A 56667-nucleotide genomic window follows, 5' to 3' on the forward strand; every position below is an offset into this window, starting at 1 on the left:
GTGCCGGCGAGCAGCGTGTACACATCGTCGATACGGGCCGCGCGCTGTGCCAGGGTCGCGAGATGAGGGCCTGCCCAGTCCGGTTGAACTGCTGATACGAAAGCGTTCCACTGCTTGTCGTTGTACACCATCGCCGAGATGTAACCGTCTCGGGTGCGATAGGGCCTTCGGTGTCGAGTGACCGCGCGCGGATAAGCTGCCGGCCCCAAGTCGGATTCGAACATGGCCCCGTTCGCATGTTCGACAAGCATGAAGGCTGCCATTGTCTCGAACATCGGGACCTCGATTTCCTGCCCGTCCCCTGACCGCTCCCGGTGGAAGAGTGCCATGACCGTCGCGTATACGGCCGTCATGCCTGCCACTTTGTCGGCAAGAATGGTTCCCACGTAGCCAGTGGCGCCGGTCAATTGGCGTTGTGCGTCCGCCATCCCGCATTCGGCCTGAATGGTGTCGTCGTATGCAGTGCGGTCTCGGTGCGGTCCTCGGCGCCCATATCCGTAGCAGTTCGTATAGATGATCGATGAATTTCGCTGGCGAACAGCGTCATAGCTGAAGCCGAGTCGGTCGATCGCACTGGCCCGCATCGAATGGATGAACACGTCCGCGTCGGCGATCAACCGATTCAGGTCACTGACTCCCTCTGGCGTTCGCAGATCGAGAACGACGCTTCTCTTTCCGCGGTTGACATTCGCGAACACTCCGGACATGCCGGGTTCCGGTCCGACCGAGATCCGTCGCGTGTCGTCTCCGCCGGGCGGCTCCACCTTCACCACGTCTGCGCCCATGTCTGCCAGGATCTGCGTGCAGTACGGACCCATCACCATCGCCGTCAGGTCGATGACTCGTACTCCAGATAGTGGACCGTTGTGTTTCATCACCCATCCTGATTAGTGGTTCTCGGACAGTGCGACCGTATCTGATGAAACCTTGTAAGGATAGTGGTATCAAGGAGATGTGCATCCAACAACGATTGCCCGAGTACTCGAATCGACACTCAGGACCAATCCGGAAGCTCCAGCAGTAGAGGCGAAGTCCGGCGTGTGGTCTTATCGTGAGCTGGATCGTGAAGCGACGCGTGCGGCCGGGGCGCTGTGGTCGATGGGAGTGCGGCCCGGCGACCGCGTCGCTGCCTGCTTGCCCAACGACCTCGATATCGTGGCGGCCTTCCACGGCGCCCAGCGCGTGGGTGCTATCTGGGCGGGGATAGGTGAGGCGCTGTCCGCGGAGGAACAGGGTGGTCTCCACGAACTGTGTTCCCCAACCGTCTTGATCGCAGGTTCTCACTGCGGCATCGACGCACCCTCGCGCGTTGATGTCGAGCAATGGACGACGTTGCTGAAAGAGGCCGACGCGCCGCCCCAGATCGAGATCGACCCCGATGCCCCCGCCGGGATAGCCTTCACTTCGGGTACGTCAGGACTCCCCAAGGCGGTCGTGCACAGTCAGCGAAACCTACTGTTGCCCGGCGCCGCGTTGGTGGCTGACAGGCGGTGGGGGACGGCGTTGCGCAAGGGCGACAGCTTTCCGATGACCATTCTGAACCTGATGGTCCTGTCCACCCTGTTGTGTGCCCAAGCGGGCGGTTGCGCGGTGGTCATGGATCGCCGCGATGTCGATGGAGTGGTCGACTGGATCGGGGCCGGCCGCGTGAATGTGTGGAACGGCGCTCCAGCGCAACTGTATGACCTTGCACGACGATCGAGTGCGGACCTCGGCTCGTTGACCGAGGTGTGGAGTGGTGGAGGGGACACGTCCGACTCGTTGCGCCGCGACTTCGCGAGAGCGCACGGGATCGTTCCGCGCGCGACCTACGGACTCACCGAGGCCCCGACCGTGGTGGCCATCGACCCACCAGGCGGGGAGTGGCGTCCAGGGGCAAGCGGTCGGGTCATGCCGCAATACGATGTCGCTGCGTATGACGATGAAGGCCGGCGTCTTGCTCCAGGGGAAACGGGAGAACTGAGGTTGTCCGGTGCCGCATCAGGGTCGTGGGCTGGACAGTGGACGCCACTTCTGGGCTACTGGCGTGACGGCACAGTGCACGATGACTCACGAGGTGGCACTGTTTCGACCGGAGACATCGGGCAGGTCGACGAGAACGGCTGGCTATCCGTGCTCGACCGGAAGAAGCTGGTGATCATTCGCGGCGGCGCCAACGTCTATCCGATGGAAGTCGAACGAGTGATCGCATCTCATCCGATGGTAGAGCGAGTGGCTGTGTGTTCGATCGCCGACGACAGGTTGGGCCAGCGTGTCGCAGCCGTTGTCCAGACGTCGATTGAGGACATAGATTTTGATGCGATCGCGGCGGCCTGCGGCCGGTCCCTGGCCTCCTACAAGGTGCCCGAGGTGTGGAAAAGGGTAGACCAGCTGCCGGTGAATGCCATGGGCAAGGTCGAACGTACAAGGCTCGCTACGATACTCGGTACTACTGAGCATCGCCCATCGGGAGCGCGGTGAGCGATGCCGTCACTCGCCGATCCGCTGAAGTCGTTCGATCTGACCGGCCGCGTCGCGATGGTCACGGGTGCATCGTCGGGGCTGGGCGCGGAGGTCTCCCGGGCCTTCGCGTCATTGGGTGCCGAAGTTGTTGTCGTGGCACGGCGTCGCGAGAGACTCGACGAACTCGCGGCGGAGATCGGCGGGTACGCTGCGTCTGCCGATCTCACAGAACCGCATGAGCTCGACGGACTTGTTCCGGAAATCGCCTGTACAGTTGGGGCGCCGGACATTTTGGTCAATGCAGCGGGCAATCGATTCGGTACCGGGCCGGCCGAATCAGAATCCCTCGACGAGATCAGGCGCACAATAGATCTGAACCTTGTGGCGCCGATCCGGCTGGCGCAGGCGGTGTTTCCACACATGCAGGCCAGCGGCGGCGGTTCGATCATCAACGTCTCGTCGATCAGCGGAAGCGTCGGCATTCCCGGCATTCCGCAGGCGTCCTACGCCGCGAGCAAGGCCGGGTTGTCTGGTCTCACGGCCGAACTCTCGGTGCAATGGGCTCGGCATTCGATTCGAGTGAACACTGTGGCGCCGGGGTTCTTTCGGAGCGAGATCACCGACAGCCTGTACGAAGACGAGCGTGGACGGGCCTTTCTGCGACGAAACACACCGCTGCCGATCGACGCGAGCGCATCGGATCTGGTGGGCGCGATCATCTGGCTCGCTGGGGAAGCAGGCCGCTTCGTCACCGGTCAGACGATCGTCGTGGACGGTGGTTGGACCGCGAGATGACGTAAGGGCTCGAGAGGCAATTCGTACGTTCAGTGATCAATCGGGGAATGCAGGTCGACATGCACGAAACAACTGGAAACAATGAACTCCACGGTCCAGCAGCGGATGAGCAGGCAGACGGCGACGAGTTCGCCGTACTCTGCCCGCCATGTCGCCGATCGGGACGATGCCGAATGGGCATGCGGCGCGAGACCGCCGGCGATGACGGTCAATCAATCGACTACGAACTGATATGTGGTCCCGAGAACGAGGGCGGACCCGGTGTGGCACACGGTGGTTGGATTTCCGGTGTTTTTGTGGAGATCGTGGGTCACCTTCCGCTACACATGGATCAGTTGGTCGTCACGGGTGCACTGAGTGTTACCTACCTGAAGCCGGTCCCGATCGGCCGACCACTGACCGCGCGAGCGTGGCTCGCCGAGCGTGCTGATGGCAAGTGGACGGTGCGAGCGACCATACGTCTCGCGCTGACAGGAACCGAATTGGCGAATGCCACCGCGACTCTCGTCGAGCGCGAGATGAGTCATTACGAACGTACCCAGCGTTGGCTGACCAGCGAAGAGGAGAAGTCCCATGGCGTTGCGTGATGTTGCTGTTGTCGGGGTGTATGCCACCGAGCAAGCCCGGCGACTTCCGCACAGAACAGGTCTCGATCTGGCGCAAGAGGCAGTCCTCGGTGCGATCGCAGACGCGGGTCTCCGGCCAGACGAGGTGGACGGAGTGGCCGCTGACTGGCCCGGGCCGGGCGGGACGGTAGATGAGAGTGCCTCGTGGGCCAGAGTTCTGGGGAGAACGCTTAGTTGGGTGGGTGACGGGATGCTGGACACCGCGGGTGCGCGCGGGGTGCTGAAGGCGGCGGCCGCCATCTCTTCGGGACTCTGCGACATCGCGGTGGTCGGCGGTGGTATGGCGGGCAAGTTCGGTGGAGGTCGCGGACCGGTCGGTGCCGCCGTCGACCCAGTCGAGTTCGTCGACGTCTGGGGCGCCTACTCGGTTCCGCTGTTCGCCCTGGTCGCACAGGGTCACATGCGGAGGTTCGGTACCACCGCAGAACAACTCGCGACCGCGGCAGCAACGATCCGGAGCAACGGGTCCAAGAACCCTGAGGCGATGATGTTCGGAAAAGGGCCCTATACGCCCGAGGACGTTCTCGCCTCGCCGATGGTCGCGACGCCCTTTCACCTTCTTGATGTGTGCCTGACCGGTGAGGGCGGTGCCGCTGTGGTCCTCACCTCGAGCGAACGTGCACGCGACCTGCCCCATACCCCTGTCAGAGTCCTTGGAGCCGGCATGGAGTTCGCGGGCAATCACGGGATGCCACCAGTTGACTATGAGTCTGTCGGTCGCCTCGGTGTCCAGGCGGCCGAACGGGCGTGTGGACTGGCCGGTATCGCGGCGGCCGAGGCCGATGTATTCGAACTCTACGACCCCAATTCCTTCGAGCTGATTCGCCAACTCGAGGTGATCGGCTTGTGCGAGGAAGGCGAGGGTGGCGCATTCGTCGAGGCCGGTTCGATCGCGCTCGACGGCCCGTATCCGACGAATCCCGAAGGCGGATGTCTTTCGCACTCGTGGAACGGGACTCAACACATGACGCTCAAAGTTGCGGAGGCGACCAGACAACTTCGCGGCACGGCCGTCAATCAGCTTCCCGCGCCCGAGTTGGCTGTCGTCGCGAACGCCGGCTCCGGAACCAGGCACTTCGAGACGCTCGTACTCGGAAAGGACTGACATGTCGATCTCAGTTCCGGCATCGACCGAACTGTCGGCCGAGTATTGGTCGGCGGCCGCGGATCACCGACTCGTGGTCCCCAACTGCGAACAGTGCGGATCGAGATTCTTCCCGCCGGAACGGTTGTGCCCGGCGTGCCGATCGGCGCGGTGGACCTATACGGAGAGCTCCGGCATCGCAGTAATCCGCAGCCACACCGTTGTGTTTCGGGCACCCACGGCAGATTTCGTGACCCCATACATCGTCGCAGTTGTCGAGGTCGACAACGAGTGGACGATGTTGACCAACATCATCGGCAGTCCGCCCGACGCCGTTGTCGATGGCATGTCCGTGGTGGTGACCTTCGTCGATTGCGATGGTGGGGCGTTGCCGTGCTTCGCGCCGGCAGCGATGGATCGCGAGGTCGCGCGGTGATGGCTCACGGTTATGACGTGCCCACTGACCTGCCTCTCACCGGGCTCTTTGTCCTCGATCTGACTAGAGGGCGTGCGGGTCTGTCGGCTCGGCTCTTCGCGGATCTGGGGGCTGATGTGCTGCGAGTGATGGAACCCGATTCCACGAGGTTCGGCGACGCGCACACGGAGATCGTCGAGCAGGTGTACAACGTCAACAAGCGTTCCAGGCCGATAGATTTTGATAGCGCCGACGACATCGCTGCACTCGACGGCATGCTCCGGACGTGCGATGTGGCTTTCAATGAGGGCGAGACATCACTTCCTGCGGTGTTGGGCCTGACCGAGGACGAGTTCCGCTCACGCTTCCCGCGGCTTGTGACGGTGACGACCTCACAATTCGGTAGCACGGGGCCCTATAGTCGCTGGACGGGAACGGACGCGGTGCACAGCGCTCTGAGCGGGTATCTTTCCCGTTCGGGACTGCCCGGGCATCCACCGAAGATACCTCCGGCGGCGTTGCCGACGCAGACAGCGGCCATCGTCGCGGCGTGGGCGGGTCTCTTGGCTTATCACAATCGCCTTGTCACCGGGAGCGGAGATGACGTAGAGGTGTCGGTGCTCGAATCCGCGGTACAGGTGCTGGACCCCGCGTACGGAATGGCTGGCTCGGCGACCAGCGGCGTGCCGACCGTCGACGGTCCACGCGGAAGACCGGCGGCCGGCCACCTGTACCCGATCTTCCCGTGCGTGGACGGCCACGTCAGGCTGTGCATTCTCAAGCCGCGGCAATGGCAGGTGCTCTTCACATGGATGGGCAGTCCTGATGAGTTCGCCGATCCGGGGCTCTCGGACATGGCTGCTCGATTCGCGATTGCCGACAGTCTCTACCCGGCGATCGGTCGTCGGCTCGCTGGCCGCCGGCGTCAAGAGGTGGTCGAGGAGCTCCAAAGACTCGGTGTTCCAGCGGCGCCCGTGCTCGACCTCGCCGAAGTGCTGGGTGCAGAGCATTTTGCCGAGCGTCGAGTCTTCACGAGCGTCTCGTCGTGTCTCGGGGACATGTCGGTGCCGGATTCCTTCCTACGAATCGACGGGCAGCGCGTAGGGATTCGTCCAGCGACAGATGGGTTCGATACGTCCGTCCTCGGTGATCGTCCCAATGGAGATCGTCGCGAGTTCTCGGCCTCCGAACCGACAGCACCGCAACGCCGTCCCCTCGAAGGGGTTCGCGTGCTCGACCTCGGGGTGATCGTGGTGGGTGGAGAGACCGGTCGTCTGCTTGCCGACATGGGTGCCGAGGTGATCCGAGTGGAGAGCGCGGCGTTTCCTGATGGATCGCGGCAGTCATTGACCACGGAGCGGATAAGCCCGGTCTTCGCTTGGGGTAACCGAAACAAGGTCAGCCTGGGTCTGGACCTTCGAGCCGAACGCGGCAGAGAGTTGTTCCTGGAATTGGCTAGGACTGCCGACGTCGTCTTGTCGAACTTCAAGCCGGGCACCATGAACAAGCTGGGCATCGGCACCGACGAACTCCTGCGTGTGAATCCACGACTGGTCATCGCCGACTCGAGCGCATTCGGATGCGACGGCCCGTGGGGACAGCACCTGGGTTACGGCCCATTGGTCCGGGCGGCAACCGGCTTCAGCTGGCTATGGCGCTACAACTCAAGCGATCCCGACGGTTCGAACGTCGGCGGCTACTGCGACGCATCGACAATCTATCCAGATCACGTGGCCGCGCGAGTCGCCGCCTTCGGGATCGTCGCGTTGCTGGTGCGTCGTCATCGCACACGCAGCGGCGGAACAGTGAGCGTGTCACAAGCAGAAGTCATCCTCGCGCAGAACGCCGATTTGTACGCGGCCGCGTCAGTAGGGTTGGCCGCCAACCCACCTTCGACCATCCGGGACGTCTTTCCGTGCCGAGGTGACGATGAGTGGGTTGTCATCGACATTCGTACATCCGGCGAACTGGCCGCACTCAGGACAGTACTTGCTGACGCGAAGGTCACCGTGGACAGTGCTGTGTCCACCGACGGCGATGTCGAGTCGCACGCTCGTCGAATCGAGGCCGACCTCGCCGCCTGGACACTGACTCGAACACCTCGTGAGGCCGCGGAGGCTCTGCAGAGCGCGGGCGTTCCCGCCGCACAGATGAACCGGCTCACGGAACTACTCGACGACGAGCATCTGCGTGCCCGCAAAGCGTTCAGGATGGCGCACCACCCGCACATTCGGCGCCCCATGCCCAGCGAGAACACGCCAGCGCACTTCCGGCGGATCCCCGATGTCCGGCTCGAACCCGCGCCGCTGTCCGGCGAGCACACAAGAACAATCGTTCATGACCTGCTGGGGCTCGACGATCAGGAGGTGGACTCGTTGATCGACGCGGGTGTATTGCACGAGACCATCGTGTCCAGGCCTCACGATCCGTCGCAACGATGAGTGCGGACTGCTCACACCCCGTACGCTTCGGCAACTCGTCTTCGATGCGCCGACAGCGAACCGAACAGGCTCCGATTGAGGATCGCCCGCTTCAGATACCGGTGAAGACCGCTCTCCCAGCTGTACCCGTATGCTCCGTGCAATTGCACCGCTTTACCAGCTACCTGGACACCCGTGACCGACGCGGACACCTTGGCCATGGAGACAGCTCGGCTCGCCCCAGGCAATCGATCGGAGACAAGCTCGGTGGCCTCGTCGACAAGACCCCGCGCCAGCGATATCTGAACGAACATGTCTGCGCAAGCGTGCTTAACTGCCTGAAACGATGCGATCGGACGGCCGAACTGCTCGCGCGCCGCGCAGTATGCGACGGTCGCCTCCAACATCGCCTCGCTCAGACCGAGGCTGTCCCACGCAAGGGCGAGCGTTGCTCGATCCGCGATGTGGGACAGAGGGTTCGAATCCTCTGAGAGCATTGGTATCACCGCGTCCGGCACAGCACCGGCCGCGTCAACCCGCCCCATCGTTCGAGTCTCATCCACCAGCGGCTGTTCGGTTATCGAGATACCCGAACTGTCTGCGTCGATGACGGCGATCGCCGGCCTACCGTCTGGATATCGGGCAGGCAGCAGAAGTCGATCTGCGGACATGGCGTCGAGGACCGAGGACTCGGTGCCATGTACCGACCACCTGCCGTTGCTGTGCACGAGATCGAAGGCGGTGTGCGGCTCCAAACTGTCGGCGGCGACGGCGGTGACATGCACCGACTCGGCGGCCTCGATCGCACCCGTCAGACGGTCTCGCTCATCACCGGGAACGCCCAGCTGCGCGAAAGCCACCGAGATCGATGCCACGGCGAGGAAGGGTGAACCGGCGCAGGCCCGCCCCACTTCGAAGAGTAAGACGGCCACCTCGCGGAAAGTTGCGCACTCACCGGCGTCACCCGGCAGTTCGAGGCCCGTCCAGCCGGCCTGCCTGACCGTGGACCACGGCAACCGCGTGATGTCCTCTGCACTACCGAGACCGGCGAGGATACCTCGCGCCACCGAGCGGAGTTCGTCGTGGATCTCGTACAGGTCTACGGTCATCGTGCGCCCCTCGGCTCACGAGGCAAACCCAGGCCGCGTTCGGCGATGATCGACCGCTGGATCTCACTAGTCCCGCCCGGAATCGTCCACTCCCACGATCCGATGAAGTCCAACACCCAGGCCCCCGACTCCCAACCTCCCGATCGCGACTTTCGTCGGATCTGCTGCGCACTCAGCGCGCCCACTTCGACGCCAAAATCAGTGAATCGCTGCAGGATTTCGCTGTAGGAGAGCTTGACCACCGACGCATCCGCCGGCTGGATTGTGCGGTCTTCGTGTTTATGCACGAGCTGGACGGCCAATGCTCGGACGCCGGAGATGTCCGTCTCGAGGGACGCCAGTCCATTCAGTACCACCGCATCGTCGATCAATCGGCGCCCAGAGGAGTCGGGTTGCACACATTGCTCGACCAAGCGACGGAAACCGACGTTGGCGAGTCGTTCGGTGAGTTCGAGCATCGTCAACCCACGTTCGGCCCCGAGAGTCTCTTGCGCAACCGTCCAGCCTGCGTTTTCAGAACCCACCAGGTTCGTTCGCGGTATGCGGACATCGTCGAGGAAGATCTCGCAAAAGTGCGACTCCCCGTTGGCCTGTCGGATCGGTCGGACATCGACGCCGGTCGATGTCATGTCGAGCAGAAAATACGAAATCCCTTGGCGTCGCGGTGCATGCGGGTCGGTGCGCGCCAGCAGCAAACACCAGTCGGCGTACTGCGCTCCGCTCGCCCACACCTTGTGTCCGTTGATCAGGTATGCGTCACCGTCGAGTTCGGCACGCGTCTTCAGAGCGGCGAGATCCGAGCCGGCGGTCGGCTCGGAGAAGGCCTGCACCCAGACCTCCCCGTCGAGGATCGCCGGAAGATGCTTCCGTTGTTGCTCCTTGGTGCCAGCAGCGAAAAGTGTTGCTGCGGCGTGATGAATCGCCACGAATGGAACCACTAGCCGTGGTGCGTTGTGAGCGGCGAGCTCCTGGTACAGGACGATCTGCTGCGAGATCGGCATCCCACCACCATGGTCGCTCGGCCAGTGCGGAACTGCGAAACCCGCGCGACGAAGCGTCTGGAGCCATTCCCTTTGGAAATCGACGAAGTCGTCATCAGAGGCGTTGGTCTGCTGACTTTCCCAGTCCTTCGGAATATGTTCGAAACACCATGTCCGTACCGCTGAGCGGAAATCGTCGAGGTCGGTCGCAATCGGCGGCGCCATCAGCGAACCTCGCTCCGGCGGCGCAGTGCGGCCAGTTGTCTGCGATGCTCGTCGGATTGCATCGTGGTTAACTCCGCCGCAAATCCCGCTTGTACGGGTCCGGCCAGGGCTTGGGAGACGAACATGTTGACAACGCGCTTCGTGGCCCGAAGTGCTTCGGTCGGCTGCCCCGCGAGCTTTGTCGCCAAGCTGTGGGCCTCCGCAAGCAGATCGTCGGCCGCAACAACTCTGCTGGCCAGCCCCAGCTCGACGGCGGTACGTGCGTCGATTGGGTCGCCTGTGAACAGGAACTCGCGTGAGCGTAGTAGCGGGGTGAGCAGAGGCCACAGCGCGGCAGCGCCGTCACCGGCGGCGAGACCCACACTCACGTGCGGGTCGGCCAGATGGGCGGTGTCGGCGATCAGAACGATGTCCGAGAGGGCCGCGATGCTGGCACCGAGGCCGACGGCAGGCCCGTTGACGGCGGTGATCACCGGTAACGGGAAGCGCAGCATCTCCTCGATGATCTGTGCCCCTTCGCGGATGCTGTCGTCTCGGGCCGCGGTGTCGGTCAGAAAGGATTCGATCCACAGCAGGTCGCCCCCAGCGCTGAAGGATCGACCGGCTCCGGTGACGATGACAACTCGCGCATCCTGGTCGGCGGCGAGCTGACGCCACACTTTTGCCAGGGCCGCGTGCAAGGTTTGATCGATCGCGTTGAGGTGGTCGGGACGGTTGAGGACGACAACGCGGATGCCGCCGTCGGACTCGACCCGCAACTCGGCTGGAAGGTCATAGGACATGTGCGTCACGCCCCGGCCGGCTCAGTGAACAAGCCGGCGATTCCGCGGCGGCCGACCTGCTCGGTCAACAATGCTTCGGTCTCCGACCGGCCGAACGGGAGCCGCCGGATGGACAGACTATAGCGTGAGAGCCAGGACAGGGTGGACTCGTCGCAGAATCCGGTCGCGCCGTGGATCTGATGGGCCGTACGGAAGACCAGATCGGCGGCCTCGACGGCTGCGAGACGAACCGCAAGCGCGTCTGCTAGTGCGTTGTCGTCATGATTCTGAATGCTCCACAGAGCATATCGCGCGAGAGTGTCAACACCGCGGTACTCGACCTCGGCGTCTGTGAGCTGAAACCTTACTGACTGGAAGTGGGCGAGCGGCCGGTCGAACTGCTCGCGCAGTAGAGCGTGCCGCTTGGTGAGATCGATCGCGCGCTCCATCATTCCGAGCAATGTCCAGCACGGCAGTACTATGCCCAGCGCGATCGCTCGTGCCGCGACCTCGATCTCCGGCCCGTCGAGGTCGAGTTGCGCAGTGAATCCCTCGGTCGGGGGTATCGACGCACCTGATCGTGCTTGCGCTTGATGCCCGTACCCATCGATGGTGACCGCAAGCCAGGTCATGTCGATGTCGGCGACCGGCCCGGCAGGTCCGTTGTCGGACACGACGATCAGCCCGTGCAGCTCCGGCGTGATTCGGCACAGCCTTTCAGCAACCGGGTACGGCAGTGCGACCATTCCACTTGCCCGGCACAGCGCTGCGGCCGCTTCCAGTTCAGTCGGGTCCTCGAGTGGTCTGAGATCGAAGGCACCCAGGGCACCGAGGGTCTGTTCGATACCATGAATACGTCCAGCCGGGTTCGCGGCGGCCAGCACCGCGAGGGAGTCGCCACCCGACGCGTCGAATGCTCGTGCCGCCTGAACGCCGAACTCCTTCGCTTCGTAGCCTAGGTCGATGTGCATCGCGCACCTTTCGGTTCTGTCGGCGTTGTACCGGTATCGGAGGCGATCATCCTGTCGGCAACATCGCACGAGCCAGTAGGATTTTCTGCATCTCGATGCTTCCCGATGCGACTGTCGACGCGTTCGCGTAACGCCAGTGATCAGCCACCGAAGCCTGAAAGAGCTGTGTTGCAGCAGTGTTCGAACGAGCAAACTGCGCGATCTCGGCGAGCACCACAGCGCTGTCCTGGTCGAGTCGGGTGACCGCGATCCGATACGCCGCCGCGTCCGAGGGGTCGATCGAGCCCCGCGACTGCGTCTCCACCACCTGGTAGGCGAGGAGCCGAGCACGCCGACAGTGCACCAGCGCACGTACCCAGCGCGTGTGAAGGTCGGGTGGGATCACCTCCCAACGCTCTGCGAGGGCCGACGGGGCTTCGATGAGGAGGCGTTCACATCGCGCATACCGCGCGATGCCCACTCGCTCGAACGCGAGGACATCCTGCACGATTGGCCACCCCGCGCCGACCCTTCCCAGGACGTCAGCCTCCGTTGCCCGGACGCCGTCGAAGAACACCTCGTTGAGGTGATGCGGGCCCAGCATGCTCCGAATGGGCCGTACCTCTATCCCGGGTGACGACATGGGAAGCAGGAACACCGTCAGCCCACTCTGCTTTCGGCCTTCTCTAGATGTGCGGGCCAACAGAAAGCACCACTGCGCCATACCGGCGTAGGACGTCCAGATCTTCTGGCCGCTGATGGACCACCCATCGGCGTCGGCATGTGCAGCAGTTCGAATCGACGCAAGGTCCGACCCCGCCTCGGGCTCGCTGAAGCCCTGACACCAGATCACCTCTCCGCGCGCGATCGGGGGCAGGAGCTTCTGCTGTTGTTCGGGCGTTCCATGCCGCATGATGGCCGGCCCGACCCAGTTGACACCCATGTACTGGGCGCCGCGAGGCTCGTGGCGGGCCCACATCTCCTCGCGGATGACCGTCTGCTCCCATATGGACGCCTCGGCGCCCCCGAATTTCTCCGGCCACGCGGCGCACAGCAGGCCCTGCTCGGCAAGAACGCCGCAGAAGTGTTGTGCCAGAGCCAGGTCCGCAGGGTCGTGAGTGAAGGCACCGAGAAAGTCCGGGGGGATCTCCTCCGCGAGCAGGTTGCGCAACGTTTCACGGAGTTCCACGGCATTGTCGCCCAGTGTGAAGTCCATATGGCGCACGGTACTCAATCCGTATAAGGATGGCAATGTTTGCAGGCCAAGAGGTGGGTGTTTACAATTCGCATATGACTCAGAGCATGGTGACGGCAGCGGGCCCGCGTTGGTGACGACTGCCGGACGTGGGCGTGGTCCGCGGGTTCCCCAATTGCGGATCGCCGAGTATGTTGCTTCCGAGCTGCGTACCAGAATTCTCGCAGGTGATGAGGGGTTTCGTCTGCCCACCCAGGACCAGCTGGTGCAGGAGTTCGGGGTCAGCTACCCGTCGGTGCGGGAGGCTCTTCGTATTCTGGAGACAGAGGGGCTCGCGACTGTTCGGCGCGGAAACGTCGGCGGCGCGGAGGTGCATCGTCCCGACGGCACTTCCGCTGCCTACCACCTCGGATTGTCGCTGGAGGCGGCTCGGGTCACCCTCGACGACCTGGCGGACGGACTCCGCTCGTTGGAGCCCATGTGTGCGGCCGCGTGTGCCGAACGCCCCGACCGTGGTGAAACCGTTGTCCCCGAACTCGACGCAAACGTCGAGGAATCAGCGGCGCTCGTCGGTGACGGTGTCGCTTTCACGCACAAAGCACGTCAGTTTCACGATCTGATCGTCGCGCATACGCCTAACCTGACCACCCGCTACGTGGTGAGTACTTTGGTCGCTCTCTGGTCGGCGCAAGAGGAAGCGTGGGCAGAAGCCCTTACGCGTCGCGGAGAGTATCCCTCCGAAGGTGAGGCCAAGCATGCGGTCCGAGCGCACAAGCGAATTGCCCGTGAGATTGCGGCCGGACATGCCGCTGAAGCAAAGCGCCTGTACCGTACGCATCTCATCGCGACCCAAGAGGTGGTGCTCGAGCGCTTCGGCGACGGAGTTGTGAACGCGTCCCATGCGATGGCGAGATCCGCTCTGAAGAGCGGTCGCACGACGTTTATCTGACGGCCGACGTAATCTGCCGAACTCAGCCGGGCCATCGATCTCCGATCGATGGCCCGGCTGCGTGTCATCTCCTGGAAATGAAACTGACGAAGCTCCTCGACCGCCGAAATTAGTTGGCGGGAACCAGATTTCACATGCGTCTGTACTGGTCGAAGGATGGATCGATGAGGTGCGACGCCTGATCAGTCGACGCCACATAAAGCCGGTTGACCACCAAGCATTGCTATCCTTACTAGGATTACGGTAACGTCGGCACCGGGCGGTGGTCCGGATCACATTTCGGGCAAGTCAATCCAACGTCATGCAGAGCCAGATCAGCCAACGGGAGGTCTGCGTTGTCTCACGCACATGTTTCGCGCTATCAGAACGCGACATCGATGTCGCCGGCCGCGGGGGTGCACGTCGAACGGGTGACCGAGCCGAGTCGCTTGTTCGGTGCCAACGGAATTCGCACCGGACCCGACGGCCGCATCTATGTGGCGCAAGTGGCGGGGAGCACGATCAGCGCAGTCGACGTCGCGACCGGGTGCATCGATACCATTGCGGAGAAGGGTGGCGACATCGTCGGTCCTGACGACGTCGATTTCGTGGCCGATGGTTCGGTGGTCGCCACTGAGTACCTCGACGCCCGTGTGAGTGTGATGGCTCCCAGCGGTGCGGTGCGAGTGATACGCGACGATCTGCCGGGTGTCAACGGCATCACGGTCTATCGGGACCGTCTGTTCGTCAACGAGTGCCGGCCGGGCGGACGCCTGATGGAGTTGCCTCTGGACGGGAGCGCACCTCGTGTGCTCCAGGACAACGTGGCGATGCCGAATGCCATGGAGGTCGGACCGGACGGTCTTCTCTACTATCCCGTCATGGCGCTGAACGAGATCTGGCGCATCGATCCCAATGGTGGTGAACCGCAACGGGTTGCGAGCGGTCTGGGGGTTCCCGACTCGGTGAAATTCGACCCAGATGGTTTCATCATCTCGACCCAGGTCAACAGCGGTGAGGTGCTGCGAATCGATCCGCGAACCGGTGCACGTACCGTTCTTGCCCGGTTGGATGCAGGACTCGACAACTGCACGTTTGTCGGCGACCGTCTGTTCGTCTCGCACTTCTCTGGGGAGATTACCGAGGTGCTGGCAGGTGGGCGGACTCGGCCCCTCCTCCGAGGTGGGCTCCTGTGGCCGTTGGACCTGACCGTTGGTGCAGACGACACCCTCTACATCGCGGACGGAACGTTCTTATACGCCTTGCGTGACGGCGGACTGCAGACCGTCGCTTCACTGTTCAGTCCCCGAACACCTGGTTACGTCCGGGGACTCGCAGTAGTTGATCCAGGATGGTTCGTGAGCACCACGTCGAGCGGTGAGATCACCATGTTCCGCACAGGATTCGATGATGAACCCGCCGTTGTCGCAGACGGTTTCGATCAGCTCTACGGTATCGCGGTGACGAGCAAAGGGGCATTCGCATTCGCGGAGTTCGGTGCCGGGCGGGTGCTGTCGACCTCGCCCTCAGGGCCCACCCAAGTGCTGGCTGAGGGACTGGACGGACCGAAGGGCGTCGCGGTGGGGCCGGATGACACGGTCTTCGTATCGGAGTCCCGCGGTGGCCGTGTCGTCGCGATTGATGGGTCGGGCGTGGACGTCATTGTCGACGGGCTGGATTCCCCTCAGGGGTTGTTGCTTCGCGGGCGCCGCCTACTCATCGTCGACGCAGGTTTGAGGTCTCTGCTCGAGGTCGACCTGGACACCAAACAAGTGCAGCGACTCGTCGAGCACCTGCCGGTGGGGGTGCCGAATGGCGTTGTCGCCAAGCCGCTCAATGCAAGCCCGCCGTTCGCCGGTCCGATGGGTCCGTTCGCGGGGATTACCGCGGGTCGCGACGGCACGATCTACATCTCGGCGGATGCTGAGGGAAGCGTCGTTGCGGTCCACCGCGAAGAGCGGAACCCAGCATGAGCACAATAGATTTCGACCTGCACGATCGCGTTGTGATCGTTGCCGGTGCTGGCGGTGGTGGCATTGGCACTGCAGTGATGAGGCGGGTGGCGCAAGCGGGCGCCACGGTGATCGCGGTCAACCGCACGCTCGAGCACATGGTCGAGTACGCCGATGAACTCATCGCAGAAGGCCGCCAGGTCTACCCCGTGACCGCGGACGTATCCACCGAACCGGGGATCGCGAAAGTGATGCAGCGGGCAGCGGATGCGCGTGGCGAGTTGTATGGCCTCGTGAACGTGGCCGGCGGGGCCGCACCCGAGACGTGGATGCCTGCGATCCGGGTGTCACGCCAGGACTGGCGGGATCTTTTCACCGCCAACCTCGAAACGATGTTCTTCATGAGCCAGGCGGTTGCCGCTGAACTCCGGGGATCGTCGCGACCGGGATCGATTGTCTCTGTCTCGTCGATCAGTGGCATGAACACCGCGCCATTCCATATCGGATACGGAGCGGCCAAGGCCGCGATAGTTGCCGTAACCCGCACCCTCGCCCTCGAATTGGCCTCTGACGGTGTCAGGGTGAACGCCGTCGCGCCGGGTGTCACCGCGACCGCTGCGTCGGGAGCCTACGTCGATGTCGACGAAGTGCGCGATCGCCAGGCGATCGCCATGGGGCGAAGAGGTACCCCGGAGGAACAGGCGGACGCTATCGTGTTTCTCCTCTCCGGACTGTCCAGCTATGTCACCGGCCAGACGTTGCTGGTGGACGGCGGTCTGGATCTCCGGTGGACTCACGTCGGCGCAGACAACACCTCGGTGTTCCTCAAGGACGAGTCCTTCCGGGCAGCGATCACTCACTGAAACCACATGGCAAAGGAGCAACTCATGACCGGTACAGTCGATAACCTCGAGAACCAGGCGGACCAGGACGACGCCTTGGCTACTCCGAAAGTGATCGGTGTAGAGGCCTATATCTCCGAGGACTATGCCAAGGCCGAAGCAGACAAGTTGTGGTCGAGAGTGTGGCAGCAAGTGTGCCGCGTGGAGGAGATTCCGGCCGTCGGGGACTATCTGACGTACGAGATCATGGACGATTCCGTGATAGTCGTCCGGACAGGCCCGGATATGATCCGAGCACACCACAATGTGTGCGCGCATCGGGGTCGTCGCTTGATCGACACCCCACCGGGCGCCCATGATGCTCGCGGCAGCGGGAAGCAATTCGTATGTGGCTTCCACGGCTGGCGCTACGACCTGGAAGGTCGGAATACCTTCACGGCGGAGCGCGACGACTGGCCGTGCGGTCTCTCGGCAGCGAATGACGGCCTGGCTCGAGTCCAGGTCGACACCTGGGGGGGATGGGTCTGGATCAATCTAGATCCCGAATGTGAGTCCTTACGTGCGTATCTCGAGCCCGCAGCGAGCCTGCTCGAGCACTTCGAACTGGAGAAGATGCGGTATCGGTGGCGGCGGTGGCTTACCTTCGACTGCAACTGGAAGGTCGCATTTGAGGCCTTCATGGAGACCTATCACGTGCCCTACACCCACCCGGAGTTCATGAACTTCGGACGCTTTCTGGGTTGGGCGCGCGCGCAGGGGAAGCACTCTAACATCGGCTACGACGCACCGAAGGGCATGGAGGAAAACCAGGCCAAGGTCCGCATCGGTTTCGGCCCGGACGCCCGCGTGTCGACCGCTGCTCTGCAGAACTTCACGTGGGAGGAAGCCAACACCAACACCACCAGCACCTTGGTCGACGTGGCCAATCGCCTCGTCGACGAACTTCCGGAGGGCACCCCGGCTCCAGAAGTGTTGCGGTACTGGATCGACACAGCGCGGTCGGAGGACGAACTCCGCGGGGTGTTCTGGCCGAAGGTGGATCCGGATGTCGTTGCACGCGCCGGCACTGCATGGCAGATCTTCCCGAACTTCCAGATCGGGCACGCGCTCAACAACATGCTGTGCTATCGGTTCCGTCCGAACGGTCACGATCCAGACAGCTGCATCTTCGAAGCCGCGGTGTTCGAACTGTTCCCCGAAGGGCAAGAGCCCAAGACGGAATGGGAGTACACCCCCGTGGGTGACCCGAACTGGCGAAGCGTGCTGCCCCAGGACTTCGACAACATGGCAGCCGTGCAGCAAGGGATGAAGAGCCGCGGATTCACCGGACCGAAACCGAATCCCTACCGAGAACGCAGTGTCGTCAACCTCCACCACAACCTCGCCCGCTATATGGGTACCGGCGAACCGCGCGACCTGTCCTGACAGAGAGGTTCCTGAGGAAAGAAGCAAATGACCGATTGTGCACCAACGCAGACGCCCGAGATCGATCTCCCAGCGCTGCAGGAGAAATATCGCGAAGAGCGCGACAAGAGATTGCGGTCAGACGGCCAGGAACAGTATCTGGTTGCTGAGGGAGCCTTCGAACAGTTTCATCGCGATGACCCCTACACCGCAGTGGTTCCGCGAGATGCTCTCGACGATGATGTGCAGGTCGTAATTCTCGGCGGTGGCTGGGCGGGTCTCCTGGCCGGTGCGCGCCTTCTCGAGGCAGGCATCAAAGACTTCCGGATCGTCGAGCATGCCGGCGACTTCGGTGGAGTGTGGTATTGGAATCGCTATCCCGGAATCCAAGTCGATACGGACAGCTACCTCTACCTGCCGCTCCTGGAGGAGACGGGGTACATGCCGACCGAAAAGTACACCCACGGCGATGAGAACTTTCAGCACGCTCAGCGAATCGGCAAGCACTACAACCTGTACGAGCGTGCTGTATTCAGCACCCTCGTGACGTCGCTCGAATGGGATGAGGCCATTCAGCGGTGGCGGATCGGAACCAATCGCGACGACGATCTGCGCGCCCGGTTCGTCATCATGGCGCAGGGGCCGTTCAACAAGCCCAAGCTGCCGGGTATACCGGGAATCGAGACTTTCGATGGACATATGTTCCACAGCGCCCGTTGGGACTACGACTACACCGGTGGTGATCTGCATGGAGGCTTACACAAGCTCGCCGGTAAGAAGGTGGCCGTCATCGGAACTGGTTCAACGGGCGTGCAGATCATTCCGCATGTGGCCAGATCCGCGGACCATCTCTTCGTGTTCCAGCGCACGCCGTCGTTCGTGTACGAGCGAGGGGACATCCCTACCGATCCGGCCTGGGCCGACTCGGTCCAGCCAGGCTGGACCGAAATCCGCAAGCGGAACTTCCACAAGGCCTCTTTCGAGGCATTCGATCCGGGCGAAGAGGACCTGATCTGCGACGGTTGGACGGAGGTTGCCAGGAACCTCGAGGCGACCATCACCGCGACCGACTCCTGGCAGAGCCTCACCCCCGCTGAATTCATGCGACTGCGTGAGATCGAGGACTACCGGGCGATGGAACGGGTGCGAGGCCGTGTCGCCGAGGTCGTCACTGACCCACAGACAGCGGAGGCACTCAAACCCTTCTATAGGTTCCTCTGCAAGAGACCGTGTTTTAGTGACTCCTACCTGCCGACGTTCAACCGAGAGAACGTCAGTCTGATCGATGTGTCCAATACGAAGGGCGTCGAGCGAATCACCCGACGAGGCATCGTAGCCCACGGGGTCGAGCACGAGGTCGACTGCATCATCTTCGCCAGCGGATTCGAGATCACCACGGATCTGGATCGTCGGCTGTCGATCGCTCCCTTCACCGGACGCGGCGGCGTGTCGCTCTACGACCACTGGGCCGAGGGCTATCGCACGTTACACGGAATGACGACGAGCAACTTTCCGAATCTGTTCTTCACCGGCTTCTTACAGGGCGGTGTGACCGCGAGCATCACCGCGGTTTTCGATCAGCAAACGTCTCATATTGCGGCAGTCCTTGCCGAGGCGATCGGATCGGGCGTCATCGCAATCGAGCCCACCGCTCGAGCGGTCGACTCGTGGTGCCAGACCATCAAAGACGAAGCCGTCGACACCACATCATTCGCTCGCGAATGCACCCCGGGCTTCTACAACAACGAAGGTTCGGGCAACCTTCGTTCGCATCTCGGCGAACCGTACGGGCCAGGGTTCTATGCGTTCGGTGATCTGCTCACCGAGTGGCGTGCCAATGGAGAGATGCGCGGTATGGAGGTGCGGCATTGAACGGCGAGGGAAGGAGATACGTTGAGAGAATACAGATTCGATGACAGAGTAGCGGTCGTCACTGGGGCGGGACGTGGGCTCGGCCGAGCATATGCACTACTCCTTGCCGCACGGGGCGCCTCGGTTGTGGTCAACGACCCAGGATTCAGCCAACGCGGGGAGAACGCGGACAGTGCTCCAGCCGCGGATACCGTGGCGGCAATAATGTCAGCGGGGGGAAACGCAGTCGTATGTACCGAGTCAGTGGCCACAGAGTCTGGCGGACAGGCGATCGTGGAGACCGCACTTGAGAGTTATGGCCGCCTCGACATTGTCATCCACAATGCCGGCAACGTGCGGTACGGAAACCTTCGCGAACTGACGCACGACGACTTCGATGCGGTACTCGACGTCCACTTACGCGGAGCGTTCAATGTTGTACGACCGGCGTTTCCGGTGATGGCCGATGCGAATTATGGACGCGTCGTACTGACCTCATCGATCGGCGGTCTGTACGGGAACATCGGAGTAGCGAACTACGCGGCAGCAAAGGCCGGAATCATCGGTTTCTCCAACGTCATTGCCATCGAAGGCGCCGAGCAAGGTGTTCGGAGCAATGTCATCGTGCCGGCGGCAGTCACTCGTCTGTCCGAAGGCCGCGACACGTCGTCCTTCCCAGACATGGATCCCGAGTTGATCGCTCCCACCGTCGGTTGGCTCGCGCATGAGACTTGCTCGGTGAGCGGCGACATTCTGGTGGCGGTCGCGGGCCGCGTCGCACGCGCGTACGTCGCGGAGACCCGCGGGATCCACCGGCCCAAATGGTCGATCGAGGAGGTCGCGAGCGAGATCGACGCCATTCGAGACACCCGGGAACCGTGGCTGCTGGATCCAGTCCGCGACGGGCACAACGAACACCTGCGAAAAAGTTTCGCGCTAGCGACGGAGGCGATACACCATGTCGGTTAAGGTTTACGAGCGAATTCTCGACCTGTTCGAAGCCGAGGGCATCACCACGATGTTTGGCATTCCCGACCCGAACTTCGTGCACATGTTTCACCTCGCGGAAGAACGCGGGTGGAAGGTAGTCGCGCCGCATCACGAAGAAGCGGCAGGGTTCATGGCCGAAGCAGTGTCGCGAATGACCGGGACGGCTGCCGTGTGCATTGGCACGCTCGGTCCTGGAGTCGCCAATCTCGCCGGGGCCATGATGTGCGCGAAGGTCGAGAACTCGCCGGTCATCTTCCTCGGTGGCCAGCGCGCACGCATTACCGAGCAGCGGGTACGCCGCGGTCGTATCCAATTCGTCAAGCAAGCGGAACTGTTCGCCCCGTCGGTCAAGTACCACGCTAGCATCGAGTTCGCCGACCAGACCGATGAGATCATCCGGGAAGGTCTTCGCCGAGCGTTGTCGGGGACACCGGGGCCCGTGTACATCGAGTATCCGAAACACATCATCGAGGAGGACCTCGATGTGCCCGCACCGCTGCCGCCACATCGTTACCGACTGGTTGGGCAGACGGCGGGACAGAGTCTCATCGACGACGCCGTTGGCCACATACAGTCAGCGGTGCAGCCAATCCTGTTGGTCGGGCACGGCGTTCATACCGCACGAGCAGGCAAGGTCGTGCGTGAGTTGGCAGATGCGATGGCGTGCCCCATCATTCAGACATCCGGCGGTACGTCGTTCATACCCGGCCTCGAAGACCGGACCTTCGCCTACGGCTTCTCTCCCGCAGCGGTCGACGCCGTCGCCTCCTCAGATCTCTGCGTGGCCATCGGAACCGAACTGGGTGAACCGGTGCACTACGGCTCCGGGCGCCACTGGGCAGCCAAGGATGCCGACCGGAAATGGGTCCTGGTGGAACAGAACGCGGAGGCGATCGGAGTCAATCGGCCGATCGACGTGCCGTTGGTGGGGGATCTGCGAGCAGTCGTTCCGCAGTTGACCGATGGACTTCGCGACGCTCCCCGAACCGCCACTCCCGAGCTGTCCGAATGGGTGAAGGCCGACGCGGCGCGGCTGGCCGAGTTGGCCGAGACGGCACCGTCTGGAATGGTGCCCGTGCACCCGGCGCGTCTGGTTGTCGAGGCGACGAGAGCCTTTCCTGGCGACGGCATCATGGTCAGAGACGGCGGCGCCACAACGATATTCGGGTGGACATATTCGCAGGCCAAACCACGCGATGTCATTTGGAATCAGAACTTTGGGCATCTCGGGACCGGACTTCCGTACGCGGTGGGAGCGTCGGTTGCGGACGGCGCCAAACGTCCACTCATGTTGGTGACCGGTGACTCGTCGTTTCTGTTCCACATCGGTGAACTGGAGACAGCGGTGCGCTTGAATCTACCGTTAGTGTGTGTCGTCGCTGTCGACTATGCGTGGGGGCTCGAGGTCGGCGTCTACAAAGGGTTGTTCGGCCAAGGGTCTCTGGAGACGGGGACTCACTGGAGCTCAGAGACTCGACTGGACAAGGTCGCGGAAGGATTTGGCTGTCACGGGGAGTACGTCGAACGTGAGGAGGACATCGCACCCGCCATCAAGCGCGCGTATGCCAGTGGCAAACCTGCAGTAGTGCACGTGTCGGTCGATCCGAAAGCGAACAGCGAGGAGATGCCGAGTTACGCAGAGTTCAGGACCTGGTACGCGGAAGGAACTCAGTGATCATGCGCGAGTATCCAACGCTCTACATCGACGGAAAATGGATTGAACCGGTAGGCGGGGAGACCTTTGATGTTGTCAACCCCGCGACCGAGGAAGTCTGCGGGCGGGTTGCCTTCGGCGGTGCCGAAGACGTCAATCGGGCGGTTGCCGCAGCCAGACAAGCGTTCCCTGGGTGGTCGGCGACGTCCATTGCGCAGCGCGCCGATCTACTGCGGGCGATCGGTGTCGAGTACTCGAAAAGGCTCGGTGAACTGGCTGAGGCGTTGACGGAGGAGATGGGGGCTCCCGCATCGCTGGCGGGTGGATTCCAGGTCAACCTTGGTGCGGGTCATCTCGACACCGCGGTGTCGGTTCTTGAGGAGTTCGAGTTCGAGTATCGACTCGGCGACACGAGAGTGGTCAAGGAACCCATTGGGGTCTGCGGATTGATCACCCCGTGGAACTGGCCATTGAGTCTGATTGCAGTAAAGGTGTTTCCGGCGTTGGCAGCTGGTTGCACGATGGTGCTCAAGCCGTCGGAACAGGCCCCCTTCACCGGTCAGATCTTCGCCGAGATCCTCGATGCGGCCGGGGTTCCCGCCGGCGTGTTCAACCTGGTGCAGGGCGACGGTGAGAGAGTTGGTGTGCCCCTGTCGAGCCATCCAGACGTCGACATGGTGTCGTTCACTGGATCGACACGAGCCGGCATCGAGGTTGCGCGCAACGCGGCACCGACTGTCAAAAGGGTCACTCAGGAATTGGGAGGCAAGAGCGCCAACATCGTCCTCGACGATGACGAACTCGTCGCCAATGTCGGCGCCGCTGTCGCTACCATGATGAACAACTCAGGACAGACATGCAGCGCGCTGACCCGACTGCTGGTGCCCCGAGATCGAGAGACGGACGCCGTCAAAGCAGCCAGGGCTGCTGCCGAACAACTCACGATCGGCGACCCGACCGAGAACGTTCACCTGGGCCCTGTCGTGTCGGCTGCGCAATTCGACAAGGTGCAGAAGCTGATCAACACCGGGATCGACGAAGGGGCCACCGTTGTAGCCGGCGGCCCCGGCCGCCCTGAAGGTCTGAAGTCCGGATACTTCGTGAAACCCACGGTCTTCGCCGACGTCACCAACGACATGACCATTGCGAGAGAGGAGATCTTCGGGCCGGTCCTGACGATCATCGCTTACCACGACGTGGATCACGCGATCGAGATCGCCAATGACTCCGACTACGGACTCGCGGGCAATGTGGCCGGCCGAGACCTGGACCAGGCGCGCGATGTGGCGCGAAGAATCCGCGCCGGGTGGGTGACGATTAACGACGCGTTCGACTTCCGGAGTCCGTTCGGCGGATACCAGAAGAGCGGGAACGGTAGGGAGTGGGGCGAATTCGGCCTCGAGGACTATTTAGAAGTCAAGGCAATTCTCGGGTACGCGTCGTGACCGCGCATCGCGCGATCGCCGACCCTGCCCGCTCCGACTCTGGCGGTATGTGTTTCAACCTCACCGACGACCAGGAACTCATCCGCCGTTCGGTTGCGGATCTCAGTCAGAGATTCGACGATCAGTACTGGATGAACAAGGATCTTTCCCACGAGTTTCCAGGCGAGTTCTACACGGCAATCGCCGACGGTGGCTGGCTCGGCATCACGATCCCGGAGGAGTTCGGAGGCCATGGTTACGGCATCACCGAGGCGTCACTACTCGCCGAGGAGGTCGCGCGGTCGGGCGGTGGCATGAATGCGGCGACCGCCATCCATCTGTCGATCTTCGGCATGCAACCGGTTGTTCTGCACGGTTCTTCAGATCTCAAACGGAGAACGCTGCCCCAGATCGCGACCGGTGACATGCACGTCTGTTTCGGGGTGACAGAGCCGGGAGCGGGTCTCGATACCTCACGCATAACAACCACAGCGAAACGGCGAGGCGATCACTACGTGGTGAACGGCCGCAAGGTGTGGATCTCGAAAGCGCAGGAATCCGATAAGATTCTGCTTCTCACCAGAACCACGCCTCAGTCTGATGTCGAGAAGAAAACCGACGGCATGACGCTGTTCTTGACCGACCTGGATCGTTCCCACATCGATGTCCGTCCCATTAGAAAAATGGGACGCAACGCAGTAAGTTCCAACGAGCTGTTTATCGATGATCTGCCGATTCCCGTCGAAGATCGGGTCGGAGAGGAGGGAGAAGGGTTCCGCTACCTCCTCGACGGACTCAATCCCGAGCGAATGCTGATAGCAGCCGAGGCGCTCGGTCTGGGGCGAGCGGCCCTCGATCGAGCGGTCCGATACGCCGGCGAACGAGTGGTGTTCGATCGGCCCATCGGAATGAATCAGGGAATACAGTTTCCGCTCGCAGATTCGTTGGCGCGACTCGATGCCGCCGAACTGATCTTGCGAAAGGCCACCTGGCGCTACGATCAAGGGCTGTCCTGCGGCCGCGAAGCCAACACCGCCAAATACCTCTGCGCCGACGCGGGCTTCACCGCCGCCGACCGGGCACTGCAAACCCACGGTGGCATGGGGTATGCCGAGGAATACCACGTCGCTCGATACTTCCGCGAGGCCAGAGTCATGAAGATCGCGCCCGTCAGTCAGGAGATGATCCTGGCCTACCTCGGGTCCCACTGCCTCGGGCTGCCGCGGAGCTACTGATGTCGTCCCCCGCGCACGGTGAGTCAGGGTCGCCCAGGCGGACAGTGACCGTCGTACTCCGAGGACGAACCAAGACGGTTACGAACCACAATGGAGAGACCGTGTTGCAGAGCGTTCGCAGGGCAGGGATGGCGCCACCGTTCCACTGCGAGGCTGGTCACTGTGCGACGTGCGTCGCGCAACTGATAGACGGGAAGGTGGCACTCGTGCACAACGAGGCCCTCAGCGACGATGAGCTGGCCAGTGGGCTCATTCTCACGTGTCAGGCGGTACCAGAAAGCTGGACCGCGACAATCGAGTATCACTGAGATGGACAACTAGCCCCAGCGGACGGCGGCACGGCGTGACGGGTCGACGACCCGCGAGCTTCCGGGGGACGGTAGGTGGTCGTCGACGTCGCTAGTCTGTAGCTCTTTGGGAAGTTGTGAACGGCACTTCTATGGGGGTGGCTGAGCCGTCGTGTCAGTGCTGGCGGCAGGCCGTCAACGGCGAATCCTCAGCCACGCTGGCCCGAGCCCGCAGCATCGGAAAGACCATGGTCGAGGCTCTACGGGCGTCAGTGACCCGGCAGGCGTACTCGGACGCCATAGTCGACTGCCAGTCCTGATCGCAATAGGAGCGGCGATGAACTTTCCCACCGCCGCGCTACCCGCCGTCGCCACCGGTCTTCTGTCGAAGGTGCCTACCGGTCTCTGGATCCAGGGGCGCTCGATGCCGGCGGCTGACGGCGCGACGATTGCGGCTATTGACCCGTGCCACCGAGCACACGCTTGCACTGGTCGCCGACGCGTCGCCCACCGACGCCCAACGCGCACTCGATCGGGCCGCCCGGGTGGCGGCCGCGTGGGCGGACACCGGGCCCCGGGAGCGCGCGCCGAGATCCTGCGAGGGGCGTACGACATCATCGCCGAGCGGTTGGACGAGTTCGCGATGCTGATGACACTGGAACTCGGCCGAGCGCTTTCCGACAGTCTGGGCGAGGCACGGTACGGCGCCGAATTCCTCCGATGGTTCGCCGAAGAGGCGGTCCGGACCGATGGCCGCTTCACTCGATCGCCATCGGGCAACTGCAGCATCCTCGTCACCCACCAGCCGGTCGGCGTATGTCTGGCCACCACCCCGTGGAACTTCCCGCTCGCGATGGGTACGCGCAAGATTGGTCCTGCCCTGGCGGCCGGCAACACCATGATCATCAAACCCGCTCAGGAGCCCCCGCTGACGATGTTGGCGCTGGCATCGGTGTTCGCCGATGCCGGCCTGCCTGCCGATGTGCTCGCCGTCCTGCCGACTAGTGACGCCGGCGGCGTGTCCAGCGCACTCATCGAGGACGAGCGGGTCAGGAAGATCAGTTTCACCAGGTCGACGCCGGTAGGCCGTACGCTGATCGCCCAAGCTGCCGACCGCGTTCAGCGAACGTCCATGGAGCTCGGCGGCAACGCTCCCTTCATCGTGTTCGACGACGCCGACATTGACGCCGCCGTCGAGGGTGCCTTCTCCGCGAAGATGCGTAACGGCGGGCAAGCTCGCACCGCAGCCAACCGTATCCTTGTTCACGCGACGATCGCAGAAGAGTTCACCAGCAAGCTCGTAGAGAAGATGGCTCAGATCGCGCAGGGAGCCGGGTACGAACCGGCGACGACACTTGGTCCGCTCGTTAGCCGGGCCCAATGCGATCACGTCGCCGACATCGTGAGTGGTGCGGTGCGAGCCGGTGGACGAATTCGACTCGGCGGAACGATCGAACCCGCACCGGGTTTCTTCTTTCCCGCAACCGTAATCGACCAAGTCCCTGCCGATGCCGCTGTCGATCGGGAAGAGGTCTTCGGGCCGGTTGGGCTGATCAGTGTCTTCGACACTGAGAACCAAGCGCTCTCGGTGGCCAACGCTACCGAATACGGACTCGCTGCGTACTTCTATAGCCGAGATCTCAACCGTTGCATGCGTGCTTCCCAACTACTCGACGCCGGGATGATCGGCGTGAACCGGGGAGTCATCTCCGATGTCGCTGCACCTTTCGGCGGTGTGAAGAAGTCCGGCCTGGGCGGAGAAGGCGGCACCGAGGGCATCGCTGAGGACCTTACGACCAAGTACGTGGCCCTGCCCTGACCAGTCTCTCCAGTCCTGATTCCCGCGATACGACGAAACGAGGATCACGATGGGGCACAGTTGTTCCGGCTGGAGAGGTCTATGGGCAGACGTGCGCGTCGGCGAAGCCGTCGGTAACGTTCGAGGATGGACCGCACTGGATCGATCGTGCCCTCACACTCCACATATGAATGACTGCCGTCGGTGTTCTTGACGGCGTTGGGCGCCACGAAGCCAGTCCGGGGACACGCCCGGATCTGCCACCGTGGAGGGCAGGTGAGCGCCTACTCGGCTACCCCGCCACGGACAGGCAGCAGGGGAAGGGAGGGGTGTGATGCTGTGGCGAGCTCCCCCGGCCCTTCCCTGTGCGAGCGTTCTCTCGTTGGGTGTGGCAACTCAGAGCAACCTGCGCGATCTGCTGCGCCGGCTACCAGTCCCGGTGTGTGCACGCCGAGCCGATGGGCGCCCAGCACTGGCAGTGTGCCGCCCCCACGCGACTGACGGTCCACCTCGCGATAAACGAGGGCGACGACGACCACGTGGTCGTGCAATGGCTGCAACCGGTCGCCGATGACGAGTACTCGCAGGCTCCAGGCGTCTGACGCCATCACCCACCGACGACGACGTCAGTCTCGGGGCACCGGGTCGGTGGCGGCCGGTGTGACCGCGCGACCTCCGTACGGTCCGCGCGTCGGTGCTCCGTGACAAGGCCAGATACAGCGCCAGCAGGATCGGGCCGGAGATGCCGAACAGCCAGAGCGACGTGATGAGCGCCAACCGTGTTCGAATCGTCCGAAGCACCCGGGGAACACGGCAACTGAAGCGGGACATGTGCTCAGGAGGTCTGGGCCGACGATGGGTGCGCGCCGGCGACCGTGCGCAGCCGGTATCCGCGGCCGATCGCGGTGTGCAACAGCTGTTCCTCGTCGCCGACGGTCAGCTTGCGACGCAACGTCCCCACCGTCACGCGGACCGTCTGGGTGAACGGATCGGCGTGTTCGTCCCACACGTGCCAGCACCAGGTCTGGACCTCCGACCGAGCGGTGCGTGCGCGGTATGCCGAGGCGGCCGCGCGCCGCCACGCCGCGGTGCATGACGCGATCGCGGCGACCGACTCGGACCACCTCGCGGTCAGCGGGGTCGGCAGCGATGACGTTTCTGTTCCCGCTCGGGCTGCTCGTCCCGCTGCCGGGATTCGCGCTGGCACTCCCCTACGGCGTCATGGTGCGTCGGCGGCAGCGGTATGCGGTGCGATTCGCGTCCCTGCCGTTGCTCGACAGCGTCATCCCCGAACGGCCCCGCTGGCGCCGGCACCTGCCGGCGCTGCTCCTGCTCGTCGCGCTCGCGCTGACCGGCCTGGCGGTCGCCCGGCCCGAGGTCCCGATCCGCGTGCCGTACGAACGGGCCACCATCATGGTCGCGATCGACACCTCGGACTCGATGCACGCCCAGGACGTGAGCCCGGACAGGTTGACCGCCGCGCTCGACGCGGCGCGCGCTTTCATCGGCGAGCTTCCCGACACCTTCAACATCGGGGTGGTCACCTTCGCCGGCACCACCGTCGTCGTCCATCCCCCCGAGACCGATCACGAAGCGGCACAACGCAGTCTGTCCTCGGTGACGACAGGCCCGCAAACCGCCATCGGCGAGGGTGTGCTGACCTCGCTCGACCAGGTGCGCACCGTCGTCCGGCAAGACCCTGCCGAGCGGCGAACGCGACTTCGGGTCCGACCCGCCGTCCCCGCCGGAGCAACCCGCTCGCGAGCCGCGGAGCCGGGCGGCCGCTTTGCTCGTTGCGTGTCTGCTCGTGGGGAGCGTCGCCGGCGCCGGCGCTGGGCTGGTGGCCGGACAGGTGGGTTCCAGCGGTGCGCTGTTCGCCGGCGCGGAGAGATCGGCGGGAACCCTCGACGCACAGCAGGCCGCGGACGACCTGTTGCCGAGCGTCGTGCAGATCCGGTACGGTCCGTCCCGCGGTTCCGGGTTCGCCCTCGACGACGACGGCCACACCCTCAGCAACGCGCACATGGTGGACGGTGGCGGGCCCGTGGCCGTGGCGACCTCGGACGGGCGGACCATGCCCGCGCGTGTCGTCGGCGTCGATCGTCCGACCGACGTCGGGGTGGGTGCGTATCGACGGGCAGAGTCCGCCGGCGGCAACGTTCGGCCTCAGTTCCTCCCTGCGGCCCGGTCAGCCGGTCATCGCGATCGGAGCGCCTAGGGGGCTCTCGAGCACGGTGACCGCGGGCATCATCAGCTCCGCCGACCGCAATGCACGGATCGGACCGCCCGGCAGCGTGGAGCGCCGGATGCTGCAGACCGAGCATTGATCAACCCCGGCAACTCCGGTGGGCCGCTGGCCAACCTGGACGGCGAGGTGGTCGGGATGAACACCGCGATCGCCACCGTCGGCGGTCGGGAGTCGGGATACATCGGCATCGGTTTCGCGGTACTCATCGACGTCGCCACCGCCGAGGCGCGGCGCATCGTCCGGGACAACTGACCGGTCGCGCACTGTGCAAGACCGCGAGACCGGCCGTCTACTCGTGGCTTGTCGTGGAGAAGAACTGGTGTACTGCGGCTTCGTCGCCGTCGATCTGCAGTAGCCCGGCGGCGGTGGCGTCGACGAGGCTGAGTGCACCGGCCGCGACTCCGAGGATGAACGCGGGCTCGGCGCTTACGACTGCGTCGAGGGCCCGCCCGTCGCGATGTTCGACCAGGAAGTGCTGTGGAGTGGCTCGCAGTTGGAACATCGGGCCGCCGACGTCGAGGCCGATTGCGGCAGTCGGCCGGTGCGCTAGCCGAGCATGCAGCAGAGCGGGGATAACGAGACAACCCCTCGGGTCGGAAGGCATCGTCGCCGGGGCCCTCGGATCATGAGGGGAGTGGACCAGCGGATCAGGCTGGCGATGGGCTCGCGCCGCTCGGATCCCCAGGATGTGAGCGAGTATTCGACGGCGTTGTCGCCGGTGACCGGACGGCGCTCGATCACGCCGGTGGACTCCAGTGCGCGGAGCCGGTCGGCGAGCTTGTTCGTGGCGACGCCAGGAAGACCATCGGCGAGATCGCGGTACCGGCTGGGTGCGATGAGCAGCTGGCGGACGATGAGCAAGATTCCAACGGTCGCCGACTATTTCGAGTGAGCGAGCGAGTCCGCAGAACTGGCCGTAGGTGCGCACATGACCTCATTGAGCCATTTGACTTTTACAAGCTCACTTGCGGACGTCAAGTGTCGTGCGGAAGTCGGGCTTGTCGCTCCTCGATGTCCCGATCGCACGATTCCACGCCCTCGGCGACGCGCCGTACTCGCGCGTAGCGATTTGACTCGTAAGAATCACAGCGTCGAACCACCCCGCACGTCCCGGATCGCCACTGAGCTGGGCCGCTGCGCTGTACCGTACCTGCGGACCTTCAACCGCACGACGACGACGTGAATGGAGCCGGTGTTGTTTTCTCGTATCGCCATCGTGAACCGAGGTGAGGCCGCGATGCGGCTCATCCACGCCGTTCGGGGACTGTCGGAGGAGACCGGGCAACCCATCGAGGTCATCGCGCTGCACACCGACGTGGACCGCAATGCCTCGTTCGTGCGTGAGGCGGACGTCGCCTACGACCTCGGGCCCGCGGCGTCCCGTCCGTACCTGAACATGAAGGTGCTCGAACACGCACTGCTGGAGACCGGTGCCGACGCGGCATGGGTCGGCTGGGGCTTCGTGGCCGAGGACCCGCTGTTCGCCGAACTCTGCGACCGGATCGGCGTCACCTTCGTCGGGCCGTCGGCCGAGGCGATGCGCAAGCTGGGCGACAAGATCGGCGCGAAGCTGATCGCCGAAGAGGTGGGCGTGCCCGTTGCGGCGTGGAGCCGCGGTGGTGTGGACACCCTCGACGAGGCCGTGGCCGCGGCCGCCCAGATCGGCTACCCGCTGATGCTGAAGGCGACCGCCGGCGGTGGTGGCCGCGGGATCCGCAAGGTCGCCAGCGACGCCGATCTCCGTGACGCCTACACCCGCACGCGCGAGGAGGCCGAGCGCGCCTTCGGCAGTGGCGTGGTGTTCCTGGAACGACTCGTCACCGGCGCGCGCCACGTGGAGGTCCAGGTCATCGCCGACGGCCAGGGCACCGCGTGGGCGCTGGGCGTCCGCGACTGCTCGGTCCAGCGACGGAATCAGAAGATCATCGAGGAATCCGCGTCGCCGGTCCTGCCCGCCGACCGGGTCGCCGAACTCAAGGCGTCGGCGGAGCGGCTCGCCGTCGCCGTGGGTTACCGGGGCGCGGCCACCGTCGAGTTCCTCTACCACCCGGGCGAGAACCTGCTCGCGTTCCTCGAGGTCAACACCCGTCTGCAGGTGGAACACCCCATCACCGAGGCGACGACCGGCTTCGACCTGGTCCGTGGACAGCTGCACGTGGCGTCGGGTGGCCGGCTCGAGGGCGAGCCCCCGGTCGAGCGCGGGCATGCCATCGAAGCCCGTCTGAACGCCGAGGACCCCGACCGCGACTTCGCCCCCGCGCCCGGCCGGATCGACCTGCTCGAGCTGCCCGCCGGACCCGGCATCCGCGTCGACACCGGCGTCAGCGAGGGTGACACCATCCCCGCCGATTTCGACTCGATGATCGCCAAGATCATCGCCTACGGACGCAACCGCGACGAGGCACTCGGCCGCCTTCGACGGGCCATGCGCGAGACCCGCGTGATCATCGCCGGCGGCGCGACCAACAAGAGCTTCGTGCTGGAGCTGCTCGCGCAGCCGCAGGTCATCGACGGCAGTGCGGACACCGGCTGGATCGACCGTGTGCGCGCCGAGGGCGGCCTCGTCGCCAACCGGCACTCGGCGATCGCGCTGATCGCCGCCGCCATCGACGCCTACGAGGAAGAAGAACGCGTCGAGCGGCAGCGGCTGATGTCGACGGCCTCGGGCGGTCGCCCGCAGGTGCAGCACGACAGCGGACGTCCGCTCGACCTGAAGCTGCGCGGCGTCGCGTATCGCGTTGGGGTCGGGGCGATCGGCGCGCATCGTTTCCGCGTGACCATCGAGGCGCCGGGCGAGATCCGCACCGCCGATGTCGACCTCGAACGCTTCGACGAGCACGCCGCGCAGCTCGTGGTCAACCGGGTGCGCTACCGCCTGCTCACCGACACCCACGGGCCGATCCACCTCGTCGACGTGGACGGCGTGACCCACCGCGTCAGCCGTGACGAGGGCGGCGTGGTGCGCTCGCCCGCGCCGGCGCTCGTCGTCGCGACGCCGCTACAGGCCGGCGACGAGGTCGACGCGGGCGCCCCCATCCTCGTGCTGGAGAGCATGAAGATGGAGACCGTCCTGCGCGCGCCGGTGCGGTCGCGCGTCAAGGAGTGCGCGGTGTCGGTCGGCACCCAGGTGGAGACGGGCGCGACCCTGATGCGCCTCGAACCGCTCGCCGACGACGAGGACGACGCCGTCGAGGAGGTGGCCGTCGACGCCGTCGACCTGGAGCTGCCTGCCGAGCTCGAGGTCGATCCCACCGAACGCACCACCCGCAGTCAGGAAGACCTCCGCAGCCAGTTGCTCGGCTTCGACGTCGACCCGAACCACCGGATGCGCCTGCTCGACGAGTACCTCGCCGTCCGGCGCGCCGCGTTCGACAGCGGCCGTCGTCCGCTGGCCGACGAGCTCGAACTGGTGACGGTGTTCGCCGACCTGGCCGAGCTGAGCCAGAACCGGCCGTCGAGTCATGAGGTCGGTGTCGAGCACGTGCACAGCGCGCGCGAGAACTTCCACACCTACCTGCAGAGTCTCGACGTCGAACGCGACGGGCTGCCCGCGGCGTTCCACGACCAGCTGAGCCGCGCGCTCAGCCACTACGGCGTGACCGACCTCGAGCGCACCCCGGAGCTCGAGGCCGCGGTGTTCCGGATCTTCCTCGCGCTGCAGAACCCGAACGACTCGGCCGCGGTGATCAGCTCGCTGCTGTTGGAATGGCTCGACGAGCCGACCCCGCGCGACGAGCTGCGCGACGCGGTGGGCACCGCCCTCGACCGCCTCGTCGCCGCCACCCAGGTCCGCTTCCCGGCCGTCGCCGACCTCGCCCGCGGCGTCATCTACGCCTGGTACGGCCAGCCGCTGCTGCTGCGCGACCGCGCGCGCGTCTACAGCAACGTACGCAAGCAGCTGAAATACCTCGACGAGAATCCCGACGCCGCCGACCGTACGAGCCGCATCGACGACATGGTGCGCAGCACCGAACCGCTCGTCCGGCTTCTCGGTCAGCGCATCGAGCGGCACGCGGACAACACCGTCATGCTCGAGGTGCTGACCCGGCGTTACTACGGCAACCGGGGTCTGTCCGACATCCGTATCCGCGAGGTCGGCGGCGCGACATTTGTGGTCGCCGAGCGCGACGCGGGCAACATCGCTTCGGCCGCAGTCGGTTTCGATGCGCTGCCCGCCGCCATCGGCGGACTCGCCGAGCTCGCGCGCGACACCGCCGCCGTCGACGCGGACATCTATCTCGCCTGGGAGCAGCAGCCCGAGGACTTCGACGTCCTCGCCGGGACGCTGCACGACATCGTCGCCACCAGTTCGCTTCCGCCGCAGGTGCACCGCGTCACCATCACGGTCGCCGGCAGTGCCGATGCGCGGATGCATCACCACGTGACCTTCCGGCCGTCGGCGACGGGTATGGCCGAGGAACGCCTGATCCGCGGACTGCACCCCTACATCGCGCAGCGCATGCAGATGGAACGGCTCCGCAAGTTCGACCTCACCAGACTGCCGTCGTCGGACGACGAAGAGGTCTACCTCTTCCGTTGTGTCGCACGGGAGAACGCGTCGGACCGCCGTCTCGTCGCCTTCGCGCAGGTCCGAGACCTTACCGCACTGCGCGACCAGGACGGCCGGTTGCTGACGCTGCCGACCGCCGAAGCCGCCCTGGCGTCATGCGTCGACTCCATCCGGCGTGCGCAGCGCGGCTCCACAAATCTGTCGAGCGCCAACCGGATCATCATGTACGTGTGGCCGCCGATCGACGCCGACGCCGACATCCTGGATCTGATCGCCGATCACATCAGCGGCACGACGCAGGGCGTCGGGCTCGAAGAGGTCCAGCTCATCGCACGTCGTCGTGACCGCGACACCGGTGAGCTGAGCAAGGTCTCGGTGCACTTCTCGGTCAACCCCACCGGCGGGTTCGACGTCCGGGTCGTCGACCCGACCGACGAGCCGATCGAACCGGTCGACGAGTACCGCCAGAAGGTGCTGCGGGCAGCCAAGCGCAACACCGTCTACCCGTACGAATTGGCCGCCATCCTGGGCGATTTCACCGAGTACGACCTCGACGCCGAGCAGCGTCTGGTGCCGGTCGACCGCCCCAAGGGGCGCAATTCGGCCGCACTCGTCGCCGGTGTGGTCACCACGCCGACCGAGAAGTACCCGCGCGGCGTCACCCGCGTGGTCCTGCTCGGCGACCCGACGAAATCGCTGGGCGCGCTGGCGGAACCGGAGTGCAGTCGGCTGGTGGCGGCGCTCGACCTCGCCGAGCAGATGCAGGTCCCGCTCGAGTGGTACGCACTCTCGTCGGGTGCACGGATCTCCATGGATTCCGGTACGGAGAACATGGACTGGATCGCCCGAGCGCTGAAGCGGATCGTCGAGTTCACGCAGGACGGTGGTGAGATCAACATCGTCGTGGCCGGTATCAACGTGGGCGGGCAACCGTACTGGAACGCCGAGGCGACGATGCTCATGCACACCAAGGGCATCCTCGTGATGACACCGGAGTCGGCGATGGTGCTCACCGGCAAGCAGTCGCTGGACTTCTCCGGCGGTGTGTCGGCGGAGGACAACTTCGGCATCGGCGGTTACGACCGCGTCATGGGCCCCAACGGCCAGGCGCAGTACTGGGCGCCGAATCTCGGTGCGGCACGCGATCTCCTGATGGCCCACTACGAGCACACCTACGTGATGCCGGGCGAGCAGACCCCGCGTCGCGCGATCACGAGCGACCCGGTGGACCGCGACATCTCCGACTACCCGCACGTCCTGGCGGGCAGCGACTTCACCACGGTCGGGCAGATCTTCTCGGCGGCCACCAACCCGGATCGCAAGAAGCCGTTCGACATCCGCACGGTGATCCGCGCCGTCGCCGACCAGGACCACCCGGTCCTGGAGCGCTGGGCGGGGATGGCCGACGCGGAGACCGCGGTCGTGTGCGATGTCCACATGGGCGGAATCCCGGTGTGCCTGTTGGGTATCGAATCCCGGGAGGTGCCGCGCCGGGGTTACACCCCCACGGACGGTCCGGACACCTACACGGCCGGCACGCTGTTCCCGCAGTCGTCGAAGAAGGCGGCGCGGGCGATCAACGTGGCCAGCGGCAACCGGCCGCTCGTGGTGCTGGCGAACCTGTCCGGGTTCGACGGGTCACCGGAGTCGTTGCGCAAGCTGCAGCTGGAGTACGGCGCGGAGATCGGCCGGGCCATCGTGAACTTCGAGGGCCCCATCGTGTTCTGCGTGATCTCGCGCTACCACGGTGGTGCATTCGTGGTGTTCTCGAAGGCCCTGAATCCCAACATGACCGTGCTCGCGATCGACGGCTCGTTCGCGTCGGTGCTCGGCGGTGCCCCCGCGGCAGCGGTGGTCTTCGCCGGCGACGTGGCCAAACGGGTGAGTGCCGACGCACGGGTGCGTGAACTGGAGGCGGAGACCGCACAGGCCACCGGCCCGGACCGTTCACGGCTCAACGCCGAACTGGCCGACCTGCGTCAGTCGGTGCGCGCGGAGAAGATCAGCGAGATCGCCGCGGAGTTCGACGCGGTGCACAGCATCCGCCGCGCCGTCGAGGTCGGTTCGGTCGACGCGGTCATCCAGGCCGACGAGCTCCGGCCCCAGATCATCGGCGCGATCGAGAAGTCGCCGGCGTGGGGTCGGCAGGACTCGCAGGTGGCCAGCTCGTAGCGCCCGCGCGCCTTGATCCGAAAGAGCCTGTTTGTGCTAGGAGCGAGCCCAACTACTGCTCCCTGAGGAGGCCGGAGCTTGCGGAGGCCGTCACGAAGGGTCTTCGCAACTCGCCTCGGGAAGACCCTTCGTGACGCGCCCTCCGCAAGCTCCGGGCGCTCCTCAGGGAGCGGGGGGGCAGGTCGTTCTTTCGGATCAGGGAGCAGAGACGCCGCGCTCGACGATCTCCTTGATCGCGGCGAGGGTGACCGGGATCCCCGACAACGCGGCATCGCGGCGCTGATCGAGCTGGGTGTCGGCGTCGTCGCCGTATCGCTGAGCGAACAGCTCGAAGCCGGCCGGTTGGACCGCCCAGGACTCGGTCAGCGTCGCGCCGTCGCCGTTGGGGGCGATCGTGTACGACCAGCGGACGGCGTTCTCGTTCACCATCCAGGCGAACTCCCGGGGTTCATCCGCGACGACGACCAGCGAGCGGGTCTCCCACACGCGTTCGGGGGTTTCGTTGCGGCCGTGGAAGTGGGCGCCGGCCTCGGGTCCGGTCGCCGGCTCCTCCCACCAGCAGGCCTTGCAGATCGGACTCCACTCGCCGGTGCGCGCGATGTCGGTCACCACGTCCCAGACCTGCTGCGGCGTGGCGTCGATGCGGATGGACTCGGAGCGGGTGAATCGAGCACTGCGTTCGGTGTCGCTGGTCGTCATGGGTCCCTTCCCGCGGTCGCGTACGGACCATCCTAGGAACAGTCGGGACCAAATCGGGGCATCGTGTTGTTGTGCACGGTGACGCCTTCCGAGCGCCGTCGCTCGACGGAGCCGGGGGAGCGTCAGCAGGAGGAAACGTGAGCAACACCTACCGCAAGACCCCCGAGGCGTTGAGCCGCCTCACCGACATCCAATACCGCGTCACCCAGCGTGACGGGACCGAGCGTGCCTTCGACAACGAGTACTGGGACAACCACGAACCCGGCCTCTACGTCGACGTCGTGTCCGGGCAGCCGCTGTTCTCGTCGACCGACAAATACGACAGCGGCACCGGCTGGCCCAGCTTCACCAAGCCGATCGAGCCCGACGCGGTCGCCACCAAGACCGACCGCACCCTGTGGATGCGACGCACCGAGGTGCGCTCGTCCGGCGCCGACAGTCACCTCGGGCACGTCTTCGACGACGGGCCGCGCGAGGCCGGCGGACAGCGCTACTGCATGAACTCCGCCTCGTTGCGGTTCATCCCGGTCGGCGAACTCGAGGCGGACGGGTACGGCGAGTACGCCGGCCTGTTCGGCGGCACGCACACCCCGGATTCCCACACCACCGACACCCAGGAGGAGAACGCATGACGACCGACACCGGCCAGATCACCGTCCGTCCCGGCACCGAGACCGCGGTCCTCGCGGGCGGGTGCTTCTGGGGAATGGAAGACCTGATCCGCAAGCAGCCCGGCGTCCTGGACACCCGGGTCGGCTACACGGGCGGACAGAACGACCACGCCACCTATCGCAACCACCCCGGTCACGCGGAGGCCGTCGAGATCGTGTTCGACCCGACCCAGACGTCGTATCGCGACATCCTGGCGTTCTTCTTCCAGATCCACGACCCGACGACGCGCAACCGGCAGGGGAACGATGTCGGCACGAGCTACCGCTCGGCGATCTTCCCGGTGACGCCGGAGCAGGAGCAGATCGCCCGGGACACCATCGCCGACGTCGATGCATCGGGGCTGTGGCCCGGCAAGGCGGTGACGACGATCGAGGAGCTGGGTCCGTTCTGGCAGGCCGAGCCCGAACATCAGGACTACCTGCTCAATTTCCCGAACGGGTACACCTGCCACTTCCCGCGACCGGGATGGGTGCTGCCGAAGCGGGACGCGGCGTCCACGCGGTGACGCGCGAGGCCGGCTGACAGTGCCGCGGCCCGTCGACGGTCGTGCGACAACGACCGTCGGCGGGTTCGCCGGCGTATGCTGAGGCGATGTAGCACTCTGCTACACACGTGGGAGGTCTGCGATGAGCACCGGTACGGACAAGGTGACCCGGCTGTCTGCCGCGTTGGTGACCGATGCAGCCCGAGAGGGTGCGCGAGAGCAGCGGTCGGCGCGGCAGCAACTCGAACACTGGGCGCGCCTCGGCCGCAGCGTCTCGCAGCGCACCACCTCGTCGCGTCAGCGGGTCGAGGCCGCGCTGGCGGGTGAACTGCCGGGAGAGGTGCTGACCGCAGAGGAAGCCGTCGTCTACGACGCCGAGATCGACGCGCACCTCGAAGCGCGGCTCGCCACCGACGACCACGTGGTTCGTCGTGCCTCGGCAGGGTTGTCCTCGGTGGTCGTCGATGACGCCGGACGGCTCGTCGAACACCGCCCCGACGGGACGAGCGTCATCCTCGGGCAGTGACTCCGCGGCTCGATCTGGTCGTCGGATGCAACGGCGCGGGTAAGTCGACGCTGGTCGAGCGTCATCTGCAACCCCTGCTGCATGGGCCCTTCGTCAACGCCGACCTGATCGCCCGGCAGCGGTGGCCCGACTCCGCGGAAGCCCATTCCTACGACGCCGCCCGGTTGGCGGCGGCGACCCGCGACACTCTCGTCGAGCGCGGCACCTCGTTCATCGCCGAGACGGTCTTCTCGCACCCCTCGAAACTGGAGCTCATCGAACGTGCGCATACCGCCGGATACCGAGTCGCGCTGCACGTCGTGATGATCCCCGAGGCTCTCGCGGTCCATCGCGTCCGGTTGCGCGTCGACAGTGGCGGGCACGCCGTCCCGGAGGCCAAGATCCGCGAGCGGTTCCGACGCCTGTGGCCGCTCGTCCGGACGGCCATCGCGCGGAGTGACCTGGCAACCGTGTACGCCAACGAGCGACCGGCCATGCGCATCGTCGCGCGGTATGTCGACGGTCTGGTCGCCGGCGTACCCGACTGGCCGGACTGGACGCCGGGTGCGCTGACGGATTCGGAGGCACGATGACTTCCCTCGATCGAGCTGGCCGGCTTCTCGTCGTCGGCGCCGTCAACGTCGACCTCGTGGTGGCGACCGACCGTCTGCCGGGGCCCGGTGAGACGGTCGTCGGTCCGACCGTGACTCGTCACGGCGGCGGCAAGGGCGCGAACGCCGCCGTCGCCGCGGCGCGTGCGGGTGCCGAGGTGCGGTACTGCGGCGCTGTGGGTTCCGACGACGTGGGCGCGAGCGCACTCACCGAACTGCGGGAGTCCGGTGTCGACGTGACCGACGTGGACGTGCTCGACGGCGTCGCCACCGGGATGGCGCTCATCGTCGTCGATCCGCACGGGGAGAACCAGATCGCGGTCGGGGCAGGCGCGAATGCCGTCCTCGGTGCCGACGAGGTCCGTGCCGCGGTCGGCCGCGCGGCGGGCTGGGCCGGCTGTGTCCTCGTCAGCTCCGAGATCCCGGCCGACGCCGTCGCCGCGGCGGTCACGGCGGCCGCGGCCCGGGGTATCCGATGCGTCGTCAACCCCGCCCCGGTGTTGCCGTCGACCGTCGACTTGATGACGTCGGCGCCGATGCTGACACCCAACTCCTCTGAACTGCGGGATCTGTACGGACTCGTCTCCGAGGGTGTGGCCGCGCCGGAGGTATCGGCGGCCGAACAGGCGACGGCGGTCGCATCCCGAACGGGCGCACCGGTTCTCGCGACCCTCGGTGCCGACGGCGTACTGATCGCCGACCCCGCGTCCGAGGTGATCTCGCTCCCCGCCGGTCGGGTCGGGCGGGTCGTCGACACGACCGGTGCGGGTGACACCTTCAACGGCGTGTTCGCGGCCGCGCTCGCCGCCGGCTCGACGGTCGTCGACGCGGCGAGACGTGGGGCCGCGGCGGCGTCGCTGTCCGTCGCCGCGGTCGGTGCCCGGACCGGGATGCCGAGCGACGACGAGATCCGCCGCGCGATGTGAGCGGAACCGGCCGGGAGGGGACCGCTAACGGCTCGCCGGTTTCGGCCGTTTCATGAACCGATGGTGGTCGTCGCTCGGCAGGAAGTAGTCGCCCTGCCCGCCCGCACGCAGCAGCGGCCGGGCGCCGGCCGTGTCGTACGTCTGGTCGTCGCGCAACAGATGGGTGGCGATGTGGATCTTGACCACCTCGCCCAGCACCATCCAGGTGTCGACGAGGTCGCCTGCAGCTGTGCGTAATGGGAAGGACTGGGTGGTTCGGCACTCGAAATTCACCGGACTCTCGCCGACCCGTGGCGGGGCCACGAGATCAGAGGCCAGGCGCGTCAGGCCGGCGACGTCGAATTCGTCCTCGCCGGCGGGCACCGCAGCCGAGGTGGCGTTCATCTGCTCGCCGAGGCCGTCGGTCGCGAGATTCCAGACGAACTCGCCGGACCCGATCGAGTTGGCGACGGTGTCCTTGTATCCGACGCTGGCGAAACCGACGACCGGCGGCGTGTAGTTGAAGAGGTTGAAGAAGCTGTAGGGCGCGAGGTTGCCGACGCCGTCGTCGGACACCGTCGAGATCCAGTCGATCGGCCGCGGCGCGACGATGGCATTCACCGGGTCGTGGGAGAGCCGGTGGCCCTGCGACGGCTCGTAGGAGTGGTAGGTCGTCACCATCGCCACGGTACGTCAGCCCGCCGCCCGTTCGCGTGCGTAAGGTAGGTGCGACCGACCACCGCGCACATCGACGATCGGGACCGCCGTGACCCTCTCCTCCGCCTCTGACCTGCGGACCTTCGCCAACCTTCGGGACCTGGGCGGCATGCGGGTCGCGGGCGGCGGCGTCACCGCCGCCAACGTGCTGATCCGCAGCGACGCCCCCTATCCCGACGACGAGGACCCCGTCGGCCTGCCCTGGCCGCCGGCGACCGTCGTCGATCTGCGCGACCCCACCGAGCTCGGCCGGATGGCCGTCACCTGGCCGCCGAACGTTCGCGTCGTGCACCGTCCGGTGTCCTCGGGTGCCCGCGTCGACCGCCTCGCCGACACCGCGCTCGTCGAGATCTACACCGCGATGATGCGCACGGGCGGGCATCGACTCACCGCCGCGCTGAACGAGTTCGACCCCGAGGGCGCGACGCTGGTGCACTGCGCTGCCGGCAAGGACCGGACCGGGGTGATCATCGCCATCGCGCTGTTGCTCGCGGGCGTCGACGAGGAAGCGGTCGTGACCGATTACCACCGCACCGAGGACGGCATCGCCGGGGTGTTCGCGCGTCTGCGGTCCCGCAAGCGGATCCCGGCGGGCACCACGCTGGACGCCCCGATCCTGCGCACCCCGCGTGAGGCCATCGAACTCGTCGTCGGGGACGTGACCGGTGTGCGCGGAGGTGCGTGGGGATGGTTCGAGGAGCACGGCGGCGACGTCGACCACTTCCGGGGCTGGGTCTCGAGGTTCGTGCGTCCCGAGGTCGAGGAGGCCGGGCGTGACTGACGAGAACACTGCGGATTCAGCGCAATTCAGCCCGGATGTCGTGGCAGCCGTGCTCGCGCACATGAACGACGACCACGCCGACGACTCGCTGCTGATCTGCCGTGTGCTGGGCGGGCGACCCGATGCGGTCGCGGCGCGGATGACCGGATTCGACCACGACGCAGCGACCTTCGACGCCACGGTTCCCGAGGGGGTCGTCGGGGTGCGGCTAGCCTGGGATCGCCCGGTCCGCGACCGTGGCGACGTCCGCACCGCGGTCGTCGCGATGTTCCGTGCGGCGCAAGAGCGTTCGGGCACATCGTGAGACGGATGCGCGCGACCGTCTGACATTCGCGGGCGTCCAGCGTGTCCGTAGCGACCCCGACGCGGTACCGGCGATAGTGACCCGTATGTGGAGGCAACTCGTCGGGCTCGGCGTGTTCGGTGCGGCAGTTGCCGCGCTGGGCGCCGCACTGTCCCAGGGCCGCCGAGGGTCGGTCGGTGGCCCCGACATCTGGATGGTGTGGGGCGCCGCTGATGCGGCGAGCTTCCCGCCCGACTCGGAAGCACCGATCATCGCGGCCGCCGCGGTCGGTGCGATGGTGGGTGTGCTCGCGGCAGTGGTGCTGTGGGCGGCGGGTGTCCGGTTGTCGGACCGGAGCGGACTGCGCCTCGGCCGGGTCATCGCGGCCGGGATGACGGGTGTCCTGGTCGGATTGGCGCCGGCGATCATACTGCTGGCCAACGCGTTCGCGGGTAACTCGGATGACGAGTACCCCGTCCTGGTCGTCTATGCCGCCAGCGGTGCGTTCGGGTACGTGCTGGTACTCGCCGGGATCTTCGGTGTGCTGCGGTTGTCCGGAGATGCGCACACCCGGGCGACCGTCCTGGCGACCGCGGTCGCACTCCCGGCCGGTGCCGTCCTCGCCACGGGCGCCGGCGTGGCAGTGGCCGGATGGTTCGGGTACACGACCACCACCTCCACGTGGGTTGCCGCGATCCTCGTGGTCGTGATGGTGCTCGCGGCCACTTTCGGGTTCGCTCGTGCGTGGGCCATGCGTCGAAGTGCCGAACCCGTGGCTCTCTGATGGCCTTCTGAGAAGCGACCGGGCGCAGAGGGCTGGTGGGGGTCGATCGTCCTGATCAGCTCGCTGGCCGGAAAGAGGCTGCAGCCACTGATGGTTCACCACACGACGAGCAACCAAGCGCTGGTCGGTGTGTTCCGGGCGTCCGCGGCGGAGCTGGGCCTGCACAACATCCGGGTCAACACCGTTCATCCCGGTGCGGTGATCACACCGATGGGGTCGGGTTCGATGGTCGAGCGGATCGAGCACCAACCCACGGCTCGCCGGTATGGGCATGACATTCCTCAATGAGTTCGCGGCCGAGCCCGGGGAGGTCTCGGACGTCGTGGCCTTTCTCGCCTCCCGACGAAGCGACGTTCATCACTGCAGAGGAGATCTCGATCGACATTGGCGCACAGCACTTCTGAGACTCGATCCCGCATTCTGCCTCTACGTACTCCCGCGCACGACGAGTTCGACCGGGAGGCGACGGGATTCGACGTCACGCCCGGCGGCGAGGTCGAGGAGGCCGCGTACCGCGGTCTCGCCGATCTCTCGAGCAGGGGAGCGGATGGTGGTGAGCGGCACGGGGAGTTGGGCGGCCACCGGGATGTCGTTGTAGCCGATCAGGGCGAGGTCATCGGGGATGCGGAGTCCGAGGTCGCGGGCGACACCGAGGACTCCGATCGCGACGGTGTCCGACACCGCGAAGATCGCCCGGGGGCGGTCTGGACGATCGAGCAGTGCGCGCCCGGCCGCCGTCCCGCCGTGAACCTCGAATTCGGAGGCGATGATGCGGTCGTCGGGCAGCGTGATCCCGGCATCAGCCAGCTCGGCGCGGAATCCGCGGAGCCGGTCGGTGGCCGTCGTGGCGTGGCCGGGTCCGCCGATGACGGCGAGGTCGGTGTGACCGCGTTCCAGGAGGTGCCGGGCGGCGATGCGTCCGCCGCGCACGTCGTCGCCGCCGACGAAGGGGAGTCCGGAGTCGGCGTGCCGGGTGAGCGTGAGCATCGGGAGGTCGCCGACCCGCAGGGATTCCACGAAGTCCCGGCCCGGCAGGTGTAGTCCGCTCAGCAGCAGACCGTCGACCTGCCGGCCGACGAGGAGTTCGATGGCCCGTCGCTGAGCGGCCTCCTCGTCGGGCGGGGACGACAGCAGGACCGAGTACCCGGCCCGGGTGGCGGCCTGTTCGATGCCCTGGTAGGTCGTGGCGACGACGCCGTCGGTGAGGCGGGTCATCACGACCCCGATCGTGGTGGTTCGGCGGGTCCGCAGGCTGGCCGCCCACACGTTGCGCTGGTACCCGAGTTGGTCGGCGACCTCCCGCACCCGCAGTGCCGACGCCGACCATCCGTCGGCGGGCTCGGACTGTCGCAGCACCCGGGAGGCGGTGGACACGTGGACGCCGGCACGCCGGGCGATCTCCTTCAGCGTGGGGGCGCGCTGACCACTGACCACGCTGATCCTCTCTCTTGCTGATTGACCCGACGGCCGTCGAACACCTACCTTAGGCGATGCAAACGTTCGTGCAAACGTTCTCGTCGACGGCCCCCGCCCGCCGCGAGTCCCATTCTCGACGGAGGTCCGCCATGTCCCGCACCAGCACGTTGACCCAGCTCTTCGCCCTGGACTCGTTGCTCGACGCCGACGAGATCGCCATCCGCGACAGCGTGCGGGACTTCGCGGCCTCGAAGTTGCGTCCGCACATCGCCGAGTGGTTCGAGGAGGCCCGGCTGCCGGCCCGCGACATCGCCCGCGAGCTGGGCGGGCTCGGAGCGCTCGGCATGCACCTCGAGGGCTACGGCTGCCCCGGGATGAGCGCGATGTCCTACGGATTGACGTGCCTGGAACTCGAGGCTGTCGACTCCGGCATCCGCAGCCTGGTCTCGGTGCAGGGCTCGCTGGCGATGTTCTCCATCCACCACTGGGGTTCGGAGGAGCAGAAGAACGAGTGGCTGCCGCGGATGGCGGCGGGCGAGGCGATCGGCTGTTTCGGTCTGACCGAGCCCGACTTCGGGTCCAACCCGTCGGGGATGCGCACTCACGCGAAGCGCGACGGCGACGACTGGGTGCTCAACGGAACGAAGATGTGGATCACCAACGGGTCGATCGCCGACGTCGCGGTGGTGTGGGCGCAGACCGACCTCGCCGACTCCCCCGGCGGCATCCGCGGGTTCGTCGTCCCGACCGACACGCCGGGGTTCTCGGCGCCGGAGATCACCAAGAAGATGTCGCTGCGCGCCTCGGTCACCTCCGAGCTCGTGTTCGACGACGTGCGCCTTCCCGCCTCGGCGATGTTGCCGAAGGCAGAGGGTCTGCGCGGGCCGCTGACCGCTCTCGGCGAGGCGCGCTTCGGCATCATCTTCGGCGCCATGGGCGCCGCCCGCGACTGCCTCGAGGCGGCCGTCGAGTACGCGCAGTCCCGTGAGGTGTTCGACAAGCCGCTGGCCGGCTACCAGATCACCCAGACCAAGATCGCCGACATGGCGCTCGAGGTGGGCAAGGGCCACCTGCTGGCCTACCACCTCGGCCGCCTGAAGGACCGCGGCGAACTCACGCCCGAGCAGGTCAGCACCGGAAAGCTGAACAGCACCCGCGAGGCGATCGCGATCGCCCGCGAATGCCGAACCATCCTGGGCGCGAACGGCATCACTCTGGAGTATCCGGTGATCCGGCACGCCAACAACCTGGAGTCGGTGCTCACCTACGAGGGGACCTCGGAGGTCCACCAGCTCACGATCGGGCGCGCACTCACCGGGTCGGCGGCGTTTCGCTGAGGCAGTCAGGCGCCTGGCGGTAACCACCGGCGCCCACGGAACGTGGCGCAGTGGGTTACGTTGGACGAGCACGCCGAACAATGCGCGTCCGTGGTCGTTCGCTCACGTCGGGCGTCGAAAGGGGTTCGACCATGACCGATCCGGCTGACGATGACGTTCACCGCAAGATCGCGGATCTGGCGCGTGAACTCCACGGCGACGACTCCGACGAGCAGGTTGCGAAGACGATCGTCGAGAACGCGCTGGTCGACATCCCCGGAGTCGCGTACGCCGGCCTCACCGTCGCAATCGACCGAAAAGCGATCGCGTCGTTCGGGTCAACGCACGACGTTGCCGACGTACACGACCGCATCCAGGCGGAACTCGGTGAGGGACCGTGCATCTCGGCGGCGCTCGCCGATCGCATCGTTCGGGTCGACGACCTCGAGAATGAGCAGCGCTGGCCCGACTACCGCCGCCGCGCGCTCGTCGAGACGCCGATTCGTTCCGTCCTGTCGTTCCAGCTCTTCGCCGACACCACGGCGATCGGGGCACTGAACCTCTACGCCGACGAGCCGTTCGCCTTCGACCTCCACGCCGAGGACATCGGCGTGGTCTTCGCGACGCACGCCGCCCTCGCGTGGAACAAGGTGAAGAAGGACAAGCAGTTCCACAGCGCCCTGGCCAACCGGGACGTCATCGGTCAGGCCAAGGGCATGCTGATGGAACGGTTCGACATCGACGCGGTGGCCGCCTTCGACCTGCTGAAGCGCCTGTCGCAGGACTCGAACACCAAACTGGTCGACATCGCGCGTCAGGTCACCGTCACACGGTGATCAGGGTTCACTCGGTGACGGTGAACTCCATCGTGCTCGGCCCGACCTGATCCTGGGTCAGAGCGCGTCCCGCGTCCTCGATGGACTCGAAAGTCTTGACATACGGCGCCATTCCGCAGAGTTCGAGGGGGCGGGTCACCGCGCGGCCACCCACGACCACCACTGGGACGAATCGGCGACCGGCGTCGTCGATGAACGAACGCAGGAGCACCAACCCGACGGTCCCGAAGAAGTTCAGGCCCGAGAAGTCGAGGACGATGCCGTCGACGGGGCCGCTGATCACGCGGTCGAGAGCGGCGGCGAAGTCGGCCGCCGAGTCGCGGTCGACGCTGCCGGAGAAGCCTTGCACGCAATACGATTTCGGGGAGACCAACTGGTGGGAATGGGCCTTCGGCGCGGACTCCGCGGTGGGATCGAACGCCGAACGGAAGATGGTCGAAGAGGTGAGAGCCATGATGTTCTCAATTCAGTCAAGTGCGTCTGGCCACGACCGTCACTTCTGGATCGGAAGCCTTGGTGCTGCGCCGAATCGGCGCCAGTACCCCAAGTTCACGATCACCCGGTGAGGGGGATTGGACGTGATGGGTGGAAAGCGAGAAGGCCCTGGGCGCCTAACGCTTAGGACGCAGCTTCTACCTGAACCGCATCTCTTACCCTACGTTGCCAAGGCATTGCCTACAAGGTTGTGCCGAGTTCGGCAGCTTCTTTGCGGTCTGTTCCTGCCACGCAACGCCCTGACCAGCCGACGACCGGTGCGGCTGGACGTCGTCGGGAGACCGTGGTTGGCTGGACTCGGATATGCGTCGAACCCGTGCGCACATCAGTCCTGTTCTGGATGCGGCACGAGGTCTGCGCATCGATTCTCGAGCTGTCTTCGAAGTCTGGTGGTGAGAATGGCGTCGGGTGACCGGGGCGATCACGACGATTACAGTGACGTCCTTCCTTCTCTTCGGGAGATGCACGAGGAGAAGGACGACGATCGCCGTGCCCGGCTGCGGGAGGACGTCATCGCGAGGTGCCTACCTTTGGCAGACCATGTCGCCAGGCGCTTCTCGGAGCGCGGCGAACCCATCGACGATCTGCGTCAAGTGGCGCGGATCGGCCTCATGCACGCCGTCGACCGCTTCGACGTCGAACGCGGCAACAACTTCCTCGCCTTCGCGGTTCCCACCGTGATGGGCGAGGTGAAGCGTTACTTCCGGGACAGCACCTGGTCCATCCGGGTGCCACGCCGAGCCCAGGAGGCGTCGCTCAACATCGCCAAGGCGAGCGAGGAGTTGCTGCAGTCCCTCGGACGGTCACCGCGCCCGAGCGAGATCGCCCAGCACCTCGGGCTGCCCGTCAGCGAGGTGATCGAGGGCATGGTCGCCCGGTCGGCCTACACGGCGAGCTCGATCGATGCCGAAGCCGGTTCCTCGACCGACGGCTGGACGCTGGCCGATACCCTCGGCGACGAGGACGCGCGACTAGAACTCGTCGAAGAATTCGTCACGCTGCAGCCGGCCCTCGAGCGGCTGACCGAACGTGAGCGCACCATCCTCACCCTACGGTTCTTCAAGTCCATGTCGCAGAGCGAGATCGCGCGTCAGGTGGGGATCTCCCAGATGCATGTGTCGCGCTTGCTGACGCGGATTCTCGAAACCCTGCGGTCCGAGGTCGTCGTCGACGAGGACGACACCGGGGACGAGGGCGGCGGCGGCACTTCACAGGGCGACGGCGAGCGTGCCGCGACGAAGGGCCGCGGCACGCCAAGCGGGTTCACGGCTTGAGAATGACCTTGACCATCCCGTCGTCCTTCTTCTGGAAGGTCTCGTAGGCCTGCGGGGCCTCGCTGAGCGGTAGTTCGTGGGTGGCGAAGGTGTCGACGCCCAACGGGTCGTCGTCGGTCAGCAGCGGCATGATGTCGTCGACCCAGCGCTTCACGTTCGCCTGACCCATGTGCAGCCGGATCTGCTTGTCGAACATGGTCAGCATCGGCAGCGGGTCGGCCGCGCCGCCGTACACCCCGGAGAGCGAGATCGTGCCGCCGCGTTTGACGATGTCGATCGCCGAGTAGAGCGCGCCCAGCCGATCGGTACCCACCTCCGACATCGCCTTGCGGGCGACGGCGTCCGGTAGCAGGCCGACGACGCTCTGCAGCGCCTTGTTGATCGGCGACCCGTGGGCCTCCATGCCGACAGCGTCGATGACCGAATCGGTACCCAGTCCTCCGGTCAGGTCGCGGATGGCGTCGCCGACGTTGTCGACGGCGTCGAAGTTCACGGTCTCGATGCCGCGGGCCTCCGCCCGCGCGAGTCGCTCGGGCACGCGGTCGACGCCGATGACCCGCGCTCCCTGGTGCGTGGCGATGCGGGCAGCCATGTCGCCGATGGGGCCGAGGCCCAGCACCGTGACGGTTCCGCCCTGGGGGATCTCGGCGTAGGCGACGGCCTGCCAAGCCGTCGGCAACACATCGGAGAGATAGACGTACCGCGAGTCGGGCTTCTCCAGCGGCACCTTGATGTGGGTGAACTGGGCCTGCGGCACGCGCAGGTACTCGGCCTGCCCGCCGGGGACGGAGCCGTAGAGCTGGGAGTAGCCGAACAGTGCGGCGCCCGTCCCCTGTTCGGTGACGCGGGTCGTCTCACACTGCGTCATGAGTCCGTCGTGGCAGAAAAGACATGTGCCGCAGGCGATCTGGAAGGGGATGACCACCCGGTCGCCGACCCGCAGGTCGCCGGTGTCGCTGCCCACCTCCTCGACGATCCCCATCGGCTCGTGCCCGAGGATGTCGCCGGCCTGCATGAACGGGCCGAGAACTTCGTAGAGGTGGAGGTCCGACCCGCAGATGTTGGTCGAGGTGACCTTGATGATGGCGTCGGTGGGCTCGATGATCTTGGGGTCGGGCACGGTCTCGACCGACACGTTCCGCTTGCCCTGCCAGGTGACTGCACGCATTCTCTAGGCCTTTCCGTTGTCGGCTCGACGCTCGTCGCGAATCTCCTCGAGGCGGTCGTCTCGTCCTCGTTCACTCTTTCCGGCGTGTTCCACCGGGAAGTCGTGGAACCGCTCCTCATAGCGTTCGGCTTCCTCGGCGGTGGTCTCGGGCTGGATCGGGTCCTGATGGGCCCGATCGCCGTCGCGGGCTGCGCGACGTCGCAGCAGGACACGGCTGCCGATCAGCAGTCCGATCGCGAGCAGACCCAAGACGACGGCGCCGACCGCAAGCCACACCGTCCCATCGCGGTCGCTTGCACCGGCGGCGATGGCGATGCCGGCGAGCACCAGCATGAGTCCGAGGCAGACGAAGCCGAGTAGGCCGACGGCCTTCAGTCCTCGCGACTTTCGTGCCGGGCGCCGGGCGATGGCCTCACGCGACGCGACTTCTCGTTCGGGTGTCAGATCTGGCATGGTGCACTCCCTGCGCTGTCTGGTCGGGGCTCGGTGGCCGGCGTGCTCGACACCGGCCTCGGTGCGGATGGTTTACCGCGAGCGGCCGGCGATGAAACGTCGCCTCACCGCGACCGCGGTCGTTCATGGGACGGATGGAGACGTGAATCTCATCGAGTCATGATCTGGGTAAACGCTCTGCTAACGTGTCGACACGTGTTCGGGGGGCACGTTCAGCGCGGCAAGGTCCCCGGCCGCGGTTTGGAACACGGAATCACGGGGCACTCATGACCAGACCAGCCGAGATCGGCACCACCAATCAACGGGCGAAGAAGACTCATTTGATGACCGATTCCGACGCGACGTCCCAGCTATCGATCGACGGCGGTACGCCGACGGTCCTGCGGGTTCCGGCCGCCACCGATCGTCTCGCGCTGGTGCGCGCTCTGGTCGAGACCGCGCTGTACATCGACGACTGGGCGCTTGACGACGTCATCGACGCCAAGGTGGCCGTGGACGAGATCTGCTCGCAGATCATCTCCGCCGCCGCGGAGGAGTCGTCCATCGAACTGACTCTGCACATGTCGTCGCAGGGCGTGATCGGCGAGATCCGGGGCGAGCTCGTCCCGGACGTGACCCTGAAGCAGTCGACTTTCGGATGGCGGATCGTGCAGACCGTCACCGACACTCACACGATCTCCTACGACGAACCGCTCCCGGGTGCCGCCTCCCGCGGCGTCGTCATCGGGTTCTCGAAGTTCCGTCGCTGACCCGGAGCCACTCGTCGCCTGCGGTGTCGTAGGAGACCAGGCCGCGGTCGGCGAACGCGCGCAGCCACCCCTCCATGGGCCAGTTGCCCCATCGTCGGTGGAACACCCGTGCGTTGCGGAGGATGTCCGCAAGGTGTTCGACCGGCGGGTTCGAGACCGGATGGTGCTGGTGGTAGGCGTGTGCGCCACCAACCCAGGCGATCCGAAACCCGTTGTCGCGCGCGGACATCGCGAAGTCCGTGTCCTCGCCGCCGTAGCCGCGGTAGCCGGGGTGGAAGCCGCCGAGGGCGAGCCAGTCGGTAGTCCGGACGGCGAACGACAGCGACCAGAAGAGCATCAGCTCCGACGAGAGTTGTGTCTGCCCGGTTCCCGGTGACGGACGCGCCGGGTGCGGATCGGTGAACCGGGCGAGCTCGCGCGCATCGAAGGTCGGCTGGTCGCAGGGGAGGTAGGTGACCGGGCCGCAGTAGAGGACTTTCAGGTCCGGTGTCGCCGTGCATGAGCGGAGGTAGCGCTCGAGCATGTCCGGGCCGGGGATGCAGTCGACGTCGAGGAACACCAAGAGCGAGGCCCCCGCGGTCATGGCGGCCGTGGCGCCGGCGTTCCGGGCATCGGCGAGTTGCAGGGTGTCCGGGTCGTCGTTGGCGAACCGGATGACCTCCACCGGATGACCGTCGGTGACAGATGTGATGTCGGGGTCGTCCATGGCCACCACGTAGTGCAGGTCGGGCCGCCGGGTCGAATGGGCGAACGCCGCGAGTTGTCGTCGAAGGTGGCGGTGCCGCCCCGACACGATCGTGATGACGGCGACCACCTCGGGGACGCCGGTCATCGGTGCGCGACCGCCTCGATCGCCCGCGCCGCACGTTCGGCGGCGCCCGCGGTGTGCCACCGCGACCACTCCGGCGACGAACTCCCGGCGGTGTCGAGAATCGAGCGCCAGCGTTCGGCGGACGGCCATGACGACGTGACGAGGGCGAGTTCGGAGCGTGCGAGGGTGTTGCCGGTTGCCCGTTGTTCGGCGAAGGGTCGGTCCTCGGGGATGACCACCGCCGGGCGCCCGGCCGCGGCGGCGTCGGCCACGCTTCCCTGACCCGCGCCGATGACGGTCACCCGCGCACTGCACAGGAAGGGCCACGGGTCGTCGACCCAGGTGCCGAAGGCGGGTCCGAGTCCGACGACGGTGTGCTCCGGGAGCTCCTCGCCGAGTGTGGTCGCCGGATGCGGGGCACCCGGTACCCCGCCCGCGCCGGTGACGACGAGGATGTCGGCGGCGAAGGTGGGGTGGGACACGGGGAGTCGTCCGTCGAACCGCGAGATACCGCCGGTGAAGACCGTTTTCGGCAGATGCTCCCGGAGCCAGTCCGGTTGATACAGCTCGGCGGGCCAGGGCGCGATGATCGCATCGGCCGCCCGGTAGGCGAGCTGATGCGGCAGATCGTCGCGAACGCCGGGCTGCGCCGTCACGATCACCGGCACGCCCATCAGCCGGAGGAAGAGGGTGACCTCCACCGATACGTCGACGACGACGGCGGCCGGTCGGCGCGTCTCGACGAACTCGGCCAGCTGCGCCATGCGTGTGCGTAGTCCGCCATCGTGCCGTGGTGCCCAGTGCAGCAGGCCGCCGGCGTCGACGTCCCGCGGCTGCGGGTCGGAGTCGTCGCGCTCGAGCGTGATCACCTCGCTGAACTCCGGGGCGGTCAGCGACGCACTGGTCAGCGCGACGACGTCGGTGCCGAGGTGGCCGGCGACGGCGGTGGCCCGGGAACAGTGTCCGCGGCCCTGATGGTGGACGTAATAACCGATCACACCCCGACCTCCCGGGGGATCGAGGAGTCGGCCAACGGCCGCCCGGCGACCAGATCGGCGTAGATGTCGAGGTACCGATCGATCATCGCGATGTCCGAGCAGTGGTCCTCCGCGCGCCGACGCACGAGGCCCCGGTCGAGGGTGAGCGCATCGTCCACAGCGAGGGCCAGCGCGTCGATGTCGCCCGGAGGCACGAGGACGCCGGCGTGCTCGCCGACGATCTCGGGGATACCGCCACGGGCGAAGCACGCCACCGGGGTGCCGCAGGCGAGGGATTCGGCCACCACGAGGCCGTAGGGCTCGTCCCACACCGGGGTCACCAGGGTCGCGCCGCAGGAGCCGACCAATCGCGCCAGGTCGTGCTGGTGGAGGTGTCCCTCATAGTGGACGAGCCCGCCCAGCGACGGGGCGATCTGTTGCTCGAAATACCTTGTGTCGCTGATGGGTCCGGCCAACCGGAGTCGACGGCCCGCGCGCTGGGCGGCCTCGATCGCGAGGTGGGCGCCCTTCTCCGGTACGAACCGGCCGAACCACACCAGGTCGTCTCCGCCGGGGCCGGCGGGCCAGCGGTCCAACTGAACCCCGTTGTGCACCACCGGGATCTCGCCGAGCACATGCGACCAGGACTGTGCCGTGTGCCGACTGACGGCGACACAACGCGTACCGGGCGCAAGGGTCAGGGCCGACTCGAGCCACGGCGTCGGCGGGGTGTGCAGCGTGGTGACCATCGGGGTCTCGACGGCCGGACCCATGGCGACCGGGAGGTAGTGCAGGCTGTGATTGTGGATCACGTCGTAGTCGCCGGGGTTGTTGGTGAACGACAGCATGAGCGACAGGTACGCGTGATGATCCTGCAGTGCTTCGAGTTGGGGCATCGACACATCCGAGCGTGCGGCCGCGGAGGGCTCGAACAATTCGCCGCGCAGGCGATCCGAGTCGACCGGTAGATCGCTGCCCGCGCCCGCGAACAGCGTGACCTCGTGACCGGCGAGGGTGAGGGCGCGAGTGAGATGCCAGACGTGGGCCTCGAGTCCGCCCGCGAACGGCTGGGCGATCGGGTAGCGGCTCGATGCGACGATGGCGATCCTCAACGTGTCACGCATCCAGAGCCCTGGTGTAGAGGGCGGCGTGCTGTTCGGCGAGCGACTCGCGCTGCGCGCGCCGGTCGGGCCATGAGGCAGCCGCGGGACGAGCCGAATAGGCCTCTGCGAGGGCAGAAACGAGTGAGTCCGGATCGAAGGTGTCCTCGGTGAACCCGAAGGACAGGCAGTCCTGCTGCTCGCGGTAGAAGCCGCAGCTCGGCGCGATCACGGTGGTACCGAGATCGTGGCAGGCCTCGAGCCACCCGGAGTGGGTTCCGAATCGGTACGGCAGCACCGACACGGACACGCTCCGCAGATAGTCCCACAACTGATCATCGGTGAAGTACTCGTGCACGAGCACGCGGGCATAGGGGTGCCGGGAGAGTGCCAGCGCAGTGGTGCCGAAGTCCGGGTTGTACGCATGCTTCCCGGGGACGAACACCTCGTCGTGGAGGTTGATCTGGACCGTCATGTCCGGGTAGTCCGCGGCCGCCTCGAGCAGGGTCATGATCACCGGCAGCGGATCCATGTTGGCGCGAATGCTCTTGGCGTGCACCCCCACCACGAAGTCGTCGGCGTCCGGCGAGCGCGGGCCGAATCGGCCGGGCGGCACGACATGCGGATGAGGCAGCACGGTCGCCTCCCGCTGCCAGCGGCGCGCGATCTCCCGGGAGACGCCGGGGGTCAGGGTGATGACCTCATCCGCCGCCGGTACGAGGATGTCCAAGACCTCCTCGTGGCGCCCCGGTTCGGCGTGGTGCGGATTGCGCAGATCGTGCAGCGTGTACACGAGTGGTTTGCCGTGGGTGCGCAGCTCGTCGATCACCTTCGACATCTCGGCCGGCTCGACGGCGTCGAACCCGAAGTGGAGATGGAAGACGTCGAACTCGTTGTGATTGCGGGCAATCCACGCGGGGTCGAGCATGAGCGGGGGCCACCAGCCGCCCGGCACCTTGGCGCCGTCGGCCGGAACCGGGTCGGGCAGGCGGACGACCGAGACCGGTCCGGTGTCGAGCCCGCTGACCGTCCCGTTCAGCGGCGACAGGTGGCGGACGTACACATGGGAGTGCGGCGCCGACGCGACGCGCACGCGGGTCGCACCGCCCCTCCCCGAACCGAGGCCCGCCGACATCGTCGACAGACCTCGTGTCGTGTTCGACCCCGTTGTCTCGAGGGTTGCTGTTCCGACTGGCTGCGCACTGCTCACTGCCACATCCGTTCACTAGGGTCGCAACGGCTGTGTTCTCAACCGGGCCTGCACGATCGCGGCTTCGGCGAGCCGCAGATGACTGCCGGTTTCCGGCACCTATCTCGTGCCGGTCCGGATACCCCGGAATGTCGGCGGTGAAACCGCCCGTGGACGCGATGAACGGTGGTGCGTCGGTGCTACTTCGAGGACGAGGCGTTCTCGTTGTCGGAGCGGTGTGCGTTGAGCAGCAGATGGTCGAACGACTGCCGGACCGGGTCCGGTAGCACCACGTATCGGTGGACGCCGGTGACGATCGACCGCGCGAGCTCGTTCACCTTGACGTTGGCCGTCTGCGAACGCCAGCGCATGACCTCGAACGCGCGATCGGCGCTCACGCCGTAGGCCAGCGAGATCATGCCCTTGGCCTGCTCGATGACGCCCTGGTGCTCGCGGAATCGCGCGACGTGCTCGTCGACGCGGTCCTTGACGGCCTTCTCCTCGATTGCCGTCAGATCGAGATAGAACCCCTCGGCGCCGATCACGGCGCCGGATTCGTCGGTGAGTTGCTGCGACACCACCGCGACGTGGCGGACCTCACCTTTGGTGTCGACGATGCGATGACGGCTCGAGAACGGGATCCGGCGGTCGAGCATCGTCGCGAGCAGCTCTTCGAACGACTGCCGGTCGTCCGGGTGCTTGTGCCCCGCGATCAGCTCGGTCGTCGGAGTGACCTCACCGGGCCGGTAACCATGCATCTCGGCGACCTCGTCGGACCACTCCCATTCCTGGGTGTCGAAGAGGAACCGGAAGCTGCCGACGTGACTGATACGGGACTCGCCGGCGGTGTGATCGTTGGCGTCTGTCACCCTCACCCCTACAAACCACAAATCAACAGGAATGCCAGCGGTCTCGGGCGAAAGATGAGCTTACCTGGCTGACGCATTTGGCGGGAATCGACCCGGTGCGTGTCCCGGGGCAGGACTCGCGGAGATCGTTTCGGTGGCGTGTCGGCCGGGTATGTGCGGTACCCCGGGCCGGCGGTGAAACCCCGACCCCGACCGACACCGATCTCGGCTACGGCCAGGAGGACGAGAATGAGTACCGACAACGTGGGCGACAGTGCGACAGCGGCATCTGAGGGCATCAACCCCGATCTGACGTCGACAGCCGGTTTCGAGGATCTCGACGAGGACCGGCTCGGTCAGGACCCGCTCGAGGAGGGGATGGACCCGCCCGAGGACTGGTCGGCCAGTGATCGGACCGGCATGACCGCCCGGGAACAGCGGGAAGGCGAGTCCCTCGACGAGAAACTCGACCAGGAGATCCCCGACCAGAACCCCTGACGACGTCCGCGCCCCGGTCCGCGCCGATGTTTCCGCACGCTTCTCAGCGGGCACCATCTCGACCATGAGCGACCAGAACCCCGAGCACGAACCGAAGACGATCTCCTACCCCGGTGAGACCGACGAGATGGGCGAACGCCCCCGGGACGAAATGCGCGACTATCGCGGCCGCGATCTGCTGGCCGGCAAGACCGCCCTCATCACGGGCGGCGACTCGGGTATCGGTCGCGCGGTCGCGGTCGCCTTCGCCAAGGAGGGCGCCGATGTCGCCATCGCCTACCTGGAGGAGGACAACGACGCCCGCCACACGGTCGAGCTCATCGAGGCCGAAGGACGGCAGGCCCGCGCGTACCGCGGCGACCTCGCCGACCCGGCGCACTGCGCCGACATCGTGAAGCGGACCGTCGACGAGCTCGGCGCATTGGACATCCTGGTGAACAACGTCGCCTATCAGGAGATCGTGGACGACTTCCTGGAGCTGACGCCGGAGCAGTGGCGACGCACCTTCGACGTCAACATCGACAGCTTCTTCCACACCACGCGAGCGGCGGTGCCGCACCTGACCGGCGGCGGCGCCATCATCAACACGTCGTCGATCAACGGTCTGCGTGGCAACGACAGCCTCATCGACTATTCGGCCACCAAGGGCGCGGTGCTGGCCCTGACCTACTCGCTGGCGCAGGCGCTGATGGAACGGAAGATCCGCGTGAACTGCGTCGCGCCGGGCCCGGTCTGGACGCCGCTGATCCCGGCGACGATGCCGGCCGAGGCGGTCAAGGACTTCGGCACCCAGGCGCCG

General features: G+C 65.8%; 54 protein-coding genes and 3 pseudogenes (2 of these 57 cut by a window edge). 37 read left to right on the plus strand and 20 right to left on the minus strand.

Features of this window, described 5'->3' with window-relative positions; genetic code table 11:
• On the minus strand, positions 1 to 875 hold the 5' portion of the coding sequence (locus ACFVHY_RS14790; RefSeq protein ID WP_390273014.1) for a CaiB/BaiF CoA transferase family protein. 292 nt of this gene lie to the left of the window's left edge; 875 of the gene's 1167 nt are visible here — the first part of the coding sequence; its start codon is at positions 873 to 875; the stop codon falls past the left edge of the window.
• Between the two features lie 79 nt (positions 876 to 954).
• Between ACFVHY_RS14790 and ACFVHY_RS14795 the strand changes: the two genes are divergently transcribed.
• From ACFVHY_RS14795 to ACFVHY_RS14820, 6 genes are all read left to right on the plus strand, one after another.
• Entirely contained in the window at positions 955 to 2460 is a 1506-nt protein-coding gene (locus ACFVHY_RS14795; RefSeq protein WP_390273017.1) for a class I adenylate-forming enzyme family protein, read from the plus strand.
• 3 nt (positions 2461 to 2463) lie between these two features.
• Complete coding sequence (locus ACFVHY_RS14800; RefSeq protein WP_390273020.1) at positions 2464 to 3237, plus strand: SDR family NAD(P)-dependent oxidoreductase; 774 nt, start codon at positions 2464 to 2466, stop codon at positions 3235 to 3237.
• Positions 3238 to 3284: 47 nt separating this feature from the next.
• Positions 3285 to 3824 (plus strand): PaaI family thioesterase, encoded by a 540-nt coding sequence (locus ACFVHY_RS14805; protein ID WP_390273023.1) that lies wholly within the window; start codon positions 3285 to 3287, stop codon positions 3822 to 3824.
• A 217-nt stretch (positions 3825 to 4041) separates the two neighbouring features.
• Positions 4042 to 4968, plus strand: coding sequence for a thiolase family protein (locus ACFVHY_RS14810; RefSeq protein WP_390273026.1), 927 nt, complete (start codon positions 4042 to 4044; stop codon positions 4966 to 4968).
• Between the two features lies 1 nt (position 4969).
• Positions 4970 to 5383: a Zn-ribbon domain-containing OB-fold protein gene (locus ACFVHY_RS14815; RefSeq protein ID WP_390273029.1), complete on the plus strand. Its 414-nt coding sequence runs from the start codon at positions 4970 to 4972 to the stop codon at positions 5381 to 5383.
• Positions 5384 to 5400: 17 nt separating this feature from the next.
• Complete coding sequence (locus ACFVHY_RS14820; protein WP_390273032.1) at positions 5401 to 7803, plus strand: CoA transferase; 2403 nt, start codon at positions 5401 to 5403, stop codon at positions 7801 to 7803.
• 11 nt (positions 7804 to 7814) lie between these two features.
• Here ACFVHY_RS14820 and ACFVHY_RS14825 read toward each other — a convergent pair whose 3' ends face one another.
• The 5 genes from ACFVHY_RS14825 to ACFVHY_RS14845 all read right to left on the minus strand — a co-directional run bounded on the left by ACFVHY_RS14825 (position 7815) and on the right by ACFVHY_RS14845 (position 13023).
• Positions 7815 to 8798: an acyl-CoA dehydrogenase family protein gene (locus ACFVHY_RS14825; RefSeq protein WP_390273036.1), complete on the minus strand. Its 984-nt coding sequence runs from the start codon at positions 8796 to 8798 to the stop codon at positions 7815 to 7817.
• Between the two features lie 89 nt (positions 8799 to 8887).
• A complete protein-coding gene (locus ACFVHY_RS14830) occupies positions 8888 to 10096 on the minus strand; it encodes an acyl-CoA dehydrogenase family protein (protein ID WP_390273039.1) in 1209 nt (402 codons plus the stop codon).
• Entirely contained in the window at positions 10096 to 10878 is a 783-nt protein-coding gene (locus ACFVHY_RS14835; protein WP_390273237.1) for an enoyl-CoA hydratase/isomerase family protein, read from the minus strand. The genes ACFVHY_RS14830 and ACFVHY_RS14835 overlap by 1 nt, the downstream gene beginning before the upstream one ends.
• 5 nt (positions 10879 to 10883) lie before the next feature.
• The gene (locus tag ACFVHY_RS14840; protein WP_390273041.1) at positions 10884 to 11828 is read right to left on the minus strand and encodes an acyl-CoA dehydrogenase family protein; all 945 of its coding nucleotides are present in this window, start codon (positions 11826 to 11828) and stop codon (positions 10884 to 10886) included.
• 46 nt (positions 11829 to 11874) lie between these two features.
• Complete coding sequence (locus tag ACFVHY_RS14845) at positions 11875 to 13023, minus strand: acyl-CoA dehydrogenase family protein (protein WP_390273044.1); 1149 nt, start codon at positions 13021 to 13023, stop codon at positions 11875 to 11877.
• 154 nt (positions 13024 to 13177) lie between these two features.
• Here ACFVHY_RS14845 and ACFVHY_RS14850 point away from each other — a divergent pair, with 154 nt between their 5' ends.
• The 12 genes and pseudogenes from ACFVHY_RS14850 (at position 13178) to ACFVHY_RS14905 (ending at position 27969) form a co-directional block, all read left to right on the plus strand.
• Positions 13178 to 13951, plus strand: a complete 774-nt coding sequence (locus ACFVHY_RS14850) for a FadR/GntR family transcriptional regulator (RefSeq protein ID WP_390273047.1) — start codon at positions 13178 to 13180, stop codon at positions 13949 to 13951.
• A gap of 377 nt (positions 13952 to 14328) precedes the next feature.
• Positions 14329 to 15903: an SMP-30/gluconolactonase/LRE family protein gene (locus tag ACFVHY_RS14855; RefSeq protein WP_390273239.1), complete on the plus strand. Its 1575-nt coding sequence runs from the start codon at positions 14329 to 14331 to the stop codon at positions 15901 to 15903.
• On the plus strand, positions 15900 to 16745 hold the full coding sequence (locus ACFVHY_RS14860; protein ID WP_390273050.1) for an SDR family NAD(P)-dependent oxidoreductase: 846 nt from the start codon (positions 15900 to 15902) through the stop codon (positions 16743 to 16745). The genes ACFVHY_RS14855 and ACFVHY_RS14860 overlap by 4 nt, the downstream gene beginning before the upstream one ends.
• Before the next feature lie 24 nt (positions 16746 to 16769).
• Entirely contained in the window at positions 16770 to 18149 is a 1380-nt protein-coding gene (locus tag ACFVHY_RS14865; RefSeq protein WP_390273053.1) for an SRPBCC family protein, read from the plus strand.
• A gap of 27 nt (positions 18150 to 18176) precedes the next feature.
• A complete protein-coding gene (locus ACFVHY_RS14870; RefSeq protein ID WP_390273056.1) occupies positions 18177 to 20000 on the plus strand; it encodes a flavin-containing monooxygenase in 1824 nt (607 codons plus the stop codon).
• Positions 20001 to 20021: 21 nt separating this feature from the next.
• The gene (locus ACFVHY_RS14875) at positions 20022 to 20948 is read left to right on the plus strand and encodes an SDR family NAD(P)-dependent oxidoreductase (protein WP_390273059.1); all 927 of its coding nucleotides are present in this window, start codon (positions 20022 to 20024) and stop codon (positions 20946 to 20948) included.
• Entirely contained in the window at positions 20938 to 22644 is a 1707-nt protein-coding gene (locus ACFVHY_RS14880) for a thiamine pyrophosphate-binding protein (protein WP_390273062.1), read from the plus strand. Before ACFVHY_RS14875 ends, ACFVHY_RS14880 begins: the two co-directional genes overlap by 11 nt.
• A gap of 2 nt (positions 22645 to 22646) precedes the next feature.
• Entirely contained in the window at positions 22647 to 24068 is a 1422-nt protein-coding gene (locus tag ACFVHY_RS14885; protein WP_390273066.1) for an aldehyde dehydrogenase family protein, read from the plus strand.
• Positions 24069 to 24115: 47 nt separating this feature from the next.
• Positions 24116 to 25282, plus strand: a complete 1167-nt coding sequence (locus ACFVHY_RS14890; RefSeq protein WP_390273242.1) for an acyl-CoA dehydrogenase family protein — start codon at positions 24116 to 24118, stop codon at positions 25280 to 25282.
• Positions 25282 to 25590: a 2Fe-2S iron-sulfur cluster-binding protein gene (locus tag ACFVHY_RS14895; protein WP_390273068.1), complete on the plus strand. Its 309-nt coding sequence runs from the start codon at positions 25282 to 25284 to the stop codon at positions 25588 to 25590. Before ACFVHY_RS14890 ends, ACFVHY_RS14895 begins: the two co-directional genes overlap by 1 nt.
• Before the next feature lie 316 nt (positions 25591 to 25906).
• Positions 25907 to 27388: pseudogene (locus ACFVHY_RS14900) on the plus strand (NAD-dependent succinate-semialdehyde dehydrogenase).
• Positions 27389 to 27753: 365 nt separating this feature from the next.
• A complete protein-coding gene (locus ACFVHY_RS14905) occupies positions 27754 to 27969 on the plus strand; it encodes a hypothetical protein (protein ID WP_390273071.1) in 216 nt (71 codons plus the stop codon).
• A gap of 233 nt (positions 27970 to 28202) precedes the next feature.
• On the opposite strand, the gene ACFVHY_RS14910 is transcribed toward ACFVHY_RS14905, so the two are convergent.
• A complete protein-coding gene (locus tag ACFVHY_RS14910) occupies positions 28203 to 28376 on the minus strand; it encodes a helix-turn-helix domain-containing protein (protein ID WP_390273073.1) in 174 nt (57 codons plus the stop codon).
• 431 nt (positions 28377 to 28807) lie between these two features.
• Here ACFVHY_RS14910 and ACFVHY_RS14915 point away from each other — a divergent pair.
• From ACFVHY_RS14915 to ACFVHY_RS14925, 3 genes and pseudogenes are all read left to right on the plus strand, one after another.
• A pseudogene (locus ACFVHY_RS14915) lies at positions 28808 to 28978 on the plus strand (VWA domain-containing protein); the annotation flags it as partial.
• A gap of 196 nt (positions 28979 to 29174) precedes the next feature.
• Positions 29175 to 29585, plus strand: coding sequence for a trypsin-like peptidase domain-containing protein (locus ACFVHY_RS14920; RefSeq protein ID WP_390273076.1), 411 nt, complete (start codon positions 29175 to 29177; stop codon positions 29583 to 29585).
• A 105-nt stretch (positions 29586 to 29690) separates the two neighbouring features.
• Positions 29691 to 29867 (plus strand): trypsin-like serine protease, encoded by a 177-nt coding sequence (locus tag ACFVHY_RS14925; RefSeq protein WP_390273080.1) that lies wholly within the window; start codon positions 29691 to 29693, stop codon positions 29865 to 29867.
• A 37-nt stretch (positions 29868 to 29904) separates the two neighbouring features.
• Here the strand turns inward: ACFVHY_RS14925 and ACFVHY_RS14930 are convergent, their stop codons facing one another.
• Together ACFVHY_RS14930 and ACFVHY_RS14935 are read right to left on the minus strand one after the other, a co-directional pair.
• The gene (locus ACFVHY_RS14930) at positions 29905 to 30117 is read right to left on the minus strand and encodes a hypothetical protein (RefSeq protein ID WP_390273083.1); all 213 of its coding nucleotides are present in this window, start codon (positions 30115 to 30117) and stop codon (positions 29905 to 29907) included.
• 44 nt (positions 30118 to 30161) lie between these two features.
• Positions 30162 to 30476 (minus strand): winged helix-turn-helix transcriptional regulator, encoded by a 315-nt coding sequence (locus tag ACFVHY_RS14935; RefSeq protein ID WP_390273086.1) that lies wholly within the window; start codon positions 30474 to 30476, stop codon positions 30162 to 30164.
• Positions 30477 to 30810: 334 nt separating this feature from the next.
• Here ACFVHY_RS14935 and ACFVHY_RS14940 point away from each other — a divergent pair, with 334 nt between their 5' ends.
• Positions 30811 to 36297: a carboxyl transferase domain-containing protein gene (locus ACFVHY_RS14940; RefSeq protein WP_390273245.1), complete on the plus strand. Its 5487-nt coding sequence runs from the start codon at positions 30811 to 30813 to the stop codon at positions 36295 to 36297.
• Between the two features lie 195 nt (positions 36298 to 36492).
• Here the strand turns inward: ACFVHY_RS14940 and ACFVHY_RS14945 are convergent, their stop codons facing one another.
• Positions 36493 to 36996, minus strand: a complete 504-nt coding sequence (locus ACFVHY_RS14945) for an SRPBCC family protein (RefSeq protein ID WP_390273089.1) — start codon at positions 36994 to 36996, stop codon at positions 36493 to 36495.
• Between the two features lie 137 nt (positions 36997 to 37133).
• Here ACFVHY_RS14945 and msrB point away from each other — a divergent pair, with 137 nt between their 5' ends.
• From msrB to ACFVHY_RS14970, 5 genes are all read left to right on the plus strand, one after another.
• Positions 37134 to 37628, plus strand: a complete 495-nt coding sequence (gene msrB / locus ACFVHY_RS14950) for a peptide-methionine (R)-S-oxide reductase MsrB (RefSeq protein ID WP_390273092.1) — start codon at positions 37134 to 37136, stop codon at positions 37626 to 37628.
• The gene (msrA, locus tag ACFVHY_RS14955; RefSeq protein ID WP_390273095.1) at positions 37625 to 38173 is read left to right on the plus strand and encodes a peptide-methionine (S)-S-oxide reductase MsrA; all 549 of its coding nucleotides are present in this window, start codon (positions 37625 to 37627) and stop codon (positions 38171 to 38173) included. The genes msrB and msrA overlap by 4 nt, the downstream gene beginning before the upstream one ends.
• Before the next feature lie 121 nt (positions 38174 to 38294).
• Entirely contained in the window at positions 38295 to 38678 is a 384-nt protein-coding gene (locus tag ACFVHY_RS14960; protein ID WP_390273098.1) for a hypothetical protein, read from the plus strand.
• Positions 38675 to 39250 (plus strand): zeta toxin family protein, encoded by a 576-nt coding sequence (locus tag ACFVHY_RS14965; RefSeq protein WP_390273101.1) that lies wholly within the window; start codon positions 38675 to 38677, stop codon positions 39248 to 39250. Before ACFVHY_RS14960 ends, ACFVHY_RS14965 begins: the two co-directional genes overlap by 4 nt.
• Positions 39247 to 40194, plus strand: coding sequence for a PfkB family carbohydrate kinase (locus tag ACFVHY_RS14970; protein WP_390273104.1), 948 nt, complete (start codon positions 39247 to 39249; stop codon positions 40192 to 40194). The genes ACFVHY_RS14965 and ACFVHY_RS14970 overlap by 4 nt, the downstream gene beginning before the upstream one ends.
• Before the next feature lie 24 nt (positions 40195 to 40218).
• On the opposite strand, the gene ACFVHY_RS14975 is transcribed toward ACFVHY_RS14970, so the two are convergent.
• Positions 40219 to 40851 carry a flavin reductase family protein gene (locus ACFVHY_RS14975; protein WP_390273107.1) on the minus strand — a complete coding sequence of 211 codons (633 nt, stop codon included), beginning with the start codon at positions 40849 to 40851 and terminating at the stop codon, positions 40219 to 40221.
• A gap of 88 nt (positions 40852 to 40939) precedes the next feature.
• On the opposite strand from ACFVHY_RS14975, the gene ACFVHY_RS14980 reads away from it, so the two are divergent.
• The 4 genes and pseudogenes from ACFVHY_RS14980 to ACFVHY_RS14995 form a co-directional block, all read left to right on the plus strand.
• Positions 40940 to 41671: a tyrosine-protein phosphatase gene (locus ACFVHY_RS14980; RefSeq protein ID WP_390273109.1), complete on the plus strand. Its 732-nt coding sequence runs from the start codon at positions 40940 to 40942 to the stop codon at positions 41669 to 41671.
• Positions 41664 to 41975, plus strand: a complete 312-nt coding sequence (locus ACFVHY_RS14985; RefSeq protein WP_390273112.1) for a DUF2470 domain-containing protein — start codon at positions 41664 to 41666, stop codon at positions 41973 to 41975. The genes ACFVHY_RS14980 and ACFVHY_RS14985 overlap by 8 nt, the downstream gene beginning before the upstream one ends.
• 85 nt (positions 41976 to 42060) lie before the next feature.
• A complete protein-coding gene (locus ACFVHY_RS14990; RefSeq protein ID WP_390273115.1) occupies positions 42061 to 42738 on the plus strand; it encodes a hypothetical protein in 678 nt (225 codons plus the stop codon).
• A gap of 39 nt (positions 42739 to 42777) precedes the next feature.
• Positions 42778 to 43142, plus strand: a pseudogene (locus ACFVHY_RS14995) (SDR family oxidoreductase); the annotation flags it as partial.
• A 22-nt stretch (positions 43143 to 43164) separates the two neighbouring features.
• Here ACFVHY_RS14995 and ACFVHY_RS15000 read toward each other — a convergent pair.
• Positions 43165 to 44172 (minus strand): LacI family DNA-binding transcriptional regulator, encoded by a 1008-nt coding sequence (locus ACFVHY_RS15000; protein ID WP_390273118.1) that lies wholly within the window; start codon positions 44170 to 44172, stop codon positions 43165 to 43167.
• A gap of 131 nt (positions 44173 to 44303) precedes the next feature.
• Between ACFVHY_RS15000 and ACFVHY_RS15005 the strand changes: the two genes are divergently transcribed.
• The gene (locus ACFVHY_RS15005) at positions 44304 to 45491 is read left to right on the plus strand and encodes an acyl-CoA dehydrogenase family protein (RefSeq protein WP_390273121.1); all 1188 of its coding nucleotides are present in this window, start codon (positions 44304 to 44306) and stop codon (positions 45489 to 45491) included.
• A 131-nt stretch (positions 45492 to 45622) separates the two neighbouring features.
• Positions 45623 to 46306: a GAF and ANTAR domain-containing protein gene (locus ACFVHY_RS15010; RefSeq protein WP_390273124.1), complete on the plus strand. Its 684-nt coding sequence runs from the start codon at positions 45623 to 45625 to the stop codon at positions 46304 to 46306.
• 7 nt (positions 46307 to 46313) lie between these two features.
• On the opposite strand, the gene ACFVHY_RS15015 is transcribed toward ACFVHY_RS15010, so the two are convergent.
• Positions 46314 to 46760, minus strand: a complete 447-nt coding sequence (locus tag ACFVHY_RS15015) for an STAS domain-containing protein (RefSeq protein WP_065632496.1) — start codon at positions 46758 to 46760, stop codon at positions 46314 to 46316.
• A gap of 439 nt (positions 46761 to 47199) precedes the next feature.
• Between ACFVHY_RS15015 and ACFVHY_RS15020 the strand changes: the two genes are divergently transcribed.
• Positions 47200 to 48075, plus strand: coding sequence for an RNA polymerase sigma factor SigF (locus ACFVHY_RS15020; protein WP_390273127.1), 876 nt, complete (start codon positions 47200 to 47202; stop codon positions 48073 to 48075).
• On the opposite strand, the gene ACFVHY_RS15025 is transcribed toward ACFVHY_RS15020, so the two are convergent.
• Together ACFVHY_RS15025 and ACFVHY_RS15030 are read right to left on the minus strand one after the other, a co-directional pair.
• Entirely contained in the window at positions 48065 to 49243 is a 1179-nt protein-coding gene (locus tag ACFVHY_RS15025; protein ID WP_390273130.1) for a zinc-dependent alcohol dehydrogenase, read from the minus strand. The genes ACFVHY_RS15020 and ACFVHY_RS15025 overlap by 11 nt on opposite strands.
• Before the next feature lie 3 nt (positions 49244 to 49246).
• Positions 49247 to 49696: a hypothetical protein gene (locus ACFVHY_RS15030; RefSeq protein WP_068970830.1), complete on the minus strand. Its 450-nt coding sequence runs from the start codon at positions 49694 to 49696 to the stop codon at positions 49247 to 49249.
• A 323-nt stretch (positions 49697 to 50019) separates the two neighbouring features.
• Between ACFVHY_RS15030 and ACFVHY_RS15035 the strand changes: the two genes are divergently transcribed.
• Positions 50020 to 50445 (plus strand): hypothetical protein, encoded by a 426-nt coding sequence (locus ACFVHY_RS15035; protein WP_058249946.1) that lies wholly within the window; start codon positions 50020 to 50022, stop codon positions 50443 to 50445.
• Here ACFVHY_RS15035 and ACFVHY_RS15040 read toward each other — a convergent pair.
• The 5 genes from ACFVHY_RS15040 to ACFVHY_RS15060 form a co-directional block, all read right to left on the minus strand.
• Complete coding sequence (locus tag ACFVHY_RS15040; RefSeq protein WP_390273133.1) at positions 50417 to 51277, minus strand: glycosyltransferase family 2 protein; 861 nt, start codon at positions 51275 to 51277, stop codon at positions 50417 to 50419. The genes ACFVHY_RS15035 and ACFVHY_RS15040 overlap by 29 nt on opposite strands.
• Positions 51274 to 52254, minus strand: coding sequence for a hypothetical protein (locus ACFVHY_RS15045; RefSeq protein WP_390273136.1), 981 nt, complete (start codon positions 52252 to 52254; stop codon positions 51274 to 51276). Before ACFVHY_RS15045 ends, ACFVHY_RS15040 begins: the two co-directional genes overlap by 4 nt.
• Complete coding sequence (locus tag ACFVHY_RS15050) at positions 52251 to 53357, minus strand: glycosyltransferase family 4 protein (protein WP_390273139.1); 1107 nt, start codon at positions 53355 to 53357, stop codon at positions 52251 to 52253. The genes ACFVHY_RS15045 and ACFVHY_RS15050 overlap by 4 nt, the downstream gene beginning before the upstream one ends.
• Positions 53350 to 54468, minus strand: a complete 1119-nt coding sequence (locus ACFVHY_RS15055; RefSeq protein WP_390273141.1) for a glycosyltransferase family 1 protein — start codon at positions 54466 to 54468, stop codon at positions 53350 to 53352. The genes ACFVHY_RS15050 and ACFVHY_RS15055 overlap by 8 nt, the downstream gene beginning before the upstream one ends.
• Before the next feature lie 254 nt (positions 54469 to 54722).
• Positions 54723 to 55391, minus strand: coding sequence for a PAS and ANTAR domain-containing protein (locus tag ACFVHY_RS15060; protein WP_058249731.1), 669 nt, complete (start codon positions 55389 to 55391; stop codon positions 54723 to 54725).
• A 228-nt stretch (positions 55392 to 55619) separates the two neighbouring features.
• Here ACFVHY_RS15060 and ACFVHY_RS15065 point away from each other — a divergent pair, with 228 nt between their 5' ends.
• On the plus strand, positions 55620 to 55868 hold the full coding sequence (locus ACFVHY_RS15065) for a hypothetical protein (RefSeq protein WP_390273144.1): 249 nt from the start codon (positions 55620 to 55622) through the stop codon (positions 55866 to 55868).
• 64 nt (positions 55869 to 55932) lie between these two features.
• A protein-coding gene (locus ACFVHY_RS15070) for an SDR family oxidoreductase (RefSeq protein WP_259935351.1) crosses the window boundary here: on the plus strand, positions 55933 to 56667 show its 5' portion. Its footprint extends 126 nt past the window's final position; 735 of the gene's 861 nt are visible here — the first part of the coding sequence; it begins with the start codon at positions 55933 to 55935; the stop codon falls past the right edge of the window.

The organism is Gordonia sp. NPDC127522, assembly GCF_042672305.1.
Lineage (GTDB): Bacteria > Actinomycetota > Actinomycetes > Mycobacteriales > Mycobacteriaceae > Gordonia > Gordonia hongkongensis.

Excerpts from the sequence above, each read along its gene's own strand:
- ACFVHY_RS14930 (WP_390273083.1), bottom strand. The coding sequence starts at position 30,117 with ATGTTCCAACTGCGAGCCACTCCACAGCACTTCCTGGTCGAACATCGC.
- ACFVHY_RS14855 (WP_390273239.1), top strand. The coding sequence starts at position 14,329 with ATGTCGCCGGCCGCGGGGGTGCACGTCGAACGGGTGACCGAGCCGAGT.
- ACFVHY_RS14970 (WP_390273104.1), top strand. The coding sequence starts at position 39,247 with ATGACTTCCCTCGATCGAGCTGGCCGGCTTCTCGTCGTCGGCGCCGTC.
- ACFVHY_RS14805 (WP_390273023.1), top strand. The coding sequence starts at position 3,285 with ATGCAGGTCGACATGCACGAAACAACTGGAAACAATGAACTCCACGGT.
- ACFVHY_RS15050 (WP_390273139.1), bottom strand. The coding sequence starts at position 53,357 with ATGCGTGACACGTTGAGGATCGCCATCGTCGCATCGAGCCGCTACCCG.
- ACFVHY_RS15025 (WP_390273130.1), bottom strand. The coding sequence starts at position 49,243 with ATGCGTGCAGTCACCTGGCAGGGCAAGCGGAACGTGTCGGTCGAGACC.
- ACFVHY_RS14960 (WP_390273098.1), top strand. The coding sequence starts at position 38,295 with ATGAGCACCGGTACGGACAAGGTGACCCGGCTGTCTGCCGCGTTGGTG.
- ACFVHY_RS15030 (WP_068970830.1), bottom strand. The coding sequence starts at position 49,696 with ATGCCAGATCTGACACCCGAACGAGAAGTCGCGTCGCGTGAGGCCATC.
- ACFVHY_RS14990 (WP_390273115.1), top strand. The coding sequence starts at position 42,061 with ATGTGGAGGCAACTCGTCGGGCTCGGCGTGTTCGGTGCGGCAGTTGCC.
- ACFVHY_RS15020 (WP_390273127.1), top strand. The coding sequence starts at position 47,200 with ATGGCGTCGGGTGACCGGGGCGATCACGACGATTACAGTGACGTCCTT.
- ACFVHY_RS14845 (WP_390273044.1), bottom strand. The coding sequence starts at position 13,023 with ATGGACTTCACACTGGGCGACAATGCCGTGGAACTCCGTGAAACGTTG.
- ACFVHY_RS15055 (WP_390273141.1), bottom strand. The coding sequence starts at position 54,468 with ATGTCGGCGGGCCTCGGTTCGGGGAGGGGCGGTGCGACCCGCGTGCGC.
- msrA (WP_390273095.1), top strand. The coding sequence starts at position 37,625 with ATGACGACCGACACCGGCCAGATCACCGTCCGTCCCGGCACCGAGACC.
- ACFVHY_RS14865 (WP_390273053.1), top strand. The coding sequence starts at position 16,770 with ATGACCGGTACAGTCGATAACCTCGAGAACCAGGCGGACCAGGACGAC.
- ACFVHY_RS15010 (WP_390273124.1), top strand. The coding sequence starts at position 45,623 with ATGACCGATCCGGCTGACGATGACGTTCACCGCAAGATCGCGGATCTG.
- ACFVHY_RS14890 (WP_390273242.1), top strand. The coding sequence starts at position 24,116 with ATGTGTTTCAACCTCACCGACGACCAGGAACTCATCCGCCGTTCGGTT.
- ACFVHY_RS15040 (WP_390273133.1), bottom strand. The coding sequence starts at position 51,277 with ATGACCGGCGTCCCCGAGGTGGTCGCCGTCATCACGATCGTGTCGGGG.
- ACFVHY_RS14830 (WP_390273039.1), bottom strand. The coding sequence starts at position 10,096 with ATGGCGCCGCCGATTGCGACCGACCTCGACGATTTCCGCTCAGCGGTA.
- ACFVHY_RS15065 (WP_390273144.1), top strand. The coding sequence starts at position 55,620 with ATGAGTACCGACAACGTGGGCGACAGTGCGACAGCGGCATCTGAGGGC.
- ACFVHY_RS15005 (WP_390273121.1), top strand. The coding sequence starts at position 44,304 with ATGTCCCGCACCAGCACGTTGACCCAGCTCTTCGCCCTGGACTCGTTG.
- ACFVHY_RS14885 (WP_390273066.1), top strand. The coding sequence starts at position 22,647 with ATGCGCGAGTATCCAACGCTCTACATCGACGGAAAATGGATTGAACCG.
- ACFVHY_RS14880 (WP_390273062.1), top strand. The coding sequence starts at position 20,938 with ATGTCGGTTAAGGTTTACGAGCGAATTCTCGACCTGTTCGAAGCCGAG.
- ACFVHY_RS14870 (WP_390273056.1), top strand. The coding sequence starts at position 18,177 with ATGACCGATTGTGCACCAACGCAGACGCCCGAGATCGATCTCCCAGCG.
- ACFVHY_RS14945 (WP_390273089.1), bottom strand. The coding sequence starts at position 36,996 with ATGACGACCAGCGACACCGAACGCAGTGCTCGATTCACCCGCTCCGAG.
- ACFVHY_RS14860 (WP_390273050.1), top strand. The coding sequence starts at position 15,900 with ATGAGCACAATAGATTTCGACCTGCACGATCGCGTTGTGATCGTTGCC.
- ACFVHY_RS14835 (WP_390273237.1), bottom strand. The coding sequence starts at position 10,878 with ATGTCCTATGACCTTCCAGCCGAGTTGCGGGTCGAGTCCGACGGCGGC.
- ACFVHY_RS14815 (WP_390273029.1), top strand. The coding sequence starts at position 4,970 with ATGTCGATCTCAGTTCCGGCATCGACCGAACTGTCGGCCGAGTATTGG.
- ACFVHY_RS14840 (WP_390273041.1), bottom strand. The coding sequence starts at position 11,828 with ATGCACATCGACCTAGGCTACGAAGCGAAGGAGTTCGGCGTTCAGGCG.
- ACFVHY_RS15015 (WP_065632496.1), bottom strand. The coding sequence starts at position 46,760 with ATGGCTCTCACCTCTTCGACCATCTTCCGTTCGGCGTTCGATCCCACC.
- ACFVHY_RS14800 (WP_390273020.1), top strand. The coding sequence starts at position 2,464 with ATGCCGTCACTCGCCGATCCGCTGAAGTCGTTCGATCTGACCGGCCGC.
- ACFVHY_RS14895 (WP_390273068.1), top strand. The coding sequence starts at position 25,282 with ATGTCGTCCCCCGCGCACGGTGAGTCAGGGTCGCCCAGGCGGACAGTG.
- ACFVHY_RS15035 (WP_058249946.1), top strand. The coding sequence starts at position 50,020 with ATGACCGATTCCGACGCGACGTCCCAGCTATCGATCGACGGCGGTACG.